The sequence below is a fragment of the Arthrobacter sp. TmT3-37 genome (assembly GCF_054510835.1).
Map to the genome: position 1 here is coordinate 227444 of NZ_JBTNDU010000002.1, position 56020 is coordinate 283463.

The window sequence follows — 56020 nt, forward strand, 5'->3', positions numbered from 1 at the left end:
CAGTCCCAGCACCACCACGTCCTGACCCCGTAGCCCTGCGAGCCTTTGCCCTAACTGCCGTCCGGCGTCGGTCCTGTCCACGAAGGTTCTGGACTTTTTGCTCGGCACGCTGAACTCCTCGGGTGGTTGGTGCTCCTGTCCGGCGTCTTCACCCTTCACCGTGGTTCACAGCGTGTCGGGAATGACACGTCCCGGAAAGAGCGTGGCGTACTGCTTCCGATAGAGCCTGCGCCCTACGAGGCGGTAGGCGAGACGGACCGGCGGCGGGATCTCCTTGAAGAACTCCTCGCGCTCGCCGGGCGGATTCGTGGCCAGCACCATCCCGAGGTAACCGACCAGGAACTTCTTGTCGAACGTCTCCACCCCGTGCTTCCCGATCTCCTTCCCCTCCTTCTCGGTCATCACTCTGTCCACAGCGGGCATCACTTCGGTGACCTCACGGCGCAGGTGCACCTGGAGGACGGTCGACAGCTCCTCGTACCGATCAGCGAGGTCCGCTCGCACGCCTGCATCGGCTGTCTCCATCCAGCGCAGGCGAACCGGCTCGATGCTCTCGAGCCGTTGAGTGACCTGTCTGTGCTGCTCGAGCATCAGCTCGACGTGCAGCGCGCACCTCGGTGCTCTTTCGGCCAGCCGCGGGTACATGAGAAGGTCCTCGCCTTCATGATGCACATGGAACACCTTGTCGAAATTCCCCAGTACCTCGCCGATGTAAGTGGCGCGGTCGGTGTCGCCCGGCTCGACGGATCTCACCAGGTAGGGCGCCTCGCCGTACGCCCACAGGAAGAAACGGTGGATACGCCGCATGGTCGCCGATCCGGTGCAGAGAATGGGCCCTGACGGCACTGGCGCTGCGGTCTCGCCGGGTCTCATCGTGAAGAAGTCGGTCATGGGATTGCCCCTCATGGAATTGGTCGAGACCAAGCTCCTCCCCGGGAGGATCATAGGCTTCGACCCCGCTCTCGACAATGGCTGGGCAGCACTCTTCGGCACCAAGGCTGAGGGCGTTGAGCAAAGGGCGGGCAACCTCAATGAAGCTCCTTTATCCGCAGCTTCCAGACGGAACAGCTGCGAATCCCCGCCGTGCGGATCCACGGTCACTAGGCTTCGGTGGCTGCGGCGCGGATGCGGGAGTCGAGCCTCGTCGAATCATCCAGGATCGTGTCCCCATCGACCCGGGGATTGCACGTGGCCGGTGAGGGAGGATGAGGTCATGGAAATTGATGCCCCGTCACCGTCAATGATTGCGCGACTCCTGGAAGAGATTTTTTGGGAGAAGGCCGTGAAGTATCGAAAGGGCGGCCGTGGGATGGAGAACGTCCTGACGGCGGAGGTGCTCATCGCACTGGACCTCCTACCGAGGAGCCACTTCTTCGCTGCTGTCATCGACTCATGCTCGGGGGCCGCCAGCGCCAGGGATCGACTGGTCGAGCATGCTGAAGTAGCGGACATGTCACTTCTACCCGGGGACATGTCGGTGAACCCACTGGGCGCGGCAGCGAGAAGCTTCATCGTGCAGCCTGATGCAGTGATCTCCACACCGGATGTCTTCGCCTTCGTCGAGGCGAAACGCATTCGGACCAGCGCCTTCCAACCGTAGCAACTTGCGCGGGAATACGTGGCTGTAATGACCAACGCAGGTGATCGGCTACCATTCCTGTTCCTCTTGGGTGTCGAACCACCCCTGTCGGTCAAGGGGCTCGGCAAGATGACGCTGCACGAAGCAATTCGGCTGTACCTTCCGGCTGTCCTTGAGCGCGCGGGAAACACCGGTTTCTCGGAGGATGATCTGATGTTCAGGATCGACGACGTCGTGTGCTGGATTTCATGGGCGACCCTGGCTTCGACCATCAAATCGCAGATGGAATCGTTCTCGTGCGGAGATCCAAGCACCGATGCTGCTGTGCAGCGGCTGGGAAACCAGGTGACGAGCGCGATTGCATGGCATTCATAGCGGGTTGAGTCGGGGCGCCATCAGGCGAGAATGATGCCCGCCAACGAGATCGTCGAGGAGATGATCGGCCCGGTCGTGAAAGACCTGCCGTTCAAGGAGGGCGACCGCGTCGCGCTCATGATCAACGGACTCGGCGGCACCCCGATCAGCGAGCTGTACCTGCTGTACGGGCAAGCGCACAAGCGCCTCGCCGAGCAGGGCATCCGCGTGGGCCGCAGCTATGTGGGGGAGTACTGCACCTCGCTGCACATGGCCGCCGCATCCATCACGCTCGTGAGGCTCGACGACGAGATCGAGTCGCTGCTCATGGACCCAGCGGAGATCCCGATTTGGGTCTACTAGGTTCCAGTTCGCGACGGCGGACGCTCACGGTTTGGTGGGCGTCCGCCGCTGTAAGTGATTTGCTTGGGTCTCGCGCGACACGACTTCGCCCGTTGCTCAGTCGATGAAGCTGACCCGGATTCCCAACGAACCGCATAGCCCAGTGAGCATTGCTCGGGTGTTGTCGGCAGCCTGTTGTCGAAGCTCCGACTCCTCTGCCGCGGAAACCATTCTTGATTCGGCGTCCTGGTAGAACTGCGACTGCTCAGGCAACTCGATCGCATCAGCCACCCGTTCAAACACGCCGCGATCCTGCGCGAACAAGTAGGACCGGCTCTGGTCGAGGTTGGGTTTATCGAGTTGGGGCTCTGGCACCCGCATCTTCACCGAGTCTCCGTCGTCCGACACAACGATGTCCCGCTCGGTAAGGCCGGACAAGTCGACGTAGGCGTCAACAGTTCCCGCTGCAACAAATAGCGTCCGTCGTCCGGCGACGAAATCAGGTAACCATGCGACATCGTCCTCGACATCGAGCAACACCTCGAAGTTACCCATCGCCGCGTGGTACTCGCCGATGTCTTCAATCGACGTCAGCAGGGTGGGCTGGCTTCGATCGATCCGCTCTGTTTGGAACAAGCCAAACCCATATATATTTCCGACCCCGATTCCGGCCAGAACCAGAACAGTTGCGCAGGTCACCGTCAAAGCCGCGCGCTTCAGTAGCTTGATAATATCCGTCCCCTTCGAGCTGCCGAAACGCCTGAGGGTCGTTCCTGCTCTATCCACCTATCGACGGACGCAGAGCGGCCAATCGCGGCCTCAGTCTAGCGCGAATGTGCAACCAGCTGAGGCGCGAGTGCCGGGCTTGTATCAGGGGCTGATATTACATGGACGGGGTTGCTCCCAGATACGGGTGAAGTCATCTCTCACAAGGGGCCACACCAGTTGGAAGCCCTCTCCCACGGAGGTCACGCTGCTGGAGAGAGGCAGGAACAAAACGAACTCGTGCGGAATGACTCTACCGGCTGCATCACGCCTGTTCTCCGGATCCAAAAACCGAAATGCGACAGTGTCTGCAGTTGCACGAAAAGCTTCTGCTCCGTGCTCGATGCCGGAAAAGGCGGCTTCGTAGGCCTTGAGGGGACTTGGTCGATTTGCCGAGCGGAGGAATCGAAAACCCCAGTCCCTCCCGCGTGTTGCCCATAAGAAGTCGATTTGCTCTTGGGTTGGACCGCCATCAGCTTTCACGTGCGGCTCCGCAGAAGAACACGCCCCGCTTCACCCTCATCCAGCTCAAGCTGGAAACCGGTCAGCGTTTCAGTAAGAAAATCATGCTTTCCGCTCGCTTCGACATGTAGATCCTTGACTTTGTCGCCAGCGAGATCAAGCACGACCTGTATGAGATTGGGACTTACGAGACGGGCTATAGGACCGAGCGGGCCAGCTGCTCGCACGAGGAAGGTGGGTAGCTTCACCTGAGCCAGCAAGGCGGCCAGAGGTGTGGCCACTTGCAGCAGATGTTCCGCTACTGCTCCCCCTTTTCGCGCTGCAAAGGCCCACCTCACATAGCGAGAGAAGGGAAGCATAGCCGCTATGGGCAGCATCAGATCCAGCCCGACTCGCTTAGCTATTTCAATCTTGCCAGGTTCAAACTCAGCCGAAGAGAGAAGTACAAAATCATCTCCTACCGAAAGGGCTTCGGGGGCTTCCACAAACGATGCGATCACGCTTTGCAGCTTGTTCAACTCTGCTCCGGCTTTTTCCACGAGCATGTCTTGGAAGTTGACCACGTCCATATTCGGCAGTAGGTCCGCCTTCGAAAGGGCCATCAACCAAATCCGAGGAAACTTCACCAGCGGCTTGCTGTCCTCCAAGAGGTTGTCACGAACCTTCAGTAGCTGAGTGCTGAGGTTCGTCAGAAGCGCTTTGAGGTAGCGTTCCTCCTCGCCGGCGTTGTCGAGAAGCTTTTGGCCGTCTACTAGTACGAGCGCCACATCGGAACCCAGCAGTGAACGAAAAGTGTCTATCCTGCGTTTTTCTTCTTCAGGCTCGGTCGGGTCCTCTTCAAACCACTCGCCGGGGTAATCGTGCCACACCAAGCGCAGTTCTTCAGCGGCGTGCTTTTTTGCCTTCGCGGCCGCTCCGGGCTTGCGCTTGATCGCGAAAGCGTATGACGTTGCAGAGAACCTGTTGGTCATCGGAAGTGCTGCTGAGTTTTTCATGCCCAGGTAATTCTGATGTAGCAGCCGACCTTGAGCGCTGTCCCCGGCAAGAACGTCAAACCGTTCAGTGCCGGAGAGCAGGCCCTCCAACGCTAGGCCGTAAAACGATGACAGGAGTACCGTCTTTCCGCTTCCGCTTTCCCCGAATACTGCAATCTGCTGCTCTCGTGCGACCTTATTCAGAATCATAGGACGAACTTACGGCACAACAGAGTGTTTTGCGGACGAGAGTCCCAACTCGTGTCAACGGATCACCCCTGGGATGGTTCTCCGTGTGGCCCGAATTTCCTTGATGCGGCGTGGAGAGCCCGTCTCGTACGCACTAGCTGTTCATCGGATGTCACGACGGCGCACTGCAAGCGCCCACTGCAGCTCAAGAGAACACTTAGGGCGTCTTTCCGCCAAGCACGTCCACGTGCACGTGATCGAGGTGGCGCAAGATTTCGTTCGCCGGCGTGGGCGCGTCGTAAGGGTGCCACCCGCCCCTCGCCAGCCGTGCGCTCCAAAACTGGTCGTCAAAAATGACGTACTGGATGTTCAGACCCTCGGCGTGGGCGACTAGCCACTGCGCGAGTACCCACCCCTCCCGCCGGTTCTCCTCGGTCACGGGTCGGAAGAAAATGTCGATGGCCCGCCCGTCGTAGTGCGTGGAGTCGCCGCCGTGCCCGGAACCGACACCGCCGGGCTCGAAACCGCCGAGGCTCTGCTCGCCGAACACCTCAGCCATAGCCGTCCGCACCTGCTCGGCGCGCGGAGTCAGGCCCGACGGGGTCAGCTCCTCCACTCGGAGTTCCGAATCTACGGAGCCCTTACAGGTCAGGACCGGCCCGGCGTCGCTTGCTGGGCCGTCAGTCAGGGCCTGAAGGGCGGCTTCGTCGAGGCTCGAGCTTTCCGCGGGCTCTACGCCACGGGCCCGAAGCGCTACTTCCGTCGTGGCTCGTTTCGCCTCAACTCGGCTGAACCCGACCTCTCCGTCCGCAGTGCGCACCACGCACTCCGGACCGGAGAGAAGCGACCCGCCTCCGGTGGCCAAACCGCTGAGGAAGGTCGGCCCCAGGAACACGAGTGCTGAGCCCAGCACGGCGAGGATCAGAACGCCTACGAGCACCTGAATCGGGCGCCGCTGACCGACACGCGCGACGGTGCCGGTCATGGGTAGCCCGTGCCAGCGGACAGCTGGGTGTCGAGGCACGTGGTTCTACCGGTCACCGTCGATTCGCCGACGGCTGCCGCCGCGAAGCTGCTCGTCATGACCGATCCTCCTGTTGTGATGCAGCGCAGCTCCTGGTGCGGAGCGACCTACTGCTCAGGAAGTTAATCGACGGCATCCATCAGTAGTTCCCTCAGAAAAGGAGCTCGGGACTACGGAGCGGTCGCCGCGTCGATGAGCTGGTGGCTCGATGGCCTGCACGTTCAGCAGGGCCGGTAAGTCTTTCCACCGGGTGCGTAGCACCGAGGACCGGTGTAAGGATCCGCGATCACAGGGGGAGCAGGAGGAACATACTGCTGCGCAGGCGGGACATAGGGCTCGGGTGCGGGCGCGAGGTTCCGGATACGCTCCTGCTCAGCGGCTGCTGCCGCTTCGGCGGCCAGCCGGTCGGCCTCGGCACGAGCATTGGCTTCCGCCTGGATCCGCTTAGACTCGATACGAGCGGCCTCCGCTGCTTCCGCCTGAATACGTTCGGCCTCGACCCGTGCTGCTTCTGCGGCCCTGGCGGCTTCTGCTTCAGCTGCTGCAACCTGCGCGGCGGCTTCGGCTTCCTTGAGTGCTGTGGCTTTGCTTGCAGCAGCGGCCAGTGACCGCTCGCCCTTGGCGATCTGGGCGTCGAGGTCGCTCACCATTGCTGCCGTGCGATCGGCTCCGACCGCGAGAACCCGGACGGTGTCCTTGCCCGCCTCGAGGGCTTCCCGTGCGGCCTTCGCTGTCGTCAGGGCGGCGAGGATTCCGGCAGCGGTTGCAGCGACAGCTGCCCCTGTCTCGCCGACAGGAGCCTCGGTCGCCGCGGCGAGGGTCTCCACGGCATCGGTCACCTCAGCCGGAAGGGTGCAGCCTTCCGCGACGTCCAGCAACCCGGCGCCCTGTGCTGTGGCCTCGTCGTAGGCCGCTTGCACCTCGTCGTAGTACTTCCTGTTCGGCTCGATGAGAACCGGGACGCCCAAGCCCACACGCGCGAGTTCCGCGTTGACCAGGGTCTGGTCCTCGATGAAGACGGCAGCCAACACGCGGTCGTACTTGTCCGTTCGCTCGATATCGAAATCCAGCGCAACCTTCGTTCCTGGCGGCGTCAGCGATTCGAGCTTCTGGGTGGCCTCCGGGCCGAGGCATTCGACGGGCTTGTCGGGGTGCTTCGTCTCGGGCGTGTCCACGTTCAGCAGGCGTACGGTCTGGTCCTCGCCGTCGAAATTGATGACAAGGGTGTCGCCGTCGACCACCCGCACGACAGTGCCCGGCTGGTAGTCGGATGCTGCCTCACCTGACGACGCGGGGTCGGTGCAGGCTGTCAGGGTCGAGGCGAGAACCGCCGCGGTCAGGAGGGTCGCCGGTGCGAGGCGGTGAAAACGAGCAGGATTCATCGGTCTTCTTCTACGGGTACGAATACGAGAGCTGGGCGGTGGTGGCTCGATGGACTCACCCGACACCGCAGGGATTGGAGTGTCAGCTGATGCGGACCATCAACCGGGCCGGCGTGGGCGCCTTCGGACAGGTCTCAGCGAAGCAGGTGACAGAGAAGTTCTAGCACAGGCCGATGCTCCTGATCCCGGATCGGGAAGGGAAGCGCGAATCGGCTCCAGTCCTGAGCGGAAACTGAGCCAATCCAAAGCCGAGGGACGATGAATGAGCAGCCAATGCTGACATGTTCATCATTTCGCAGAACCGCGGGTACGCTGCCCCAAGACATCGCATCAACGCTGGGGAGCATCTCATCAAATCGCCATTCCGTCCGCCTGCCCGCACGCCGTCGTCGACCTCGTCGTCCACGATCAAGCTGGAGATACGGACCTCCACCGCTATCCTCGCCGGACTTGCACTGATCCTCGTGGTCATCGGGCTCATCACCGGCGGTATCGGCGGAGCGCTCATGATGGCGGCGTCGTTCGCCTTCTTCACAGGCCTCTACACGCTCATCACCAACCGCCCGTCGTGGGCACGCCTCGCCGGGCGCAAGGCCGGAGCGATCACGGCGGGAGCCGCCGTCGTCGCGCTCCTCGTGGGTGGTGCCATCGCCCCCGCCTCCGACACGGTCCCGACAGCCGTCGCCGAACAGGTGACGGAGCAGGCTACGGAGGAGGCCGAGCAGGCAGACCCGACCGATGAGCCGAGCACGAGCCGGCCCTCCGCCACGCCGACGCCGTCACCCACGCCGACGCCGTCGCCGACTCCCAGCGCAACGTCGTCGGACGTTGCCCCGCTCGACCCGGACACCGTCCCCGATGCCACCGGTACGCCCCGGGCGCCGTCGGACCAACCGGCCTTCGACACCACGGCGCTCGCCGTCCTGGAGACGCTGCCGATCAAGGGACGTGCGCCGAACACCGGGTACGACCGCGAGGAGTTCGGGCAGGCCTGGCTCGACGTCGACCACAACGGCTGCGACACCCGCAACGACATGCTGAACAGGGACCTGACGGAGATCGTCCACGCGAACTCCGTGCCCTGCAAGGTGCAGTCGGGCATCCTGGACGATCCGTACACGGCGTCCACCATCGCGTTCCTACGCGGACAGGCGACGAGCACCAAGGTGCAGATCGATCACGTCGTCGCTCTTTCCGACGCCTGGCAGAAGGGCGCGCAGCAGCTCACCTTCGACCAGCGCCTCGCCTTCGCGAACGACCCGCTGAACCTGCAGTCCACGGACGGACCCACCAACCAGCAGAAGGGCGCGGGCGACGCCGCCACGTGGCTGCCGCCGAACAAGGGCTACCGCTGCGAGTACGTGGCACGGCAGGTGTCGGTCAAGGCGACGTACGCCCTGTGGGTGACGCAGGCCGAACACGACGCCATGGCGCGCATCCTGTCCGACTGCAACGGCATCCTCGCGCCGACCAACCAGATGGCGCCCTCCGTGGCACCGCCGGTGGCACCCGCCGAGACCGAGGCGCCCGCGCCAGTCGTGCCGGAACCCGTAGCCCCTCCCGTGGCTCCGGCTCCCGCTCCCGTTGTGCCGGCGCCGGCACCCGCCCCGGTGGCACCTGCGCCCGCACCCGTGGCGCCTGCACCGGTAGCTCCGGCGCCCGCGCCCTACTACCAGAACTGCGATGCCGTCCGTGCGGCCGGTGCGGCTCCGATCGCCGCCGGCTCACCCGGCTTCCAGCCGAAGTTCGACCGTGACGGCGACGGATGGGGCTGCGACAGCTAGCAACTCTCGCCGGAACGAATGACGGCGGGGCAGTCACCTCAGGTGGCTGCCCCGCCGTCGTTGTTCAGCGCCAAGCCCTCCCTGCCGCAAAGCTCCGCATCGGTGTCCGTCTCGTCCGACCAGCGGCGCCGCAGAACGAAGAGTTCGTCAACGATGTCCTGCGGCAGCGGCGTGTAGTCCTGGCTGAAGGAGAGCAGTTCCCTCAGGTTCTCCTCGCGGCTCGTCGAGCCCACGCGGAGAGCAACTGCGGGGTGTTGTGGGTGAGGCGAATGCGGGCGTGGTCGTACTGGCATGAGGTGTGGAGCCACAGCCCGGCGGGATGCCGGTGTGGCAGAGTGACGAGCATGCGCCACACGCCACACTTCGTCCTGTCCGACGTCGGCGAGGTCAAGCGACTCGTCCGCGAGAATCCGTGGGCGACGATCGTGTCCTCACCGGCAGGCGGACTCGTGGCGTCCCACTATCCGGTGATGCTCGAGGAGACGTCCGACGACAGCATCAGCATCATCAGTCATGTGGGGCGCCCCGACGAGCAGCTGCACGACCTCGGGAACCACGAGGTACTGGTGATCATCCAGGGCCCGCACGGCTACATCTCACCCGGCTGGTACCCCGAGGACCAGGTCATCCCGACGTGGAACCATGTCACAGCGCACCTGTACGGGAAGCCGGAGATCCTCTCCGACGAGGAGAACTTCCGAGTGCTCGGGAAGCTGGTCGACACCTTCGAGGCCGTCATGCCGGAGCCCAGCGCTCTGGCCCTGGACCCCGAGGGATCACGCCGCGTCGCACGGGGGACGGTAGGCATCCGCCTGCGCGTGACCCGCTTCGACGCGCGGCTCAAGCTCAGCCAGGACAAGGCTCCCGCCGTGGTGGAACGGATCGTGGACGAGCTCGAGCACGGCGAGCACTACGCGAACCCGGCCCTCGCCCGCGAGATGCGGCGTACGTGGCACGGATGAACAGCTCCGTGGGTGGCGTTCTTCTCCGCTCCGCGCGCCTGGTCGGGACGCCCGGTGAACCAGTGGACCTCCTCGTCGAGGACGGGATCGTCACTGCTGTGCGCGAGGGCCTGGAATCCGGTTCGGCCCGGACGGTGGATCTGGGCGGACGGTGGGTGTCACCGGGTCTCTGGGATTCGCACGTGCACATGGGCCAGTGGGCGCTCATGCGCCAGCGCCTCGACCTGTCCCCGGCGACATCGGCCGCCGGCGCCGCGGCACTGGTCGCCGGACGCCTGCGCTCGATGCCACCGGCGGCCGGACAGCCCCTGATCGGCTACGGCTTCCAGGACGGACTGTGGCCGGACGCCCCGACACAGGAACTGCTCGACGCCGTCGGGGCCGACGTGCCCGTCGTGCTCGTCAGCAAGGACCTGCACGCGGCCTGGCTCAACACCAGGGCCCTCGCCCTCCACGGGCACGCCGACCACCCCACGGGGCTGCTGCGCGAGCAGGCCGCCTTCGACGTCAACGCCCGCATCAGCTCGGTACCCGACGAGCACCTCGACGGCTGGGTGGGGGAGGCGGTCGACGCCGCAGCCGCCCGTGGCGTCGTCGGCATCGTGGACCTCGAGATGACCCTCTCCCTCGACCGGTGGGCTCACCGTGTAGCCGGTGGCATCCGGGGTATGCGGGTCCGGGCCGGCGTGTACCCGCACGATCTCGACACCGTCATCGCGAGGGGCCTGCGCACCGGGGACGTCATCGAGGGTACGGAGGGCCTGGTGACGATGGGCCCGTTCAAGGTCATCACCGATGGTTCGCTGAACACCCGCACCGCGTTCTGCCACGACCCGTACCCAGGACTTGAGAACACAGCCGAAGAGCGCGGGATCTCCACCGTGGGCGGGAGCGACCTCGTCGGCCTGCTGCGCCGCGCGTCGTCGGCAGGCCTCGTCCCGGCGGTCCACGCCATCGGGGACGCGGCGAACTCCCTCGCCCTCGACGCGTTCGAGGAGGTGGGCTGCGGCGGAAGCATCGAGCACGCCCAGCTCGTCGACGAGGCCGACTTCGGACGCTTCGCGCGCCTCGGCGTCACTGCCAGCGTCCAGCCGGAGCACGCGATGGACGATCGCGACGTCGCGGACCGGTACTGGCCGGGGCGCACGCACCGGGCCTTCGCCTTCGGGAGCCTGGTGGCAGCGGGCGCGGAGGTCAGGCTCGGCTCGGACGCGCCGGTCGCACAGCTCGACCCGTGGGTGTCGATGGCCGCTGCCGTGTCCCGAGCACGGGACGGGCGGTCACCGTGGCACCCCGAGCAGCGCGTGCTGTCGTCGGTGGCACTCGCCGCGTCCACCGACGGGCGCACGATGCTGCGGCCGGGGTCGGTAGCAGACCTCGTGGTCACCGAACTGGACCCGCTCCGCGCCGACGACCACCAGCTGCGGGACTTCGCCGTGTCGGCGACCATGCTCGGGGGCCGGTGGACGCACTCCACCCTCGACGGGGACACAACCGTCCAGGGGTAGCTGTCGGGGTCCGGCGGACGTCCCGGGTGCGGCAAGATGGAAGGCATGGACCGGGCCGCAGAGATCTCCGCTTTCCTGCGCTCGCGACGCGCACGGATCTCGCCGACCACGCTCGGAGCGCCGTTCGACGGCAGGGTGCGGCGCGTGCCCGGGCTCCGGCGCGAGGAAGTGGCCCGGCTCGCCGGCATGAGCCCCGACTACTACACGCGGATCGAGCAGGGCCGCGGTGGCGCGGTGTCGCTGGAGATCATCGACTCCATCGCCCTGGCCCTCCGCCTCGACACGGTGGAACGGAACCACCTGCTCAACCTCTGCGGCACTCCGCTGCCGCACCACACGCCCGGCCTGGAGCCCCAGCGCGTGCGCCCCGGGCTGTACGACCTGCTCGCCGTCATGGAATCGGTACCCGCGATCATCCTCGGACGCCGCACCGACGTGCTGGCCAGCAACCGCCTGGCGAGGGCCCTGATGACCGACTTCGAGGCGCTTCCGGCTCCGCACCGCAACTACGCCCGCTTCATCCTGCTCGATCCGAAGGCCCGTGAGCTCTACCGGGACTGGGAGCAGGTGGGTGAGCAGACCACCGCGATGCTGCACCTCGACGTCGGACGCTTCCCGGAGGACCGCCAGCTGGCCGAACTCATCGCCGATCTCCGGGCGGGTTGCCCTGAGTTCACCCGGTTCTGGGAGGACCAGAACGTCCACGAGAAGGACCAGGGCGAGATCCGCTTCAACCACCCGGTGGGCGGCGAGTTCGTGCTGCACTACCAGACCCTCCTGGTCCCGGGAGAAGCGGACCAGAGCGTCTGCACCTACTATGGGGCGCCGGGATCCAGCAGCGAAGCCGCGCTCGCGAGGCTCGCCGGGATGACGACGTCGTCCCCTGCCTCCGCCTGATCCTCCCGCCGCTGTGGCGCGGGCCACAGGTCAGGCTAGCCCTGCGCGAACTAGGTCCAGCGGGGTAGGTCTTGCGTGCTGGAACGCCCCGGGGGAGTGATGGACTGGAGTCCGGACCAACCCCCACAGGCAGGAGCACCACCCGTGACGAGAGCATCGGACACACCGTCGGTTGCAGCCAGTCTGAGCCTGATCCAGGACGAGCTCGCAGGAGCAGCCGGCGGCCTACAGGACGACCAGCTCGCAGCGCTCGTGGCCGAGATCCAGCAGGCCCGGAAGATCTTCGTCGCCGGTGGAGGCCGTAGCGGCCTCGCCCTGCGCATGCACGCCATGCGCCTCATGCACCTCGGACTTCCGGTGCACGTGGTGGGCGAGACGACGACGCCGGCCATCGGCTCCGGCGACCTCCTGATCGTCGCCTCCGGCTCCGGAACCACCGCCGGTGCCGTCGCTGCTGCAGAGACCGCGGTCTCCGTGGACGCCCGGGTGGCGGCCCTGACCACCGACGGCGAGTCGACGCTCGCCGGACTGGCCCACCGCGTGGTGGTCATCCCTGCCGCGCAGAAGACGGACCACGGAGGCACGGCCTCCCGCCAGTACTCCGGCAGCCTCTTCGAGCAGGCACTGCTCCTGGTGCTCGACGCCACGTTCCACACCCTCTGGAAGGCCGACGGCACCCCCGCCGAAGACCTCTGGCCCCGGCACGCCAACCTCGAATAGCGCGCCCCCCTGATCCCCCCCCAGCCAGCAAAGGACACATCATGAAACTGCAACTCGCCATGGACGTACTGACCGTCGAGGACGCCCTCGAGCTCTCCGGGAAGGTCGCCGAGTACGTCGACATCATCGAACTGGGCACCCCCCTGGTCAAGAACGCCGGACTCTCCGCCGTCACGGCCATCAAGGAAGCCCACCCGGACAAGATCGTCTTCGCGGATCTGAAGACCATGGACGCCGGCGAGCTCGAGGCCGACATCGCCTTCACGGCCGGCGCCGACCTCGTGACCGTGCTCGGCGTCGCCGATGACTCCACCATCGCCGGAGCCATCAAGGCCGGCAAGGCCCACGGCAAGGGCGTGGTCGTGGACCTCATCGGCGTCGACGACAAGGCAGCCCGCGCCAAGGAGGTCACCGACCTCGGTGCGGAGTTCGTCGAGTTCCACGCCGGACTCGACGAGCAGGCCCAGGACGGCTACGACCTGGACACCCTGCTGACCGCAGGCAAGGAAGCCGGCGTCGCATTCTCCGTCGCCGGAGGCGTGAAGCTCGCCACCCTCAAGGACGTCCAGGCCTCGGGTGCCGATGTCGCCGTCGTCGGCGGCGGTATCTACAGCGCCGATGATCCCGCACAGGCCGCGAAGGAACTGCGCGCAGCGATCAGCTGATCTGCCCGTAGCAGGAAGGAAAGGCCGGTCCTTCGGGGCCGGCCGTACCGTTTCCCCGGGCGCTGTGCGAAAGCACACCGGGGTTCCGCTGATCGGTGGAGAACAGCCAGTATCGCGTGGTGCTGCCGCTGGGACGATTGGATGGACAGCCGATTCCGCCACAGAATGGACCGCCATGGGCAACGACGCCGTACCCAACCCCGACCCGTCGACGTACGAGGGGAGGGACGCCGCCTTTCTGCAGGACTTCGCCACCCTCAGTACCTTCGGAGCCACACCCGGGGGAGGAGTGGAACGCCAGGCGGGCTCGCCGGCCGATGGCGAGCAGCGTGCCTGGCTCACGGACCTGCTGACGGCGCAGGGCTTCACCGTTCGTTTCGACCGGGCCGGCAACCAGTTCGGGCTCCTCGAGCTCGTTCCCGGCGCACCCTTCGTGCTCGTCGGCTCACACCTCGACTCGCAGCCGACCGCCGGCAGGTACGACGGCGCCTTCGGCGTCCTGGCCGCAGCTCACGCGGCATTCACGCTCGCGGAGGAGTGGCGCGCGGCCGGTGCGGCTCCGCGCTACAACCTCGCAGTGGTGAACTGGTTCAACGAGGAGGGCTCGCGGTTCAAGCCGTCCATGATGGGCAGTTCCGTCTTCACGGGGAAGCTCGCCCTCGAGGATGCGCTCGCCACGACGGATCCGGCAGGGGTCGCCGTGCGCGAAGCACTGGCAGCGACGGCGAGCTCCGGCACATTGGAGGGACCCGACCCGGCCTACTACGCCGAGATCCACATCGAGCAGGGCCGCGGGATGGAACGGGACGGCGTCACGATCGGCGCCGTCGCATCGAACTGGGCGGCGAACAAGTACGAGTTCGTCGTCCACGGCGAGCAGTCCCACACCGGATCGACGGTCATGGCGGACCGCCAGGACGCACTGCTGGGGGCTTCGCTGCTCGTCGTGGCCGCGCGGGACGTCGCCGACGCGTTCCCGGCGGGCGCCGTCCACACCTCGGTGGGCGAGCTGCACGTCTACCCGAACTCCCCGGTGGTCGTCGCGTCCCGCGTGAGCCTGCTGCTGGATCTCCGCTCCGCCGACGAGGAACTGCTCGCCGCCGCCGACCGGCAACTGCACGAGCAGCTCCGGGTGATCGAGGAGCGGGCCCGGGTGCGCATCGAGAAGACCGGGTCGCACTGCTGGCCGGTCACGCCCTACCAGCCGCAGGGCGTCGAGCTGGCGGAGAAGATCGCCGCGAACCGCGGCCTGAAGCACGCCCGCGTCCAGACGATCGCCGGACACGATTCCACCAACATGAAGGACGTGGTCCCGACCGTCATGCTGTTCGTCCCCTCCGTCGAGGGCATCTCGCACAACGAGCACGAGTACACCACCGACGAGGACATCGTGAACGGCCTGCACGTGCTCACCGACACCGTCCGCGCGCTGTGCCTCGGGGAGCTCGACGAACCGATACAGTGACTCCCAGAGAGAAGGAGCCCCGCCACCCGGCGGGGCTCCTTCTGTGTGATAAGGCTCAGGCCGTCTCGGCCACTCCGCACCAGCCGGCGATGAACAGGGCGATCGTCTTCGTGACGTTGCGGACCGACTCGACGGACACGCGTTCGTCGAAGCCGTGGATGGCCTCCGACGTCGGCCCGTAGACCAGCGCCGGGATGCCGGCATACAGCGAGAACACGCGGCCGTCGAGGTAGCCCGGCGTCGTGAAGCTCTGCAACGCGGTCCCAGTGACGTGCTGGTGGGCCGCCGCCAACGCCTGCTCGGCCGCCGACCCCTCCTCGAGGACGTAGCCCTCGGAGAAGAAGCCCGTACGCACGGCCGAGATCTCCGCGTCGCTGTCGATGCCTGCCAGGCAGTCCTCGATCTCACGGTAGGCATCCGCCGCCGAGGTACCCGGGTAGAGGGAGGCGCGGACGTCGAACTCGCACCAGGAGGGGACGCTCGAGGGCCAGTCACCACCGGCGATCGTGCCGATGTTGAAGTTGATCGGATGGTCGAGGTCCTCGAAGTACCGGTGCTCGCCCTTCTCGGCATTCCAGCGGTCCTGCACCGTGCGCAGCTCCTGCATGACCGGATAAGCGGCGTCGATCGCATTGAACCCCGACGCCATCTCGCGGACGTGCGTCGGCTGCCCGGACACCCGGACGCGGAACCAGATGACGCCCACGTTCGCGCGGACGAGCATGTCCTCCTCCGGCTCGGGAATGACGACGGCGTCGGCCGTGTAGCCGCGCTGCAGCGCCGCGAGCGACCCGTTGCCCGTGCATTCCTCCTCGACGACGGACTGCACGTGGATGCGTCCCTGGGGCGACAGGCCGGCGGCGCGCACGGCGTCGAACGCAAACAGGTTCGCGGCGAGCCCCGCCTTCATGTCGCCGACCCCGCGCCCGTACATCCAGCCGTCGAGGATCGGGGCATCCCAGGGGCTGCGGGACCAGGTCTCCACCGGGCCGGTGGGAACGACGTCGATGTGCCCGTTGAGGATCAGGGACCGCCCGGCTGCCGGCGCGGACGGCGTGTACGTCCCCACCACGTTGGTCAGGTCCTCGAAGTCGACCGTCGTCGGGCCGTACCCGACATGCCCGGACAGGGAGTCCTCCTCCAGCTGCCAGCGGTCCAGCTCGAACCCGCGCTCCTGGAGTGCGCTGACCATCAGGTCCTGGGCACTGGCCTCCTGCGCCCGCAGCGACGGGTGGCGGACGAGCTCGGCCGTGAACGCGAGCTGGCGGTCGAAGGCGGCATCGACGGCGTCGAGGATCCGGGTGCGCTGTCCGTCGTCGAGCCCGGACCCGGGCATGACATCACTGGACAATGGCTTTGTCCTTCACGCGGAGGCGCTCGCCGAAGAAGCCGCCGGCTGCGGTGATGAGCGAGACGGCCATGAGCAGCAGGGCCGCGGTCCAGGACCCGCCGCCGGTGGCGCCCTGCAGGGCGACGGCGATGAAGGGGAGGAACCCGCTCAGAGCGCCGGCGAGGTTGTAGCCCAGGGCGACACCGCTGTAGCGGAGGTGGGGCGGGAACAGCTCGGTGAGCAGGGCGCCGGTCACCGCGTAGGCGATGGACAGGAACGCGATGCCGAGCGTCACGGCGAGGATGATGGCCGCGGGGTTCCTCGTGTCGATGAGCCAGAACAGCGGGAACGCCGCTGCGGCGGTGACGAGGCCACCGAGAAGGGTCATGCGTCCCGGCCCGACGCGCTCGCTGAGGCGTCCCATGACGAGCACGACGCCGATCTGGAAGACGGCGGCGACCAGCGTCGCGTTGACCATGAGCCCACGCTCGAGGCCGAGCGTGACGGTGCCGTAGCTGATGACGAAGGTGGTCATGACGTAGAACCCGCCGACACCGAGGAACGCGGCGGCGACAGCGACGAGCAGGCGGCCCCACGCGTTGCGGAAGACCTCCAGAGCGGGGATCTTGGCGCGCTCCTCGAGCTTGACGAGTTCGCGGAAGATCGGGGACTCCTCGACCTTGAGCCGGATGTAGAGGGCGATCAGCAGCAGCGGGAAGGCGGCCAGGAACGGCAGGCGCCAGCCCCAGGAGTCGAAGGCCTCCGAGGGCAGCAGCAGGACGAGGGCGAAGGCGCCGGAGGACATCAGGGTGCCGACGGGAGAGCCGACCTGCACGAGTGCCGCGTACCGGCCGCGCTTCTCGATGGGTGCGTGCTCGACGGCGATCGTCATGGCTCCCCCCCACTCGCCGCCCACGGCCAGGCCCTGCATCAGGCGCAGGATGGCGAGCATGATCGGCGCTGCCAGCCCGATGCTGCCGAAGTCCGGCAGGACGCCGATGAGCCCGGTGGCACAGCCGATCATCACGATGGTGATGAGCAGGGCGGGTCGGCGCCCCACGCGATCGCCGATGAAGCCGAAGAGGACGGCACCGAGCGGGCGGGCCGCGAAACCGACGCCGAAGGTCGCGAAGGCGGCGAGGGTCGCTGCGGTGGGATCCAGCGTCGTGAAGAACAGGCGGTTGAACACGATCGCCGCGGCGGTGCCGAAAAGGAAGTAGTCGTACCATTCCAGGGCCGTGCCGACGAACGCGGCGCGCGCGATCTTGCCGGCGTCGGCCCCGCTCACTGTCGGGATCTCTGGTGGGGGTGCGGGTGTTGCCTCGGAGGGTTGCATGGTCATACTTCCTGGTCGGAGGGGATCGGGGTGGTGGCAGGGACGGGGACGACCGTCCGGGGGGTGAGGAATCCGTCACCGAAGACGCACTCGCCGCCCACGAGGGTGGCGAGGACGGTGATGGCGCCGATCCGGTCCGGGTCGACGCGGGCGGGGTGGTCCGAGAGGACGACGAGGTCGGCGAGCTTGCCCGCCTCGAGGGTGCCCCGGCGGTCCTCCTCGCCGGCGGCCCACGCCGCGTCCACGGTGTACGCGCGCAGGGCGGTCTCGGCGTCGACGCGCTCCCCGGGAGCGATGACAGCGCCCGACGACGTGGTCCGCTGCACCATGGACTGCATGCCGAGCAGGGGAGCGCCGGTCGCGACCGGGCGGTCGGAGCTGCCCGGGACACGCACGCCCCGCTCGAGGAAGGATCGATGGCGGTAGACCCACGGCTCGCGGTCGCGTCCGACGGCGGCGGCCATGGTGTCGCCGACCTCGTACAGGAAGCGCGGTTGCGGGACGGGCGTGATGCCGAGCTCCACGAACCGGTCGAGCTGGTCGGGGCGCACCATGCCCGCGTGTTCGATCCGGTGGCGTACGCCGGGCCGGGGTTGCTGCTGCTGGGCTGCCGCGAAGGCGTCGAGGGCGACGTCGACGGCGGAGTCCCCGATGGCGTGCGCGGCGACGGTCCAGCCCGAGCAGTGTGCCGAGACGATCCGGCGGGTCAGTTCCTCGATCGAGAGCTGGAAGTCGCCGGTACCGTGGGCGTGGTCGCAGAACGGTTCGGTCACGGCAGCGGTGCGCCCGATCAGGGACCCGTCCACGAAGATCTTCATCGGGCCGATCCGGACGGTGTCGTCCCCGAATCCCGTCGCGATGCCGAGGTCCAGGCCGAAGGTGATGCCGTCGTCGTCGTGCGCCGTGACCGGGTGGAGGGCGTCGCTGGCGACCATGAGCTGGACGCGCGTCCGCAGTCCGCCCTGCCGGCGGGCGAGCGCGTAGGCGGCGAGTTCGACGGGGCTGCGTCCGATCAGTCCGCCGCCGATGCCCGCTTCCACGACATGCGTCAGGCCCTCGGACGCGTACACCTCGCTGGCCCCTGCGACGGCGTCGGCCAGCTCCGCGACGGGATACGGCAGCACGAGTGCGGTGACGAGCTGCTGGGCCCGTTCCTCCAGCAGGCCCGTCGGGCCGTCGGCGTCGGTCACCACCTTCCCGCCTTCCGGCGTCGCGGCCGTGCCGTCGAGGACGCCGGCCAGCTCGAGGGCGAGGGAGTTCACCGAACACATGTGGCCGGAACGGTGCTTCAGCCAGACCGGGCGTCCCGGCGCTGCGGCGTCCAGCAGCGTGCGGTGCGGATGCGCGCCGAGGACGGTGTCGTCGTACCCGGACCCGACGAGCCACTGACCCTCGTGGAGGATCGCCGCGGCGTCCCGCACCGCTACGGACACCTCGTCGAGGGTGAGGCAGCCGCTGAGGTCGAGCTCCTGCAGTGACTGTCCGAACCACGCCATGTGGTTGTGGGAATCTCCAAAACCGGGGACGACGACGGCCTGGTCCGCGTCGATCGTCCGCCGGGCCGGGAGGCCGGAGACGTCGTCGTCGAACCCGACGATGAGCCCGTTGAGGATGCCCATCGACTGCGCCGTCGGGCGGGTATCACTGAGTGTGAAGAGCTGGGCGTTGATGATCTTGACGTCGAGCATTGTGTTCCCTCGAGTGAGTGGAGCTGTTCGATTCCTATCAGTGTGGTCTCCGTCACCGGCGCCCACAATGGAGGGATGGCACGGACTCCAGCCCTAGGATGGGCAAATGCCCAAGAACAGTGACTCCTCGGCAACCGGGCGGTCGGTCCTGTCCGACGTGGTGACCAGCTGCCTCGCGGACATCGACGGCATCGCCGAACGGTTCCTGGTCGACGTGCAGGACATCGAGGGCTACGCGGGCTCGCCCGTGCAGGACCAGGACCTGCGGGACACGGCCGTCGCCTCGATGGAGCTGCTGCTGAGGATGGTCGGCGGACTGCCGGTTCCGGAGCGCCTGGCGCTCATGTCGGACGCGCTCGGCCACCGCAGGGCGAGCCAGGGTGTACCCCTCGAGTCACTGCTGCGGGCCGTGCGGATGGACTTCCGCATCCTGTGGACCGAGATGCTCGGCAGGGTCCCGGCCGAGTCCCTGTCCGATTTCACGCACGATGCGGTGCGGGTGTGGGAAGCCGTCGAGTTCCATGTGACCCGTGTGCACGCCGGATACATGGACGAACTCGCATCGATGGCCCACGAGAAGGAACAGCAGCGGGCCTTCCTGCTGTCGAGGCTGCTGTCCTCGGACGGTCGGGACCCGCAACTGCTCGGGCAGGCCGCACGGGCGCTGGGCGTGTCTCCGCAGGGATCGTTCGTCGTCGCGGTCGGGGCGGAGAGCGCGCGCAGGGAGTTCAGGGCCGGCGTCGCCCGGGCGCAGGCGGAGGACTACCTGCACGAGCGCGACGGAGCGCTCATCCTCGTCCTCGAGGACCGGCGTCCGCCGTCGGGTCGGGCGACGGTCGCCGTGCCGGCCTGGCTGACCGGCCTCCGGTGCTTCGTCGCGCCCGTCGCCGGGTCCCTGGCGGAGGTCCCGACGATGGTCCGCGTGGCCCTCGAGGCCGTGGCGGTGCTGGACTTCACGGCGCCGGGCCACCAGTCGATCCGGCAGGCCTGGGGCCCGGTGGCTGCTGCACGGCTCGGCGGATTCGGCGCGGTGCTCGCCGACGAGGTCCTCGGGCCGCTGGCGCGCATCCCGGCGGCGGAGGGGGAACGCCTCGTCGAGACCCTCCTCGCCTACGTGAACTCCGGATCGGTCTCCCTGGCTGCGCAGCAGCTGTACTGCCACCGCAACACGGTGCTCAACCGGCTGGCACGGGTCCATCAGCTCACCGGGTACGACCCGGCGGTCCCTGCCGACGCGGCCACGCTGATCGCCGTCCTGAACTGCCGCGTCCAGGCGCAGGCAGGAATCGACGCTCCCCGCGCCTGATCCCGTCGTCGTACCCGGTCCGGTCGGCGATTGTGGACCCGGACCGGGAGCGACGGTGGTCAGGCGCTCTCCTCGCCCTTGTCGTCGACTTCCTCGACCCACGACGGCGGCTCGTCGCGTCCCTGCTCCTCGTCCTTCTCGGCGTCCGCCGCCGTCGCCTGCACGATGCCCTGCGCGTGGTGCGTGGGTGCGTAGACGGCGTAGAGACGCAGGGGTTCGTCCCCGGTGTTCTCGACGTCGTGCCACGTGCCGGCGGGCACCTGGATGCTCCAGCCGTCCGCGACGTCCTGCTGGTACGAGAGGTCGTCCTTCGAGGGCCCCATCGTGACGCGGCCCTTCCCGGCATCGACGCGCAGGAACTGGTCGGTGCCGTGGTGCACCTCGAGGCCGATCGCATTGCCCGGCTCGATCGACATGAGCGTCACCTGCAGGTGCTTGCCCGTCCAGGCGACGCGACGGTAATCGGTGTTCGCCGTCGTTGCACTCTCGATGTCGAAAGCGTTCGGGTTCGGTCCGTTGTCAGTGATGTCCATGATCGCATTCTGTACCATTTCGGCCCGGGGTCGCCAGATCGAGGACCACGTCGTCGAGCCGGCGAAGCGCGGTATGCAGTGGGAAGGGTGCTCGTGGACCGGTGCCCGGCCGGCCCGGCCTATCGGACCACGGGCTCGAAGGGCGACGACGGCGCGCCGGTCCAGCGGAACAGGTCCAGCACCGCGGTCTGCCGGGTGACACCGTCCTCGGTGATCCGGCCCTGGGTGGCGATGTAGAAGTAGCCGTTGCCGAGCGATTCGAGCCCGACGTCGGCCGTGAAGTTCCAGCCCCGGATTCCGGTGGGCTCGTGGGAGAGGCCCTGCTGGAGGAGGGGGAGGAGCAGGCCTTCCTCGCGGGTCGGCTGGCCCTCGATGATGCCTCGTACAGGTCGTGACGAGCCGTCGACGGCGAAGAGCGAGTAGTTGGGGAAGTGCTCCTTCACGCCCCTGTAGACGCCGAGGAGCCAGGTGTGGGTGAAGGCGTCGTAGTTCAGGTTCTGCACGCCGTAGGTGGTGTTGCCGGTGTGGACGAAGTACTTGCCGTCGGTGGTCGCCGGGCCGGAGGTGTGGGGGGCGGCCTGGGCGAGCGGCTGCTCGTACTTCTTCCACCGTGTGACGTCGTACTGCAGGAGCACCTGGTGGTCGTTGTCCGTGCGTCCGGTGTTCGAGTACACGCCGTAGGCGACCGTGAGCAGCTGCCTGCCGTTCTTGCGGCCGAACGCCGGGCCGAAGGAGACACCGTCGATCCCGCTGCTGCCGTAGCGGTGGTCCGGGGTGTCTGCGATGTCGCCGTCGAAGACGCCGTTGCCGTCCAGATCCGCGGTGAAGTCCTGCACCACCTCGTCGAGGTGGACGGCCGTGACGATGCCGTCCGTCTCGGCGTCCATGTCCATCCCGGTGATGCGGTCGACGTCGAAGATGGCGATGTAGAAGGACTCGGCCGCCTTGTACTCCAGCGATCCGTAGACGCGGCCGTCCTTCTCGTTGAAGTCGAGGTCCCCGAGGTGGCCGGTGAATCCCGTGACGGTGCCGAGGACGGTGCCGTCGAGGTCGGTCTTCACCAGCATCGAGGTGAAGGAGTAGTAGACGACCTCGTTCTCGGTGTCGACGGCGATCCCCTGGACGTGCCCGGCGGGCCAGGCACCGCCATCGACCGTGGCGGGGAAGTCCTCGACGGCTGGCTTCGCGGCGCCCGTGACCAGGACGGCGGACAGCAGGACGGAGATGGCGCGGACGATTGCTTTCACGGATGGCTCCTCGTCGGGCAGCAGTGGTGTCGGTTCCACGCTGCCGAGGGGGAGTCACGGGCGGGTTGCCTCCGCTGGGCAGGGAGGTGAACAGGCCGCCAAAGCTCGCCTAGGAACGCAACGGCGGCGTGGTGGCCCGGACGATCAGCTCCGGCTGCAACAGGACGCTCGAAGCGGTCTCCCCCTTGAATCCCCGCAGCAGTGCGTCGACGCTGAGGGTGCCCATCCGCTGCAGGTCGGAGCGGATGGAGGTCAGCGGGACCGGGAGCGTCGCTGCGAGGTCGAGATCGTTGTAGCCGACCAGGGCGACGTCGTCGCCGACCCGCTTCCCGGCGTCGCGGATGGCTCCCATCGCGCCGAGGGCGAGGAGGTCGTGCACGGCGAAGATGGCCGTGGGTGGCTCCGGCAACTGCATGAGCTGCCGACCCGCCTCCAGCCCCGAGGGCGTGCTGAACGCCGACTCGACGACGTAGGCGTCCGGCAGCGGATAGCCGGCGGACTCGAAGGCCCTGCGAAAACCGAGGGTCCGCTCGCGGCCCGTGCTCGCCAACTGGTCCCCGGCGATGACTCCCACCCGACGGTGACCGAGAGCCAGGAGGTGCTCGGCCGCGAGGTGCCCACCGCGGTGGTCGTCCGTGGTGACGGACAGGTGGCCCTCGAGCTTCCGCATGACGAGGACGTAGGGGACGCCCCGGCGCCGCAACTCATGCGCTGCCGTGTCACCGATGTGTGAATCGCCGATGATGACGCCGTCGATCCTCCGCGAGAGCATCGCGTCGAGACGGGTCCGTCGGTGATCCGGATCGTCGAGGGTGTTGGCGACGACCGTCCCGTAGCCGGCAGCGCTGGCCGCGGCGTCGATGCTCTCGTAGATGGACGCGAGCACGAGATCGGTGAGGCGAGGGACGAGGACGCCGATGAGACGGGACGATCCGGTCCTGAGTCCCGCCGCGCCGACGTCGCGCCGGTACCCGAGCACGGCAGCCAGCTCCCGAACGCGCCGGACCGTATCCGCACCCACCCCGGCCGGATCGTCGCTCAGCGCCCGTGATGCCGTGGACACATGCACCTGCGCATGCCGCGCCACGGTCGCGAGCGTCACGGGGCGCGATCGACCGGACGTCGGGCCGGTGATGGGTTCGTCCTTCATTGCCTCGAGTCTAGGGGCCCGGGGCTCCCCGGACAGCAGGTGCAGGGGATACGCAAAGGTTTGCGCGAGTGGTACGGGGTCCCGCAGCTTTCACAGTGCGGAAACATTGACGAAACCACCCACCCGTAGTGTGATGTACACCATACTTCCGCGATCGTCCCTCCCCGATGCGGAACGCAATCGTTTGCGCGAATGACAGGATCCCATGCTCCAGTCCACCTCACTCGAGACCGTCGAACGACTCGGCACCGGCGTCACCGCACTGTCCGGTTTCGTCGACGGCGACCGTCCCGGCTGGACCCGGGAGGTGTTCAGCGAGCCCTATCGGGCCTCCCGGACCTGGACCGCGGACCGCATGCGCCAGGTCGGCCTGGAGGTGCATGTCGATGCCGCCGGCAACATCGTGGGCCGTCTCGCAGGCCGCGAACCGTCCGCCCCGGCGCTGGTCACGGGATCGCACACGGACACTGTCGACGGCGGTGGACGGTTCGACGGCATCGTCGGTGTCCTCGGGTCCATCGAGGCCGCACGGCTCCTGCAGGAATCCGGGACGCAGCTGGAGCGGGACCTGCTGGTCGTCGATTTCCTCGGGGAGGAATCCAACGTCTTCGGCCTCAGCTGTCTGGGCAGCCGGTGCGCAGCCCAGGAGATGACGCCGGAGGACCTCGAACGGCGGGACTACCGCGGCGTGAGCCTCGGCCGGGCGTACACCGACTTCGGTCTCGATCCGTCGACGCTCTCCGACGTGCCCTGGGCGAAGCGAGCGCTGCACGCCTTCGTCGAACTGCACATCGAACAGGGCCCCACCCTCGAGAATCGTGGGTTGCCGCTGGGCGTCGTCACGGCGATCACCGGGATCGAGCGCTTCATCGCCACCTTCGCGGGCTCCGCGGACCACGCCGGAACCACCTCCATGGAGGACCGCCGGGACGCGATGATCGCCGCCGCCGAGGCCGTCCTCGCGGTGCGCGCCGAAGGCTGCGGGGCGCCCACCCATGGCGTCGCGACCTCGACGCGCGTGGAATCGGAATCCCGGTCACCGAACGTGGTGCCGTCCCTCGTCCGCATGTACAGCGAGGTCCGCAGCGTCGACTCCTCCTGGCTGTCCGGCGTCAAGGGACGCCTCACCGCCGAGATCGCCGCGAAGGCGACCGACCTCGGCGTCGACGTCGGCTTCGAGTGGTCGACCGACAACACCGTGGTCCAGGCGGACCGGGGCGTGCAGGACGTGGCCGGCGCAGCCGCCGACGCCCTCGGACTGCCATGGATGCCGATCCCCAGCGGTGCGACGCACGACGCCGTGCACATGTCCTCCCTCGCACCCATGGGCATGCTCTTCATCCCCTCCAAGAACGGCAAGAGCCATTGCCCGGAGGAGTGGAGCAGTACGGAGGACATCGCCACCGGCGTGAGCGCGCTCGTCGCGACCCTCCGCCGGCTCGACGGCACCGACACCCGACCGACCGACTGACCGGCTCTTCGACCCCCACCCGCCCTGCCGACCGGAGTTCCCATGAAAACTGCACTGACTCCCGAGGGACTGTCCACGGACATCCTTGCGATCGCCAACCTGCCCGTCCTCTGGATCCTCGCCCTCGGGGTATTCGGCGCCATCATCGTCCAGTCGCTGATCTACATGAAGGCCGCGAAGAAGGCCGGACCCGCGGCCGACATCTCCGCTGACGAACTGCGGACATCCTTCCGGGCCGGTGCCATCGCCGCGATCGGGCCGTCGCTGGCCGTGGTACTGGTCAGCATCGCCCTCCTCACGCTGTTCGGCACACCGGCCGTGCTGGTGCGGATCGGCCTCGTCGGCTCGGCCGCCACCGAATCGGCCTCCGCGAGCCTTGCCGCCGGCACCATGGGCGCCACCCTCGGCGGGCCGGACTACACGCAGGCGGTGTTCGTGGTGGCATTCATGGCCATGAGTCTCTCCGGTGCCGGCTGGATGCTGGCGACGCTCGTGCTGACGCCCATCCTGCGCAGGGGTGACACGAAGCTGCGGCGGGTCAATCCCGCCCTGATGGCCATCGTGCCGGCGGCCGCCCTCATCGGGGCCTTCGCAAGCCTCGGTATCGCCGAACTCGGCAAGACACCGGTCCACATCCTGTCGGTCATCGTCTCGGCCATCACCATGGCCGTGTGCATCGTCCTCGCGAACAGGACCTCCGCGACCTGGCTGAGGGAGTGGGGGCTCGGCATCTCGATCATCGTCGGGCTGTTCGCCGCGTACATCGCCCACACCTCCGGCATGGCCCCCGCCGCCTAGGCAGTACCTCACCCGAAAGGAACCACCATGTCTGCTGCAGATACTGCCGTCACCTCCTCCGGATCGCTCGCCGAATTCGACCGCACCACCTCCCTCTGGGGTCAGCTCACCATGGGCACCGCCCTCCTCCTCTCCCTCGCCGCGCCCCTGTACCTCGTCTTCTTCACGGACCTGGGCATCACTGCCGGGATGATCTGGACGGCCTATCTCGCCGTCGCCGCAGCGTTCTTCGTGCTCTGGTTCGTGGAGCCCATCACCTACTACCCGGTGCTCGGGCCGGCCGCGATGTACCAGGCCTTCATGATCGGCAACATCGCCAACAAGCTCCTGCCCTCGGCCCTGGTGGCACAGGCGGCCGTCGGAGCGAAAGCCGGCACCAAGCGGGGCGAGTTCGCGGCCCTCATGGCCATCTGCGGCGCGGCGATGGTCCACGTCGTCTCGATGCTGCTGTTCGTCGGGATCCTCGGGACCTGGCTGGTCAGCATCATCCCCACCGACATCGTCGACGTCGCGCGGCTCTACATCTTCCCGGCGATCATCGGCGGCGTCCTCGTCCAGCTGATCGTCACCATGAAGCAGCCCCGCGTGACCGTGATCGCCGTCGTCGTCGCCGTCGTGGTGCTCTTCGTCCTGGTGCCGGCGGTCCCTGTACTCGCCAAGCCGGCCACCGGCGTCGTCGTCCTGATCACCGCCGTGCTGGCCTGGTTCCTCCGCTCGCGCAAGGCGACCGCAACCCCCACCACCCTCGTCAACTAGGCTCCAGACAGACCCGCCCGAAAGGACACCATGACCATCGACACCGCCGTCTTCGACCTCTCCGACGCCGACACCACCGCGATGCACGAGCTGTACCAGCACCTCCACGCCCACCCCGAGCTGTCCATGCAGGAGACGCACACGGCGGCGTTCATCCTCGAGAAACTGAACCACCTCGGGCTGGAGACCTTTATGTGCGGAGGCACCGGCGTCGTCGGGATCCTGCGCAACGGCGACGGCCCGGTGGTCGGCTACCGCGCGGACACGGACGGCCTGCCCATCGCCGAGGACACCGGCCTCGCCTACGCCAGCACGACGGCGGGCAACCTCGCCGACGGCACCGATGTCCCCGTGATGCACGGCTGCGGCCACGACACCCACATGACCGTGGGTCTCACCGCCGCCCAGCTGCTGGCAGAGAGCCGCGAGGCGTGGTCCGGCACCGTGGTCTTCATCTTCCAGCCCGGCGAGGAGACCGGCGAGGGCGCGGAGGCGATGGTCGAGGACGGCCTGTGGGACAAGGCGCCGAAGCCGTCGATCATCTACGGGCAGCATGTGTGGCCGGGACTCGCCGGCACCGTGAACATCAGCAAGGGCACCGCCATGGCGATGGCCGACTCCTGGAAGGTGACCGTGCACGGCAAGCAGGCGCACGGCTCGCAGCCCGAGCAGTCGATCGACCCGATCGTGCTCGGCGCCCACATGGTGGTGCGCATCCAGACGATCGTCTCGCGCGAGGTGCACCCCATGAAGTCCGCGGTCGTCACGATCGGCACCTTCCACGGCGGGTTGAAGGAGAACATCATCCCGGCGTCGGCGGAGTTCACACTCAACGTGCGGACGTTCGACGTCGACGTGCGCGAGCGCGTCCTCGGCTCGCTGCGGCGGATCATCAGCGCGGAGGCCGCGGCGTCGGGAGCACCGGAGCCGGTGATCGAGCAGATCACCAACTTCCCCCAGTGCTACAACGACCCTGCCTCGACGGAGGATCTGATGGCCGTCCTCGGCGAGGTGCTGGGGGAGGATGCCGTCATCGAGGCCCCGCCGGTGATGGGCAGCGAGGACTTCGGACTCCTGGCCGAGGCCATCGGTGTACCGAGCGTCTACTGGTTCTTCGGCGGACACCCGCAGGAACTGCTCGACGGCGACAACCCCGTTCCCGGCAACCACTCGCCGTACTTTGCGCCGGTCATCGAGCCGACGCTCTCCACCGGAGTCCGGGCCGCCATGACGGCCCTGCTGTCGAAGGTCGGGACCACCGCGTGACCGCTGCGCTCTCCGACCTGTCCGCCGTCGAACTCACGGGGGCCATCCGCCGTCGGGAGGTGTCCGCACGCGAGGCGCTCGAGGCGCACTTCGACCGCATCGACGCCGTCAACGGCCCGATCAACGCCGTCATCACCGAGGACCGTGAGGGTGCCGCAGCGCTCGCGGACGCAGCCGATGACCTGACGGCGTCGAGCGCCGACCTCCCGCCGCTGCACGGTCTGCCGATGACGCACAAGGACACGCACAACACCAGGGGACTGCGCACGACGCAGGGGTCACCGATCTTCCGGGACTTCGTGCCGACGTTCGACGACCTGATCATCGGCCGCCTGAAGAGCGCCGGTGTGGTGACGACGGGCAAGACGAACGTGCCGGAGTTCGCCGCCGGCTCACATACCTTCAACGAGGTCTTCGGGACGACGGTCAATCCGTACGACACCACGCGCAGTGCCGGCGGCAGCAGCGGGGGAGTGGCGGCATCGATCGCGGCACGCATCCAGCCGCTCGGCGACGGCAGCGACATGGGCGGCTCGCTGCGGATCCCCGCGTCGTTCTGCAACGTGGTCGGGTACCGCCCGTCGATCGGCGTCGTCCCCGCCGTGCCGACGCGCAACGCCTGGGCATGGCTCGGCCGCAACGGGCTGATGGCTCGTGATGTCGAGGACATCGCGCTGGGGATGACGGCGATCGCCGGTGCCGACCCGGCGGTTCCGTACGCCTACCCCGTGTCGGGCTCGTTCGCAGCCCCGCTGCAGCGGGACCTGACCGGGCTACGCATCGGCTGGTCACCCGATTTCGGAGTGGGCGTACCGGTGGATCGCGAGGTACTGCGGGTCCTCGAGGGACAGCTGCAGGTCTTCGCCGACCTCGGCGCGATCGTCGAGGAGGCCGCGCCGGACCTGCGCGACGCAGACCAGGTGTTCGGTACGACGCGCGCCTTCGACTTCGTGCTCGGACTCGGTGAGCTCGTGCAGAAGCACGACGATGCGATCAAACCCGAGATCCGCTGGAATGTGGAGCAGGGGTTGCAGCTGACGGCGCAGGACATGGTCGATGCCGCCCTCGCCCGGACCCGGCTCGACACGAGCGTGCGGCGCTACTTCGGGAAGTACGACGTCTTCGCCAGTCCGACGGCGCAGGTGCTTCCGTTCGACGCAACCGAGCGGTATCCGACGTCGGTCAACGGCGTGGAGTTCGAGACGTACCTGGACTGGATGCGTTCGGCCTGCCTGATCTCGGCGACCGGGCTGCCCGCGGTGTCGGTGCCTGCCGGCTTCAGCGAGGACGGCCTGCCGGTCGGGCTGCAGCTCGCGATGCCGCACGGCAGCGACGTCGAACTGCTGCAGGTCGCGTATGCGTTCGAGCAGGCGACGGGGTGGGCGAAGCGGGCGCCGGAGCTGTAGGGCACCCGCAGGGCGCTCGTTTATGTCTGTGCCGGTTTTCCCAGTCGGACGATGGACGGAGCAGTCGGGTCCTTCACTGCAGCTATGCCGGCCGCAGTTGCCTGGGTCAGGCACCACTTCTCGAGGCTGCCCAGCCGTAGGTCTGCCAGTTTCCTGCCACCGTCGAGGAGCAACCCCACATAGCCGCCGAACTGACCGACGTGCACCCCGCTCTTGCGCAGGTGGCCGTCCTGAAGCGCCGCGAGGAAGGCCGCCCGCACGTGTTCGGGACCGGCTGACGGCGGGACGTGCTTCAGGACGTGACGCTGCAGGTGTCCATTGACCGACGGAATCTTTTTGGCCGGCTCGGCGACAGGTGGTGCTGCTTTCTGCTTGAGGGGCGCACTAGCCATCGCTACTGCCGGTGACTCGGGTGCAGCGATCGGGGCTGCTGCCGGCACCTTGAAAGGAACCACCGACGTTGCTGTCGACGGACTGGCCAGAAGTTCCGGCGCCTGCGTGCCTGATGGCGCAACAAGCCCCTCGTCGACCAGCGCTGCGAGTTCGAGATGGAGCGCGGCCAGTTCGCGGTAGATGGCCGCGATCCTCACCTGAGGACTCGGTGGTACGGGAGCGGGCGGAGCGATCCTCCTACGCACCGCCTGGCTGATCGAGCACCGGAAGAGCTCGGCCAGCGCCTCGGCGAGAGCGACCTGCGCACTGCCACCGGCAGCGATCAGGGGAACAGTGACGGCCCTGCGCTCGACCATGAGGGCGACGTCGTCGAGCGACCCGTGCACCACGCCGTACCGCAACCGCTCCCGCCGCGTGGCCTCATTCACCTGAGGGGAGTACACGGTCGGATACAGGTTGATGGAGTGCTGGTCGGCCGACGGGAAATGCTCCCTGCAGATATTCAGCCGAAGAGCGCGACGGACGGCGTCGAGTTGCTTGCCCACCTGCTCGAGGGGATTCGGCACCACGGACTGATTTCCCAGCGTCCACGCTTCGCCGGCATCCTTCACGCGGACCACCGCGGCAGGGAACCGCTTCCACTCGCTGAGGATGAAGGTCCCGTTGGTCGAGTTGTAGAAGAGCCAGTCCACCTCGGCGACCGGCAGACCCGGTGCGTCGACGCGGCAGTTGCTGAAGGCCCAGACGTGATCGCCCAGGAGCTGGTGCAGGCGGGTCACGTCCGCGGGATCCGCCGTATGGGCTGCGCTGTTCTTCGAGGGGAAGTGGAGCATGGATTCTTCCGGTACAGGGAGTAGGTGGCGCTGCGAGGCGAGGGAGCGGCAGCTCAGAAGGGTGGCAGGACGCCCGCCGCCGAGGCGACGAATGCCGCGGGCACGGCAAGGAGCCAGCCGATCCGTCGTCGTCGTGCCTGGTCCACCAGCCGGTCCAGCGCTTCGAAGGGCCCGACGACCTCGGCCGGGTCGCGCAGCGCAGGTGCCGTGCGCCGCCAGGTCGAGGGCTGCGCTGCGGCAGCCGAGAGGAGGGCGACCTGCTGCCCGGTGTGGACCACCGGCCGTCGGGTGAGCCACCGCAGGAGCTGGTTCTCGGGAACCACCGCCACGGACCGGTGCTTCTCCTTCACGGTGACCTGCCGAGCCCCGACGACCACGATCGCGGCCGATACCGACACGGAGTTCAGGACGGCGGCGGACAGCAGCTTCCCGGCCCGGGCCGCCTCATGCTCCGAGTTCCGGATGTAGGGGTAGCGCGTCCCGGCGACCAGGAAGGTGCCCTTCGCGGTCCAGACATCCTGGCCGGGATGGCGTTTCGTGTTGATCGTGAAGATGCCGGTCGGGCCGATGACCACGTGGTCGATGTCCGAGGACTTCTCACCGACCGGGACGGCGTGCAGGACCGTCCACTCGGGTCCCAGGGATGCGAGGGTGCGACCCACGGAGCGTTCGCCGAGTGCTCCCCAGTACCAGGGCCGGCTGTCGGGAGCCAGCGGACGGACGCCGAACACCCGGGCCAGCAGTCCGCGCGTGTCCTTCGTGCCGTGGACGTCGAGCAGCTGCTCCATGACCGACTGACCGGGGACACGCCGCTTGAGCAGGCCGAGAGTCGCCGGTTCGACGTAGGCGACGTCGTCGTCGAGTGGGACAGCCGCGCTCATGGTCCGCTTCCCGACGCCATGCGATTCCCCCCGAGCCTGAGACCCGGGCGAGCTGAGCCTCGCCCGGGTAGGACGAATCTACCGGGCGAAGTGCAGTGATGAGGCCGGTCAGGGCGCCGATTGCCGGCAGGATTGCCACAGCATTTCCGCACCGGCACGGGCCCGCGACGGAGCGCTCGAGGCGCGCCGCCGATCGGTGGGCGGGCAGGCTCCCGTTAGGCTGGAGAGGGTCGCGGAACGAGCGGCGACAGCTTCAGGGGGAACAGTGCAGGGTCTCGACTTCACCGCGATCGACTTCGAGACCGCGAACAGCAAGCGGGGCTCGGTCTGCGCCGTCGGCCTGGCGAAGGTGAGCAACGGCGTCGTCGTCGACAGGGCGGCGTGGCTGATCAAGCCCCCGCGCTCCGTCGGCGAGTTCGCGCCACGCAATATCCAGGTGCACGGCATCCGCCCTGCTGACGTCCGCACTGCTCCGGGGTGGCCCGAGAGCCTGCAACGCATTCTGGACTTCGCCGGCGATGACCGATTCGTCGCGCACAACGCGTCCTTCGACCGGTCCGTCCTGCGCGGTGCGTGCGTGGAGTCAGGACTCACAGTTCCCGACACCACCTTCCACTGCTCCGTCGACCTCGCCCGTCGCCTCCTCGATCTCGAGCAGCACAAGCTCCCGCACGTCGCGAAGGCCCTCGGCCTGGGGGCTTTCCAGCACCATGATGCCGGGAGCGACGCCGAGATCTGCGCGGCCGCCGTCGTACAGATCGCGCGACGACACGCACTCCACTCGCTCGACCTGCTCTGGCCACCGGCCCAGCAGGCATCGGTCCGCTCCTACCGCTCCGCGGCCAGCACTGCCCCTGCCGGACTGCCGCGAGCGAACCATCAGGCCGACCCGTCGAACCCCCTCTTCGGTCAGGAGGTGGCGTTCACCGGGGACCTCGCCACCCTGACGCGGCAGGACGCGATGAACCTGATCGCTGACTGCGGCGCGACGCCTGCCGCCAACGTCACCAAGAGGACCACGATGCTCGTCGTCGGACAGCAGGATGCCGGCCGACGCAGGGCATTCCTGACACCGGGTACCGCCAAGGAGAGGAAGGCGCTCCAGTACATCGGCGCGGGTCAGGCCATCCGCGCCGTCAGCGAGTGCGAGCTGCGCGAGTGGGTCGGGTTGGACCGGCCCGACGCCTCACGGGACGAGACACCTGCAGACGTGCGGGGAGTGCTCGAGTCCGCGGTCACCGGCCTGCTCGCCTGGGTCGGACGACGGCGGGTGAACTAGGAACGGCGTCCCGCTGAGGAGGACGTGGTGAAGGCCCCGGCACGCCGTCGGAGGCCTTTGTCGGTGCCGGCCCTCAGCTCAGGATGTCCTTCGTGCTGAACCGCCCGTAGGCCAGCGTCCCGAAGACCGCGATGTAGCCGAACTGCAGCAGGGCGTTGTCCGCGAAGGAGTTCCAGACGATCGGCTGCCGCAGCAGGTCCGCGAACCCCAGCCAGTAGTTGGTGAACAGCCAGGGGTGCAGCCACTCGAGCTGCGGCAGCGCGCCGAGGATCTGCGCGACGGCGGCCAGCGCGGCCGTCGCCGCCATCGCGCCGACCGGGATGGTGGTCAGCGTCGAGATGAACAGCCCGATCGCACTGAGCCCCATCAGGGACAGCGTCACGTAGAGCGCGAGCAGCAGCAACCGCACGAAGTAGCCGGGAATGCCCACGGTGTCGCCGGACAGCAGCGTCACCGGCCCTACCGGGAACAGCAGCGCCCCGATGATGGCACCCGTGATGACGACGGTGAGGGTCGCCACGAGACAGAACAGCGCCGCCCCCGCATACTTCACGAGCAGGAGGCGGATGCGCCCGGCGGGCGCCACGAGCAGGTACCGCAGCGTCCCCAGATTCGCCTCGCCAGCGATGGTGTCACCGGCGACGACGCCGATGGTCAGCGGCAGGAACAGCGGGATGGCCACGGTGAGTGCGGTCAGCGAGACGAACAGCCCGTTCTGCGTGATGCTGTCGAGGAACGCGGGTCCGCGTCCGCTCCCGGAGCCGTCGGACGAGACCCGGACGACGACGGCGATGAGGATCGGGATCAGCGCCAGAGCACCGATCATCGCCCAGGTGCGGAGCCTGCGGAACAGCACCGAGATCTCCGAGAGCACGAGCGTGAGCCCGAGGGACCCTCCGGCACGGGGGCGGGCTACTGCGGATTCAGCCGGCAACGTCGAACCCCTCTCCGGTGAGTGCGACGAAGCGGTCTTCGAGCGAGGCGCCGCTGGCCTCGAAGCCGCGCACCCGCACGTCGGCCCGCACCAGGGCGGCGTTGACGGTCTCGGGCTGGAGGCCGGGCACGGACAGTTCGGCCGTGATGACGTCGTCCCGCCCGTGGAGCTCGGGGGTGAGCCCCAGTCCTGTGAGGACGTGATGGGCGTCGGCGTAGTCGGGCGTGGTGACCCGCACGCGGGAGGTGCCCTCGGATCGGAGGTCATCGAGCGAGCCCTGCGCCACGAGGCGGCCGGCACTCATCACGGCGATCCCGGTGCACATCTGCTCCACCTCGGCGAGGAGGTGGCTGGAGACGAAGATGGTGGTGCCGTCGTCGGACAGGGACCGGATGAGGCCGCGAACCTCGCGGGTACCCTGCGGGTCGAGGCCGTTGGTGGGCTCGTCGAGGATCAGCAGGTCCCGCGGTGCGAGCAGCGCGTTGGCGATGCCGAGGCGCTGCTTCATGCCGAGCGAGTAGGCGTGCGCACGCTTCTTCGCCGCGTGGCTGAGGCCCACGCGGTCGAGGGCGGCGTCCACGCGCCTGTTGCGTGTCGCGGGATCGGTGTGGCGGTCCGCGGCGTCGAACCGCTGGAGGTTCGCCCGTCCCGAGAGGAACGGATAGATGGCGGGACCCTCGACAAGGGCTCCGACACGCGGCAGGACGGCGCGCGCGTCCTTCGGCATCTCGCCGTCGAGCAGGCGGATCCTCCCGCTGGACGCTGCGGCCAGCCCGAGGAGCACCCGGATGGTGGTGGTCTTCCCCGACCCGTTGGGGCCGAGGAAGCCGAAGACCGACCCCCGCGGAACGGCGAGGTCGACGCCGTTGACGGCCTTCTGCTTGCCGAACACCTTGGTCAGGCCGTGCGTCTCGATCGCGAACTCGCCGGTGCTCACCGGCAGACCCGCACCATCGGTACGGGTCTGCGGTGGTACGTCATGGATCACCGCTGGGAGGCGGCGACGAGCTGGTCGGCGCTGACGGCGCCTGCGAGGATCCGGCCGTCGTCCGTGATGAGCACCGAGACGAGCGACGTCTGCAGGGCATGCCCACCGTCGACGTCGGTGAGGGCCTGCTCCAGCATCGCCTGGGCTCCCGCGACCTCCTCCGGGTCCATGCCGGGTTTGATGTCCATGATGTCGCCCATGCCGGCCGCTTCGCCGGTGCCGAGGTCCAGCCCGAGCGTCGACGCGGTGCCGGCGGGCAGCTCCACGATGGTGCTCCAGCCCTCGCCGATCACGACGGGCTCCTCGGAGGGGGCAGGCTCGTCCTTCGCGTCGACGCGCGCCTTCGCCTCGTCGGCGGTCGGGGCCTCGGTGACGGTGGCGTCGGCCGGGGGAACGAAGTCGAAGGTGTCGGCGTCAGGAGTGCTGAAGTCCACGTCGCTGAAGCCGGCCGAGAAGGCTGCTTCCTCCTGGCCTTTCGCCTGTACGGTGACGCTGAGGGGGACACCGGTCTCGGAGTCGACCGCGACGGCGATCGAGCCGATCAGCGTGGCCTCGTCCTCGGGTGTCAGCAGGAGCTCGTAGGCGCCGCGGCCCGCGACACGGCTGGTGCCGTCGACGGTCACCTCGGTGCTCGGGTCGATCGTCGCGAGGAACACCTGGGCGAGCTCGGCCGGAGTGCGGGGGACGTCCTGCAGCTCGGGGTACTCGGCGGCCTTCTCCTGGAGCGTCGCCTCCAGCTGTGCCTTCGCGGCGTCCCTGTCGGGCAGTACGGCATGCGTCGCTTCCTTGGCCGCGGAGTCGTAGAACCAGACCTCGTCCTGGTTCACGACGACGTCGCGCTGGGCCAGCTGGTCGAGCACCTGGACGCGTGCCCGGTCAGGTCCGTCGACGTAGACCTGCGCGGTGTGCTCGCCGCTGAGCAGCTCGAGCGCGGTGGAGGTGGGGTCCGAGCTGGACGTGCCACCCGGGGGAGTGGCGAGTCCGATGTCGGGGAGGCCGAGGTTGGAGGACTGCTCGACGGTGCCGGAATAGGCGTCGTCCGAACTGGTGGCCACGAATTCGAGCAGTTCCTGCGCGGTTTTGGCGGGGAGCTGCGGTTGGGCCTCGGCGACGGCGGAACCGCTCACGGCAGCAGTGACGATGACGACCGGGACGATGCCGGCGGGGAGCCAGCGCCAGTTCTTGTTCATGATTGAGCCTTCCGAACGAATCTCTGCCCCATCTGGCGTCAACGCTACACCTGCACGCTGGGAGGAGGATGGGCGCGTGTACTGGGAGAACGAGCGGGACGGCGCAGGCGTGCCGCCGTCGGGCGCACGGTGCACGGAAGGCGCTGACGACAAGGCCCGGACATGCGGAAGGGGCGGCCGAAGCCGCCCCTTCCGATGCCGGGAAGTCCTAGCGCCTCACGTGACGGCGACCCGCGACGCTCTCCGCGACGCCGATCAGCAGCACTGCCGCGATGACCGAGACGATGAACCCGAGGATGTTCAGTTCCCACATGTTGCCGGTGCCGAGCAGGCTCGCGATGGCGCCGCCGATGACGGAACCGACGAGGCCGAGCAGCAGTGTGGCGAGCAGGCCGAGGTTCTGCTTGCCCGGCTTGATGAGGCGCGCAAGGGCGCCGATGATGAGGCCGGCGAGGATGAATCCGATCATGTCAATCTCCTTCTCTGTGCCCGCGATGTGCGGGAAGTCCCTGGTCCTGCTGGTGGTGACGCCGCGTCGGCTGCGCCTGGTCCCGCGATTTCGGCCCGAAGGCAAGGGCCCGGTCCTGATGCGGCCGGGTGTTGCCACCAGCGTCGATCGGTTCAACGATAGTGGAATGCGAAGCCTACTGAGGAATTATTGATGGCTCGGCCTCCTCGACAACGGCGTCCGCACGGTGCAGTGTTCGCCGGGCGTACGCGGCCCCACGGTGCCAGCCGCATCATCGGGCTCGTGGTCGGTTGGCTGCTGGTGCTGATCGGCCTCGCCGCCCTCGTGCTGCCCGGCCCGGGGCTGCTGGCCCTCGTTGCCGGCCTCGCCGTCCTCGCACAGCAGTACGAGTGGGCGCGGCGCTGGCTGCAGCCCGTCAAGCGGAAGGCCTTCGCGGCAGCAGCCCAGGGCGTGAAGAGCACCCGCAACATCGTGCTCAGTTTCACGGGCGCACTCATCCTCATCCTGCTCGGCGTCCTGTGGGGGGTGCACCCTCCCGTGCCGGGGTGGTGGCCCCTCGACGACCGTTGGTGGCTGCCCGGCGGATGGAGCGTGGGATCGGGGCTCGTGGTCTCCGGTCTGCTGGCCGCCGCCTTCATCGTCTACAGCATCCGCCGCTTCCGTCCCAGCTCTGATCCGTCCCGGCACTGATCCGTCCCAGTACTGATCCGTCCCAGCACGTCCCTTTCGCGCAGTACCGACCCGAGGAGCACACCATGTCCGACGCCCGCGCCATGCTCGACACCTACCCACTGGACCGGGACGGCTTCGACAGCGACCTGCTCGCAGAGTGCATCGATGCCTGCCTCGACTGCGCACAGACCTGTACGGCCTGCGCTGACGCCTGCCTCGCCGAGGACATGGTGGCCGACCTGCGGAAGTGCATCCGGACCGACCTCGACTGCGCGGACATCTGCAGCACGACCGGGCGGATCCTCTCCCGGCACACGGGGTACGACGCGAACCTGACGCGGGCCGTGCTCGAGGCCTGCCGCACGGCGTGCAGAGCGTGCGGTGACGAGTGCTCGCAGCATGCCTCGATGCACGAGCACTGCCGCGTCTGCGCGGAGGCGTGCCGCCGGTGTGAGCGCGCCTGCGAAGCCCTGCTGGCGTCGATGGATTAGCGGCCCCGGCTGCCCGCCGTCGCGTACCGCACCACCTCGTCAACCATCTGAACGGCCAGGACGGCAGGCGGTCGGCGGGCATGGCTGCGCCCGGCTGGACCGCAGGTACGACCGGCCCGGCATGTCCGATCACGACGACGCCGTGCCACCGGCCGGGGACACGGCGTCGTCGTGATCGGGCTACTGCCGGCTGTAGTCCAGGCGCGTGCGCAGCAGGACGCCGGCCGGAGGAGCCGGCTCGGGACCGCTCGGCAGGGCATTGGTGGTGGCGTACAGGTACTTGCCGTCGATCTCGACGTCGGCCGGCAGCACCGCCTCCAGGAGGGGAACAGCCTCAGTGGTCCCCGCAGCAATGACCGAGATCCTGCCCGCGAAGAGTTCGGCGACGAAGATGTTGCCCCGTCGGTCCAGGGCCAGCCCGGTGGGCGACGTGAGGCCGGACGCGATGACCTCCACGACCCCCGTCGCCGGGTCGAGCCGGCGCACCGATCCGAGCGTGGGATCCTCCGGCACTCCCGGGAGCGACGTCAGGTACAGGAGGCCGTCCGTACCGAGTTCGAGGTCGGTGGGAACAGGCTCACTGTTGAACGTGGCGCCGAGCACGCACTCGGGCAGGACGATTCCCTGTTCCGCCAGGGAGGCGAACAGCTGCTCGGTGATGACCGTCACCACAGGCTCGAGGACCGTTGCGCTCACCGTAGTGCGGCGCGTGTCCACGGTGAAGACCGCGTTCGCCCCGGCATCGGCCACATAGACGTAGCGTCCGGAGTTCGACACCGCCGTCGCATACGGGTGCGAGTACGTCTCTCCTCCATGCGGCAGCGCGAGAGGGGCGAGCTCCGGCGCGATCAGGCCCGCGCATTCCGGGGTGAGGTCCTGGAAACCGTAGGAACTGGCGCCGTCGTAGTTGTTGGCGGTCTCCAGCGCGGCGAGGTCGGCGAGGATGCGGACCGTGCCTTTCTCGAGGACGCTGACGTTCGCGACGAACGGGTCTGGAGAACCCGGTCCGCCGGCGCTCTCGGTGAAGTACACCTCACCGTGGTTCGTGGAGACGCCGCCGACCTCGATGCCGGGCCTGTCGACGAGCGTGGCACGGGCTCCGTTGCGGTCCACGCTGGTGAGCTGTCCGCCGAAGTTCTGCGACACGTAGGCGGTGTTGCCGCGACCGATCGCGACCCGGAGGGGGCCGAGGAGGCCAGTGGCGAGTTCCGTCTGCTCACCTGCGGTGACTGCCCAGCTGCGCTGCGAGGGAACGGAGGTGGGCGCTGCGAGTGCCGCGCCGGCGGTGGAGGTGAGTGCGACCGCGAGTGCGGCCGCGACAAGAGGCGTGCTTGTACCCTTCATGGTGGTTGTCCTTGGGGTGCGAGAGATCGTCGAGACGCTCTGACCGGCCCCAGCGCCGAGTAGCGGCCACGGCCGCCATGGTGCGCGCACGGCCCTGTTCCCCCAGGAGTCATCGTGCTGGACGAAATGCTAGGACCGCTCCGGCCCGGTGTCCACGATCTCCAGCAGAAAGTCGGTGATTGGTGCACGTGGGGCAGGAGTGGGACTCACACCGCGAGCGAACGCACCTGGTCCATCAGTTCCCGGGCCTTCTCATCCGCCCCGGCGTCGGAGTACAGGCGGGCGGCCTCGGCGAGATGGAGCGCGGCCCGCTCCGTGGAGCCCGACGCCGCGTAGTACTGCCCGAGGCTGTCCTCGAGTTCCGTCGTGGACTCGAAGTCGAGCAGGTCACGCCGGCCGTCGACGACGTCGAGCAGCTGCTTGGCGGTGTCGAGCTCGTGGGTCAGGAGGGCGAATCCGGCCCGGGTGAGGGTGAGCTCGAGGCGCTGGCCAGGAGTACCGACGAGCGAGAGGCCCAGCTCGGCGTTCCTGATCGAGGTCCGGACGGAGTCGTCGACGAGGCCGGCCTGCACCTTGAAGTTCGCGCTCGCCTTATGGAAATCGGCCCACCTCTCCAGATCCGCCTGCGGCAGGAGGAGCCGCGCCGCGAGGGCATGCTGCTCGCGGCCCACCTCGACGTCGCCGCGACGGAAGGCGACGTTGCCGATGGTCCATGCGCCGCGCGCGACCAACAGCGACGGGACGTACGGAGTGCCCTCACTGATGTCGAGCGACGTCGCCACGTCCCACGCGGCGTCGAGATCCCCCTTCACCGACAGCGCGGCGATGAGGATGAAGGCGGCCTGCAGCCGCGCAGGGGACTGGTCGGGAAGGTCCGCCGCCGAAGCCATGGACTGCTGTGCGAGCTCGAGGGCCTCGACCAGGCGACCCCTGTTGCGGGCGATGGTGGAAAGCCGCCCCTGCACGACGGACCGGAGTTCCGGCGTCGCAACCATCAGCGAGGAGTTCTCCATCCGCACCAGCACGACCTCGGCCTCATCCAGGCGTCGCAGGGCGATCAGCGACTGCGCCTGGAGCATCGACATGTCCCACCAGGCCGGCGCGTTCCGCTGCTCCTGGGCGATGCTCGCCGCGTACTCGGCTTCCGATGCCGCCAGCGCGTCGTCCTGCATGTCACGGGCGTAGTTCGCGGCCAACATCGCCGTGGTGAGGGCGGCCGGGTCGTCGGACGACGGCGGCTCCACCCACCAGTTCAGGGTCTGCGCGTCCATGCCCAGCCGGTCCGCGAAGTGCTGCACCATCTCGGCGGTGGGCTGGCGCAGACCGCGCTCGAGCAGGGAGACGAAATGCGTGGAATACACGTCGGCGCCCAGCTCCGCGTGGGTCAACCCCTTGGCGCTGCGGGCCTCGCGCAGCATCTCCCCGAATCGCATACAGCTCCCATCCCCAGAGTGTGGTCACTGCGGCCCGCTCGGCACGCGGGATTCGATCCGTGACACCCTTGTCTAACAGATGCTCCGGACAATCGGGAAAACCTCGTCGACCGCGGTCAGACGAGCCCCCGGAGATAGGTCGAGAACCCGGCCGGGACGCGGCCGCTGGTGCGCGACGACGTCGTGACCTCGAGAGACCCGGAGGCCGTCCACCTCGCCCCGGCCGCCTTGACCCGTTCGGCGAGGTGCACGTCCTCGTCCTGGGCCAGCGGGGCGAAGCCGCCCACGTCCTGGTAGGTGCTTCCCCGGATGCCGAGGTTCGCCCCATGGACGTGGTCGTGGCCGTCACGGGGTACATAGGCGTTGGACCAGAGCTGGATCCGGTCGGCGTTGTCGGCCGTGAGCGTGGGACGGACGGTCCCCAGCACGAGGTCGGAGTGTCCGCCGAATGCATGGTGCCGGACGAGCCAGTCGCGCGGGACCAGGGTGTCGGCGTCGGTGTTCGCGATCCAGGTGCGCGCGGGAACGCTGCGTGACCGTGCCAGCGCGAAACGGACCCCGGCGTCGCGGGCGGCCCCCACCGAGTCGAAGCTGCCGGAGATGACCGAGATCCCGTGGCCGGCGCGCGCCGCAGCGGCCGAGCCGTCCGTGCAGCGGTCCAGGACGACGGTCACCGACACGAGGACGCGCGGGATGGTGCGCATGAGATGGACGCGCGCGGCGTCGATCGCCCGAAGGGACGCGGGCAGCCAGTCCTGCTCGTTGAAGGCAGGGACGACGACGGCCACCTGGCCGGGGATCACAGCAGGCCTTCGCGGCGGGCGACGGAGGACGCGGGTGCCGGCACGAGGACCTCCAGGAGGAAGTCCTCCTCCGTGTGCAGCACGAGGGTCTCGAGGCCTGACAGCCGACGGACCCGCTCGTGCACGGCATCGCCGTCGAGCTCCCAGCCCTCGATCGGGTGCCGCCAGTGGCAGAGGACGAGCACGCCGTCGTCATCGAGTGAGGCCTTGATGAGATCAATGACGGCGTCGAGCTGGTCGGCGGTCAGGAAGTAGCCGGTCTCCGACAGCACGATGAGGTCGAACGGTCCGTCTTCGCGCGGCCAGTCGCGGGGGACGGTGGCCAGCCGGGCCGTGGCGGCCTCGTCCATGATGAGGGCCTCGTTGGTGCGCCGGACGGCCGTCTCGCTCGTGTCGAGGGCCAGGAGATTGTCCGAGACGGCGGCGAGCTCTCTGGTCAGGGCCCCCACCGAGCAGCCGATCTCGAGGGTCCGGCAGAAGCGGCGGCGCGGCAGCGCAGCCATGGTCAGTGCACGCTTGCGCTGCTCGTAGAACCGCTCGGCGACCTCCCACGGATCCGCCCTGTCCCGGTGCAGCCGCTCGAACGTCGAGGAGCCCCGGGTGACGAAGAAGGACTCGAAGTTCCGCTCGAAGTGCTCGAGGATCCCGGGTGACAGCAGTGTCTCGTCGCCCGGGGCGTCGGACAGGGGCAGGGTCTGCGAGAGATGCGCCGCGAGGGCGGTGCCCTTGCGGCCGTGGTCGGCGGCGTCCAGCCACTGGAACGAGAGGGTGGCGAGCCGATCCGCGGAGTCCTCCGCCGTGCCCCAGTGCCAGAGCCAGATGGGGTACTCGAGCAGCGGCACGTCGAGCTCACCGCAGACCTCGGCCGCGGCACTGCCGGCGGCGTCGTGGTCGGGATGGCCGTCGTGGCGCCACGGGGCGGCGACGAGGGTCAGGGAGTCGCCGTCGCCGAGTTCGCGTCGCAGGACGGCGGCGATGTCGTCGTGCCCGAGCCCGCCGTCCGGCAGGCCCTCGAACGTCAGCTGTGCGGCCGGTGCCAGGATCTGCAGCGCGTCCGCCACCTCGGTGCGCCGCAACTCGGCGAGCCGGTGGGGTGGATGGGTGGGGGAACCGGGGTGGGAGGCCTCACCGTCGCTGAGCACGACGACGTCGCATCTCACGCCCTCCCGGGACAGCCGGGCGAGCAGCCCGCCGGCGCCGAGTGTCTCGTCGTCGGGGTGAGCGGCCAGCAGGAGGAACCGGGCGGGGAGCCTGCCGTCGAAGAGCTCCTCGACCTGCAGGTTCCCGCCGGCCTCACGCTCCTGTTCCCATCTCCGCCAGTGGCTCTCCGGAGTCCCCTCGCCGTCGTGCGTGAAGCTCACCATGCCGCCGCCCCCGCGTCTGCCCGCTCGAGGATCCGCCGTCCGAGGGCTGCGTCGTCGCGCTCGGCGTGGTGCTGGCGTAGGTAGAGGTGGAGGTCCGCGACGCGCGCAGCGTGGACGTCGTCGAAGGCGAGCGGTGCGGGGCCGAGCGCGTGCGCGGCTGCGTCCAGCACCAGTTCCGCGCAGCGGAAGGCGGTGGCGCGGACGCGAGCCGCGAGCAGTGCGCCGTCCTGCCCGGAGGCCCTGCCGGAGTCGACCGCGTCCGCGGCGTCCGCGAGCATCGTGCGGGTCCCGTGCAGGGCGGCGTCCACGCGGCCCAGGTGCATCAGGGCGATCTGGTCCGGCTGTCGGCGTCGTGCCGCGGCGAGCAGGGTCCCGGCGATGCCGAGGGCCCCGCCGTACCAGCAGGCCGCCACGCCGATCCCGCCCCAGGCGAACCCGTCGCGTGCCAGGTACCAGTCGGGCTCCCCGACGGGTACGGCGCGGGCCGCCTCGAAGCGGACGGAGCAACTGGGAATCGAGGGGAGGCCCCGGCTCACCCAGGTTCCTGCCGGTTCCGGCAGGACGCCGTCGGCGCGGAGGTCGACGGCGAAGGCCCGGCGCCGGCCGTCGGCCAGGTGTGCGGTGACGACGGCGGCGTCCAGCTGGTCTGCGAGGGAGCACCAGGGCTTGGTACCGGTCAGGCTCCAGCCGCCGTCGGGTGCGGGCGCCGCCTCGAGGACCACGCCGGGTCCTTCGGCCGCGAAGACCCCCCAGGTCCCGGTGGCACCCGCCCGGTTCGCCGGCCCTCCACCGTGCCCGGCCTGGTCGAGGATGGCGAGGGCATCGAGGTGGGGCTCGACGACGCGTGCCACGGTGAGATCGGTGGACGCGAGCGTCGTGAGGACCTGCCAGGCGACCGCCGTCCGGCCTGATCCCGGCAGGGGCACGGCGGCACCGAGGTCCGCGGCGAGGGACAGGGCCCGGGGCAGAGAGTTCCGTGCGGCGCCGGCCCGGTCGGGCAGGGACTGCAGGAACGGCTCGGGTTCGTACCCCGCGGGCTGGTGGGCGATGCCGCCCGTCAGCGTCACGGGCGGGAAGGTTTCGGGGAGCGGTCCTCGCAGTGCGGCATGTTCGCAGTCTACTGACCTTCCGGCGTGCCGCCGCTCCGGGCTCTCGCTACCGGGTGGCTACGCGCTTCGGCAGCGCCGGTGACGCCAGCAGCGTCAGGACGCCTGCGAGGGGCACCACGATCAGGCCCACGCGCAGCGAGGACGAGTCCGCGACCGCTCCCACGATCGGAGGTGAGAGGAGGAACCCGAGGCGCAGCAGCCAGCTGATCACCGTCAGTCCGGTGCCGGCGCGCAGTCCGGGCAGTTCGTCCGCGGAGTGCATCGCCGCCGGAACGAGCGTGGCGACGCCCAGCCCGGCCAGGCCGAAGCCGAGGATGGTCAGCGGGATCGACGGGAAGAGCAGGGCGGTCCCCATGCCGACGGCCGCCAGTGTCCCGCCGGCCTGCGCCACGGTGCGCTGGCCGAATCGGTCCACGAGGCGGTCGCCGAAGAGCCGCCCCACGAACTGGAGCCCGACGAGGGCCACGAAGCCGAGGCCCGCCACCGTGGGGGTCGCGTCGAGTGCGTCGGTGAGATAGACCGCGGCCCACGTGCTGCCGGCGTCCTCGACGAGCGCTCCGGCGATCCCGATGACGACGAGCGCGGCCAGGACGCCCGCCGTGGCGAGCGCGCCGCGCCGCACTGCGCCACGCGTCGCCGTCGCTGCCACCGGTTCGCCGCCGGACTCCACCGGCTCGCGGCCGGGCAGCAGGAAGCGGTAGCAGGCGAGGGTGAGGGCGCTGAAGAGTACGAAGGACACCGTCAGATGCAGTCCGCGGGGGATGGAGAGGCCGGCCGCCGCCGCGCCCAACAGGCCGCCGAGCACTGCACCGATGCTCCACACCGCGTGGAAGGAGTTGAGGATGGACCTCCTGTACAGCTTCTGGACGTGCAACCCGTGCGAGTTCTGCGCCACGTCGGTGATGGCATCCATGGCACCGGCCAGGAACAGGGTCGCCGTGAGCACGGCCCAGGACGGCGCGATGCCGGCGAGGAGGATCGCCAGTCCGATGAACCAGGTGCCCATGGTCGCCACGCGGGAGGACCGGAAGCGGCGCACGAGCGCGCCGGCGGCGAGTCCCGCCGTGATGGCACCGAGGGGGAAGGCGGCCACCGAGATGCCGAAGGCCGCGTTGCCGAGGTCCAGCCCGTCCTTGATGGCGGGGTAGTGCGGCAGGATGTTGGCGAACAACGCGCCGTTGGTCAGGAACAGGGCGCTCACGGCGAGGCGGGCCCGGCCGAGCCGCTGGGCGCTGTACTCCTGGGGCGGCGCGGATGAATGGGTGGTCATGGCCGGATGATCCTCTCGACGGCGGTGCGGACGGTGGAGACGGACATGGGGTCCAGCGAGAGGGCGCGGTGGAGAGTGGTGCCCTCGATCAGGGCGTCGAGCATGAGCGCCGTCTGCGGATCGAAATGCGCGTGGAGTGCTTCACGGCTGCGCGCCATCCAGGCGTCGGTGATCGTTCTGAACTCCGGCCGCCGTGCCGCCAGCGCGTACAGCTCGAGGCTGGCGAGCATCGTCTCGGATGCGTTCAGGGTGGTCCCGGTGATGAGGCCGACGACGGCGTCGCCCGCCTCCTCGACGGTGTCGGCGCGGGACAGGACGGTGTCGAAGACGTCCGCCGTCCTCCCGGCGAGGCGCGTGAACGCCGCGTGGAGGAGGTCGTCCATTCCGGCGAAGTGATAGGTCATCGACCCCAGGGGCACGTCCGCGGCTGCCGCGACCCGGCGGTGCGTGGTCCCGGCGACGCCGTATTCGGCGATCACCCCGAGGGCCACGTCGATCAGGCGTTCACGACGCCCGGGGTCATGGCGGCGCCTACTCGAGGGAGGGGTCCCGCCGGTCGCGAGGGCATCGCCTCGCCGGCTCGGCCCGTCCTGCTCGGCGGTGCGGGCTCGCGCGTCGTCCTCGAGATACTGCCCGTGCACCATCCACTCCTCGCGCCCGTCCACCAGTTATGTACAAGCGTACGCATGATGCGTACGCTTGTACATACGAGCGGTGGTAGGCGGTGCAGTAGCGGTCCGGGTGCTCCCGGCTCAGGCCTCCGGCGGCAGGGCCTCGTGGTGCTCCCGGCCCTTGGTGCGCCGGTCCTCCTTCATCTCCGCCTCGAACAAGTGGCGCTTGCCCTCCGCGAGGGAGTCGCGTGCCTCCTTCTCGAAGGCCTTGAACTCGGAGTAGTAGTGGTCGTCGTAGTCCTCCATGATCTGGAACGTCCACCGACCCTCGATCACATTGCGGCCGATGATCTCGCTCGCGAGCCTGTCGGCGATCTCCGGATGCCCCGCCCTGCGGAAGAGCTCCTCGGCCTCGGAGAGGTTGAGGTCGGCCTTGCCGGTGAGCCGGTGGAAGCCGTAGAGGTAGCCGCGGGCATGTTCCACGACCTCGAGTGCTTCGGACAGCTTTCCGAGGGCTTCGACCGTGAGGTCGGAGACGCCCTCGGGGCGCTGGTGGTGTGCGTCGGGACCTGGTGTGTCGGGGGTAGCCATACTCCGTCAGTACCCAGCCGTGCCGACACTTACACAGGCATCTTCTGCACCGGCATCGTCCGCGGGGTCGTGCGCGTCCCACGTGGAGCGCGCTCTGTGCGTAAATGCAGAAGGGCTGTGCACTAATCGGCGTTGATCGGTCCGTCGGCGGCGGCAATACTCGTATCGCCCCGGTGTGTCCCACTGCGCACCGGCCAGCGGAGGCCGGTCACGGCGAGCCGTGTCAATGAAGACACAGAAGGAGTAGCCCGCATGAGTTCAACGCAGCACACACCCCCGCAGCGGCAGGAGCCCGACGTCGAACAGTCGGGCCTGAAGAAGGTCGTCGTCGCATCGATGGCCGGGACCGTCGTCGAGTGGTACGAGTTCTTCCTCTACGCGGCGGCGGCCACGCTCGTCTTCGCCACCGTCTTCTTCCCCAGTGCCGACTCGGAGCTGGACGCGATCATCGCCGGCTTCCTGACCTACGCCGTCGGTTTCGTGGCACGCCCCATCGGCGGGATCGTGTTCGGCCACTTCGGCGACAAGTACGGGCGCAAGCAGCTGCTGCAGGTGAGCATCGTCCTCGTGGGCGTCTCGACGTTCCTCATGGGCTGCCTGCCCACCTTCGACCAGGTGGGCTACTGGGCCCCGGGACTCCTCGTGGTGCTCCGCTTCATCCAGGGCTTCGCCGTCGGCGGCGAATGGGGCGGCGCCGTCCTCCTGGTCGCCGAGCACAGCCCGAGCCGCAGCCGCGGTTTCTGGGCCAGCTGGCCGCAGTCCGCCGTCCCCATGGGCAACCTCCTCGCGACCGGTGTGCTCTTCGGCCTCTCGGCGGTCCTCGACGAGGCGTCCTTCCTCGGCTGGGGCTGGCGCGTGGCGTTCTGGCTCTCCGCCGTGATCGTGATCGTCGGCTACTACATCCGCACCAAGGTCAACGACGCCCCGATCTTCCTCGAGGCCCGCAAGGAGGTCGTGGAGGAGGCCAAGGGCTACGGCGTGATCGAGGTCTTCCGGCGCTACCCCCGCGGCGTCTTCACCGCCATGGGTCTGCGCTTCGCCGAGAACATCCTGTACTACCTCGTGGTCACGTTCAGCATCACCTACCTCAGCACCGTGGTGGGGGAGGACCGCACGCGGATCCTGCTGCTGCTCCTCGTGGCGCACTTCCTGCACTTCTGCGCCGTGCCGATCGTCGGCCGCTACTCCGACAAGCTGGGACGCAAGCCGGTCTACCTCGCCGGAGCCGTGCTCGGTGCCACCTGGGGCTTCTTCGCCTTCCCCATGATGGACACCGGCAACGACCTCATCATCCTCGCGGCCGTCACCATCGGGCTGTTCTTCCACGCCCTCATGTACGCGGGGCAGCCCGCGATCATGGCCGAGATGTTCCCCACCCGCATGCGGTACTCGGGCGTCTCGCTCGGCTACCAGGTCACCTCGATCGTCGCCGGGTCCCTGGCGCCGATCATCGCGACGACCCTCCTGCGGGACTACGGCTCCTCGACGCCGGTGGCGGTCTACCTGCTGCTCGCCTGCTGCGTCACCGTCGTCGCCGTGCTGCTGCTCAAGGAAACCCGCGGCATCTCGCTGCTCGACGTCGACGAGGCCGACGCCCGCGGCACGGCGGACCTCCTGGCCGCGAAGAAGTAGCACCGCGGCGCGGATGACAACCCATGACCGGGGAACGACGGCGGCGCACCGGCGCCGTCGTCGTTCCCGTGTACGACCCCACGAGCGAAGGAGCTTGAGATGGCAACGATCGGCTGGATAGGACTCGGGAACATGGGCGGTCCGATGACCGCCAACCTGGTGAAGGCGGGCCACACGGTACGGGGCTTCGACCTCAGTGCCGACGCTGTGGCAGCGGCGGAGGCGGCGGGTGTCACCTCCGTACAGGGGATCGCCGACGCCGTGAAGGGTGCCGACGTGGTCTTCACGATGCTGCCGAAGGGCGACCACGCGCGGGCCGTCTACCTCGGGGACGACGGTGTCCTGGCGTCCGCGGACCCGTCGACGCTGCTGGTCGACTCGTCCACGATCGACATCGGATCCGCTGCGGCACTCCACGAGGCGGCCGCCGGCAAGGGCTTCCGCTTCGTCGACGCCCCCGTCTCGGGCGGTATCAGCGGGGCGAAGGCCGGGACGCTCACCTTCATGATCGGCGGCGAGGAGGGGGCGGTGAAGGACGCCACCGCCTTCATCGAGCCGATGGCGCGGAACATCATTCCCACCGGCGGTGCGACCACCGGCCAGGCGGCGAAGATCTGCAACAACCTGATGCTCTTCATCAACCTCGCATCCACCGCGGAGGGCGCCGTGCTCGCCGATCGCCTCGGGCTCGACAAGCAGGTGTTCTGGGACATCGCCTCGGTGTCCTCCGGTGACAGCTGGGCGCTGCGGACCTGGTACCCGGTGCCGGGTGTCGTGGAGACCGCCGCCTCGAACAACGACTTCGCGCCGACGTTCACCACGGAGCTGGCGAACAAGGACATCGGGCTCGCGCTGGCCGCCGCCCGCGACACCGACACCCCGCTCGAGATCGGCGAGCACGTGCAGCAGCTCTTCCAGCGCCTCATCGCCGACGGTCAGGGCGGCAAGGACTGCTCCATGATCATCAAGCTCGTCGACGGCTCCCTCTAGGCACCGTCCCACTCCCGAAGGATTCCCATGCAGCAGATCCCGCACTACATCGATGGCACCCGTGTGACCGACGCCGAGCGGTTCGGCCCCGTCTTCGACCCCGCTACGGGCCGGCAGGAGAAGGAGGTGCCCCTCGCGTCGCCGTCGCGCGTGGACGAAGCCGTCGCCGCGGCCGAAGCCGCCCTGCCCGGCTGGCGCTCAGCGAGCCTGGCGAAGCGGGCCGCCGTCTTCTACCGGGTCCGCCAGCTGCTCACCGAACGGACGTCCGAGCTCGCCGCGATCCTCACCGGCGAGCACGGCAAGGTCCTCTCGGACGCCGCGGGGGAGATCGCCCGCGGCCTGGAGAACATCGAGTTCGCCACCGGGCTGGGCCACATGCTCAAGGGCGAGCGGTCCGAACAGGTGTCCTCCGGCGTCGACGTCCACTCCATCCGCCAGCCCGTCGGTGTGGTCGCGTGCATCACCCCGTTCAACTTCCCGGCCATGGTGCCGCTCTGGATGATCGGCAGCGCGATCGCCTGCGGCAACACCGTGCTGCTCAAGCCGAGCGAGAAGGACCCGTCCTCCTCCGTGTTCATCGCCGAGATCTTCTCCGAGGCCGGACTCCCGGACGGTGTCCTCAACGTGGTCCACGGAGACCGCGAGGCGGTGGAGAGCATCCTCGACCACCCGGGCGTGAAGGCTGTGAGCTTCGTCGGGTCCACGCCGATCGCGAAGACCATCTACTCGCGTGCGGCGGCCAACGGCAAGCGCGTCCAGGCGCTCGGCGGCGCGAAGAACCACATGGTGGTGCTGCCCGACGCCGACCTCGACATGGCGGCCGACGCCGCGATCTCCGCCGCCTACGGTTCCGCCGGCGAACGCTGCATGGCGATCAGCGTGATCGTTGCCGTGGGCGGCATCGCCGACGATCTCGTCGAGGCGGTGCGCTCGCGCATGGGCTCGCTCAGGATCGGGCCGGGGACCGATCCCCGGTCGGAGATGGGGCCCCTCATCTCGGCGGAACACCGGGACCGCGTGGCCTCGTACGTCACGGGGGCGCCCGCCGAGGGGGCGACCGTCGTCGTCGACGGCACGCAGCAGCAGTTCGACTCGGACGGCTTCTTCCTCGGGGTCTCCCTCGTGGACCATGTGAAGCCGGGCATGAAGGTCTACGACGACGAGATCTTCGGACCCGTGCTGTCCGTGGTCCGCGTCGAGACCTACGCCGACGCCGTCCGCCTCGTGAACGAGAACCAGTACGGCAACGGGGTGGCGATCTTCACGCGCGACGGCGGTGCGGCGCGGCAGTTCGAGGTCGAGGCGGAGGCCGGCATGGTGGGCGTCAACGTGCCGATCCCCGTGCCGGTGGGCACCTACTCGTTCGGCGGCTGGAAGAACTCGCTGTTCGGCGACACCCACATGTACGGACCGGACAGCATCCGCTTCTACACGCGCGGCAAGGTGGTCACCACACGCTGGCCGGACCCCTCCACCTCGAGGATCGACCTCGGGTTCCCGCAGGTCGACTGACTGCCGGCGGATGCGGGTGCCCGGGGCGGCCGGCGCCCCGGGCATCGCACCTAGCCGAGCTCGGGCTTCGCGATCACCGCGATGTCGTCGTCGCCCGAGCCGGCGCGCTGCGCGTCCGTGAGCGACTGCAGCACCGCCGTGACCGCCGGCAGGGGATCGGGGGTGGAGCGCAGCATCAGCCGCGCGTCCTTCGCGAGGAGGTCGGCGGAGAACTGCGTGTCGCCGAACGTGCCCGCGGTGATGACCGGGCCCTTCATACCCGCGATCACGCCCAGGCCCGTCCCCTTGAGCAGGTCCAGCACGGCCCCGGCATCGAGACCGTTGGCCCTGCCGAGGCGCAGCGCCTCGACGAGGCCCTGCAGCGTCACGCCGAGGGCGAGGTTGGCGAGCAGCTTGCCGGTCGCGGCGTCCGACGGCGTCGGCACCCGACGGAGCCGCTCGGCGTCGCCCCACAGGGCGGCGAGGGGTTCGACGACGTCGACGTCCCCCGGCTCTCCACCGAGCAGGACACCCAGCTGACCGGCACGGGCCGGCGCGAGACTCCCGATGACGGGTCCGTGCACGTACCGGATGCCGGCCGCGGCGGCGTAGTCGGCGAACTCACGCGCGTCCTCGGGGGAGACGGTGGTGACGTCGAACCAGACGGCCTCGGCGGGGATCTCCAGCCCGGAGAGCACCACCTCGCGGACGGTGTCCGGTCCGAAGAGGACCGTCAGGACCACGTCGGCGTCGCGGACGGCGTCCTCGGGCGAGTTCGCCCGCGAGGCTCCTGCCTCGCGCAGGCGGTCGACGGCGCCCGCCGTCCTGTTCCATGCGGTGAGGTCGTGGCCCGCGGCGAGCAGGTGCACGCCGAGTTCGTGCCCCATGCGTCCGACGCCGAGCAGTGCGATCTTCATGAGTCCTCCGGTTGGTGGTCGATGTCCTTCCCTCCATTGTCCCGGATCAGGACACGCGATAGATTCTGGATATCCCTTTGTGATACCGATACCAATTCAGCGAGGGGCGAACCGACGGCAGAAGGAATCGACCATGAGCACGGCAGGAAACACGCGGCACGTCGCCGTCCTCGGCGGCGGCATCCTCGGGGTGTCGACGGCTGTGCACCTCCTGCGCGAGGGTGCCTCCGTCGTCCTCGTCACCGAGGCGGAGCTCGCGAGCGGAGCCTCGGGCCGGTCGCTGTCCTGGCTGAACAGCGCGGGGGAGCGGGCCACGCCCTACCACCAGCTGCGGATGTGCGGCATCGACCGGTACCGGACACTGTTCGCCTCGGACCCGTCCCGCGACTGGCTGCGGTTCGACGGCGGCCTGCACTGGGCGGACACCGGCTCGGACCAGGACACCGTGGCGCGCCACGAGTACGAGAGGGCCCTCGGCTACGACTCCGTCCTGGTGTCCCCGGGAACGGTGGACGACCACACCCCGGGCATCAGCCGGGACGCCCTGGGACCCGTGGCGATCTTCAACCCCGGTGAGGGCTGGGTCAGCCTGCCGCACCTGATCGGGTTCCTTATGGAGGAGTTCACCTCCCGGGGCGGCGAACTCGTGACGGACGCGGGCACCGCGCGCGTCCGGGTCGGTGACGGGCGGGCCACCGGCATCGACACGGACGGGGCGGGATCCTTCCCCGCGGACGCCGTCGTGGTGGCCTGCGGACCGCAGACGCCCGCCGTCGTCGCCGAACTCGGCGTCAGGATCCCCGACGCCTCGCCGATGTCGATGCTCGTGACCACCGCCCCCGTGGACCACGCGGTGAGGGCGGTGCTGAACACCCCGCGGGCGGCCGTCCGGCCGAATCCGGGCAACACCCTCGCGCTGGACCACGACTGGTACGAGGAGAGCATCACGCAGGACGCCGACGGGACGTACTCGATCCCGGAGGCGGTGGTCCACGAGCTCACCGACGAGGCCGCCGGACTCCTGGAGGGCCGGCCGCGGCTCTCCGCGGCATCCTGGACGATCGGCCGCAAGCCCATCCCGGGCGACGGGGAACCCGTGTTCGGGGAACTCGGGTCCGTCCCCGGCTGCTTCGTCGCCTTCACGCACTCCGGGGCGACGCTCGGGCTCATCGCGGGCGAACTCCTCGCGGGTGAGATCATGACCGGGCGGAAGCACCCGATGCTGGAGACCTTCCGGCCGGGCCGTTTCGCCTGACCGGGTCCGCCCGACCGGCGGGGACCCGGGCCAGGGCGCAACGGCGAGGGCTCAGGCCTGTCCCGCCGGTGACGCCTGCGCTTGTCCCGCCGGTATGGCCTGCGCCGGCACCACCGGTATGGCCTGCGCCGGTCCGATGGAGGAGCGGAGCATGAGCTCGGCCGGGAGCATGTGCAGCCGCGGCTCGTACTCCGGCGCACCGATCCGCGACACGACCTGCTCCACCGCCAGCCGTCCCATCTCGTCGACGGGCTGGGCGATCATGGTGAGTGGCGGCTGCATGACCGTCGCCCAGCTCGTGTCGTCGAAGCCCACCAGCGAGACGTCCCCGGGGTAGGAGAGGCCGAGATCCTGCACCGCGTGGAGCGCGCCGATGAGGGCCTCCGCCTCCGTCGCGAAGATCGCGGTGGGAGGATCGGCGGACCGGAGCATCACGGAGGCGGCCTCCGCCGCGGACTCCTCGGTCTTCGCCCCGGTGCTGACGAGTGCCGGCGAGTAGGGGATCCCTGCATCCTGCAGGGCATCCAGGTACCCGCGGAGCCGCTCGGCATCACTCCACAGGCTGCGCGTGTTGACCGTCAGGAGACCGTCCAGTGTGTCGATCGCGGCATCGGTGGTGGGTCCCCACAGGAAGCCGATGCGCCGGTGGCCGGCCTCGATGAGCGTCCTCGTGACGCGTCGTGCCTCGGCCCGGTTGTCGACGACGACGGCGTCCAGGTGCAGTCCCGGGATCAGTCGGTCGATGAGGACCACCGGTGTCCCGCGGCGGGTCGCCTCGGTGAGGTGCTCCGCCTCGGGCGCGCCGACCGCGGCCGAGGACACCACGATGCCGTCCACCTGCTTGTCGAGGAGCACGCCGACGGCGTGGCGCTCGGCCGCCAGGTCCTCGTAGGTGCTGATGACGATGACGTCGAGGTTCCGTGCGCTCGCTGCATCCGAGGCCCCGCGGATCAGGCCGGAGAAGAACGTGTTCCCGATGTCCGCGACGACGATACCGAGCGAATTGGTGACCCCCGTGGTCATGCTCCGCGCGAGGATGTTGGACCGGTACCCGAGGCGCTCGGCCGCCGCGAGGACGCGTTCACGGGCGACGGCGCTCACCGAGCCGTAGCCGCCGAGGGTCCGCGCCGCCGTCGCCCGGCCGACACCCGCTTCCGCCGCGACGTCGGAGATGGTGGGGGCGCTGCTGGAAGGATGCTCGGACGCCATGGGCTAATGGTAACGAGACAGCGGGGCGGTCGGACCGGCGAGGGCGGCGCGCGCAGCCTCCGGGTCCGCGTCGGAGAACGGCCGGCCGTGGCCGAACGCCCCTTCCACCGTGCATTGCCGGGCGGAGTACAGGGCGGCTGCCCGCATCGCGGCGGCGACGTCGGCGGCGTCGGCACGGTGCGTCCGTGACCAGCCGGCCTGCACCAGCCGGAGGAGGAACGCGGTGAGGTAGGCGTCCCCGCATCCCATGGTGTCCACGATCGACGACGGCGGGATGTGCTCCGCCCCGTCCTCGTAGAACGTGTCCCCGTCGAGGAAGAGGGCGCCCTCGGTGCCGCGCGTCGCCAGGGCCGCGCCGGCGCCGAACCGGATCGCCGTCGAGAGGAGGTCCCGGGACTCCCGGTGGCTCAGGTCCGCGCAGGAGAACTGCGCGAGGTCCACGGAGGGGCACACGGCAGCGAGATAGGTGTCGGACCGGCGGTCGTCGTCGGACGAGAAGTCGAAGCTCACGCGGGCGACGGCGGTCCGCAGGGCCGGCAGGTGCTCCTCGATGCCCGAGTAGACGCTGGAATGCACGACGTCGAAACCGGCCAGGTACGCCAGGTCCCCGGGGGAGGGCCGGAGCGGCTCCGCGAGGGTGATGCCTCCTCCGTTCCAGTCCAGGAACTGGCGCTCGCCGTCCTCCAGCCGGATGTTGGTCCAGCCACTCGGGCCGTGCCGGGTGATGGAGCGTGAGATGTCCACGGACTCCGCGAGGAGCGCCCCCCTGAGGAGGTCCCCGAACACGTCGTCCCCGAACACGCCGAGATATCCCGCATCGGCTCCGAGGCGCCGCGCGAACACAGAGAAATTGACGCTGTTGCCGCCGGGATAGGACGTGCGGCGGTCGATGAAGCGGTCGACGATATTGTCGCCATAGCCGAGAACGCGCATGGGTGCCTTGCTGTTCGGAGGAAGGGCCGCCGGCCGGGTGGCGGGCACCCGGCCGGCGAGGGGGTCTCGCCGTCGGCTCAGGACGACACGGCTCAGTACTCCACGACGCGGTAGTACCGGCGCAGGTCGAGCGAGTGGTCGCGCTGCTTCTCGAGGTGCTTGCTGATCCGGCTGGTGATGGTGTCCATCACCAGCGGGCCCAGCAGTCCCCGGAACTCGTCGTCGATGCCCTCGAGCGGGTAGTCCGCGGTATCGAGGACCGTGGTGGCCTGCGAGTACTTCTCGGAGAACGCGACGACGCGCTCCATCAGCGGGCGGGTCTCGTCCTCGCCCACGAAGAGCAGGACGCTGGTGTCGGGCTCGATCAGCTCCAGGGAGCCGTGGAAGAACTCGGCACCGTGCACCCGGGTGGTGTGCAGCCACTGCATCTCCTCGAGGATGCACATGGAGTACAGGTAGGCATGGCCCCAGAGGTTGCCGCTGCCGACCACGAAGTGGAAGTCCGTCTCCCTGTGCCGTTCCGCGAAGGCCTCCGCCAGCGGTTCCGCCTGGCGGGCCACGCCCACGAGGGCCTGGGGGACGGCCCGCAGCTGGTCGACCAGCTTGTCGTAGCCGGCGAACTCCCCGCGCTCCGAGAGGAACCGCGTGGTGAGGAGCAGCAGGCCGAGATCGAACGGCCAGGCGTCGGGTTCGGTGATCAGCGCGTGGTCCACGGCCTGCGCGATGGGGCTCTCGGCGATGCCGGTGAACCCGATGGTGCGGACGCCACGGGCCCGGCAGAACTCGATGCACGCGATCACGTCCTCGGTGGTGCCCGAGGCCGAGGCGAACACGGCGACGGAACGCTCGTTGAGGAGGGCGTCACCGGAGAGGACGAGTTCCGCGGCGATGGCCGACCGGACGGGAACCGTGGTGTTCCGGCGCAGGAGGTGCTCATAGGGCCACATGGCCGCATAGGTCCCGCCCGACCCGATGAGGAACACGGCTTCGACGTCGGACAGGCCTCCGACGATTTCTTCTATGCGCGGCTGCAGGGCCAGGAAACTCTGTGCGCGTGTGAGGAACTGGTCCTCATCGAACTTCAGCATGACGATCCCTTCGGAGGAGGCGATGATGACCCGAAACTGATACCGGTATCACCGGCACATCGTTGCACGCAGAAATTGAGCGAGTCAACCATCTGCATGCGCTTCTTCTATTCGTCCCGTCGCTTTCGCATCTTTGTGGTCGAGGGGCTGGTACCGGTATCAAACTTGCGCTACTGTGATCCGCACCACGCGGAAAGGGCAGGCCCACCGGGCAGCTGCTCCCCACCGCAGCGGAGGCTTCCGGGCACGTCCCGGTCAATCAAGGAGGCTCGGCCATGAAGAACGTCCGACGGAGAGTATGTGCGGTGTCCGCCGCGGCACTGATGGGCCTCACGGCCTGTGGAGGCGGGACCGATGTCGAGGCGGCAGACCTCACGGCCGCGCCCGAGTACGAGGGGACGCTGTCGATCCTCACGAAGTTCGGCGGCGAGCCGCTGTCGCCCTACTTCGAGGACCTCGCAGCCGAGTACACGGCGCTGCACCCGGACGTG

Annotated in this window: 54 protein-coding genes and 1 pseudogene (2 of these 55 cut by a window edge); 24 read left to right on the forward strand and 31 right to left on the reverse strand. The window is 68.8% G+C overall.

Annotation, left to right across the window (positions count from 1 at the left end; all coding sequences use genetic code 11):
* A protein-coding gene (locus ACX80U_RS03860; RefSeq protein WP_459267487.1) for a phosphoribosyltransferase crosses the window boundary here: on the reverse strand, nt 1-108 show its 5' end (the start). Its footprint begins 591 nt before the window's first position; the window shows 108 of its 699 coding nt (coding positions 1-108); the start codon lies at nt 106-108; its stop codon lies off the left edge, out of view.
* Nucleotides 109-165: 57 nt separating this feature from the next.
* Nucleotides 166-945, reverse strand: a complete 780-nt coding sequence (locus ACX80U_RS03865) for a hemerythrin domain-containing protein (protein ID WP_459267488.1) — start codon at nt 943-945, stop codon at nt 166-168.
* 268 nt (nt 946-1213) lie between these two features.
* Here ACX80U_RS03865 and ACX80U_RS03870 point away from each other — a divergent pair, with 268 nt between their 5' ends.
* The 3 genes and pseudogenes from ACX80U_RS03870 to ACX80U_RS03880 form a co-directional block, all read left to right on the forward strand.
* Nucleotides 1214-1600, forward strand: coding sequence for a hypothetical protein (locus ACX80U_RS03870; RefSeq protein WP_459267489.1), 387 nt, complete (start codon nt 1214-1216; stop codon nt 1598-1600).
* A 27-nt stretch (nt 1601-1627) separates the two neighbouring features.
* Entirely contained in the window at nt 1628-1954 is a 327-nt protein-coding gene (locus ACX80U_RS03875) for a hypothetical protein (protein ID WP_459267490.1), read from the forward strand.
* 18 nt (nt 1955-1972) lie between these two features.
* Nucleotides 1973-2296: pseudogene (locus ACX80U_RS03880) on the forward strand (dihydroxyacetone kinase subunit DhaK); the annotation flags it as partial.
* A 96-nt stretch (nt 2297-2392) separates the two neighbouring features.
* Here the strand turns inward: ACX80U_RS03880 and ACX80U_RS03885 are convergent.
* From ACX80U_RS03885 to ACX80U_RS03900, 4 genes are all read right to left on the reverse strand, one after another.
* On the reverse strand, nt 2393-3061 hold the full coding sequence (locus ACX80U_RS03885; RefSeq protein ID WP_459267491.1) for a DUF4230 domain-containing protein: 669 nt from the start codon (nt 3059-3061) through the stop codon (nt 2393-2395).
* Nucleotides 3062-3519: 458 nt separating this feature from the next.
* Nucleotides 3520-4686 carry a TRAFAC clade GTPase domain-containing protein gene (locus tag ACX80U_RS03890; RefSeq protein ID WP_459267492.1) on the reverse strand — a complete coding sequence of 389 codons (1167 nt, stop codon included), beginning with the start codon at nt 4684-4686 and terminating at the stop codon, nt 3520-3522.
* Between the two features lie 196 nt (nt 4687-4882).
* Nucleotides 4883-5650 carry a hypothetical protein gene (locus ACX80U_RS03895; protein WP_459267493.1) on the reverse strand — a complete coding sequence of 256 codons (768 nt, stop codon included), beginning with the start codon at nt 5648-5650 and terminating at the stop codon, nt 4883-4885.
* Between the two features lie 260 nt (nt 5651-5910).
* The gene (locus ACX80U_RS03900; protein WP_459267494.1) at nt 5911-7071 is read right to left on the reverse strand and encodes a thermonuclease family protein; all 1161 of its coding nucleotides are present in this window, start codon (nt 7069-7071) and stop codon (nt 5911-5913) included.
* Between the two features lie 281 nt (nt 7072-7352).
* Between ACX80U_RS03900 and ACX80U_RS03905 the strand changes: the two genes are divergently transcribed.
* Nucleotides 7353-8855: a GmrSD restriction endonuclease domain-containing protein gene (locus tag ACX80U_RS03905; protein WP_459267495.1), complete on the forward strand. Its 1503-nt coding sequence runs from the start codon at nt 7353-7355 to the stop codon at nt 8853-8855.
* Between the two features lie 38 nt (nt 8856-8893).
* Here ACX80U_RS03905 and ACX80U_RS03910 read toward each other — a convergent pair whose 3' ends face one another.
* Nucleotides 8894-9088 carry a hypothetical protein gene (locus ACX80U_RS03910; protein WP_459267496.1) on the reverse strand — a complete coding sequence of 65 codons (195 nt, stop codon included), beginning with the start codon at nt 9086-9088 and terminating at the stop codon, nt 8894-8896.
* Between the two features lie 111 nt (nt 9089-9199).
* Here ACX80U_RS03910 and ACX80U_RS03915 point away from each other — a divergent pair, with 111 nt between their 5' ends.
* From ACX80U_RS03915 to ACX80U_RS03940, 6 genes are all read left to right on the forward strand, one after another.
* The gene (locus ACX80U_RS03915; RefSeq protein ID WP_459267497.1) at nt 9200-9817 is read left to right on the forward strand and encodes an FMN-binding negative transcriptional regulator; all 618 of its coding nucleotides are present in this window, start codon (nt 9200-9202) and stop codon (nt 9815-9817) included.
* Complete coding sequence (locus tag ACX80U_RS03920) at nt 9814-11325, forward strand: amidohydrolase (RefSeq protein ID WP_459267498.1); 1512 nt, start codon at nt 9814-9816, stop codon at nt 11323-11325. The genes ACX80U_RS03915 and ACX80U_RS03920 overlap by 4 nt, the downstream gene beginning before the upstream one ends.
* 45 nt (nt 11326-11370) lie before the next feature.
* Entirely contained in the window at nt 11371-12222 is an 852-nt protein-coding gene (locus ACX80U_RS03925; protein ID WP_208739954.1) for a helix-turn-helix transcriptional regulator, read from the forward strand.
* Nucleotides 12223-12321: 99 nt separating this feature from the next.
* A complete protein-coding gene (gene hxlB, locus ACX80U_RS03930) occupies nt 12322-12942 on the forward strand; it encodes a 6-phospho-3-hexuloisomerase (protein ID WP_459267630.1) in 621 nt (206 codons plus the stop codon).
* 41 nt (nt 12943-12983) lie between these two features.
* Nucleotides 12984-13607, forward strand: a complete 624-nt coding sequence (gene hxlA, locus ACX80U_RS03935) for a 3-hexulose-6-phosphate synthase (protein ID WP_133082616.1) — start codon at nt 12984-12986, stop codon at nt 13605-13607.
* A 175-nt stretch (nt 13608-13782) separates the two neighbouring features.
* Nucleotides 13783-15072: a M20 family metallo-hydrolase gene (locus tag ACX80U_RS03940; protein WP_459267499.1), complete on the forward strand. Its 1290-nt coding sequence runs from the start codon at nt 13783-13785 to the stop codon at nt 15070-15072.
* Between the two features lie 55 nt (nt 15073-15127).
* Here ACX80U_RS03940 and ACX80U_RS03945 read toward each other — a convergent pair whose 3' ends face one another.
* Genes ACX80U_RS03945 through ACX80U_RS03955 form a run of 3 tightly spaced genes read right to left on the reverse strand, consistent with a single transcriptional unit; the run spans nt 15128 to nt 19426 of the window.
* Nucleotides 15128-16408 (reverse strand): ArgE/DapE family deacylase, encoded by a 1281-nt coding sequence (locus tag ACX80U_RS03945; RefSeq protein ID WP_459267631.1) that lies wholly within the window; start codon nt 16406-16408, stop codon nt 15128-15130.
* Between the two features lie 4 nt (nt 16409-16412).
* Entirely contained in the window at nt 16413-17738 is a 1326-nt protein-coding gene (locus ACX80U_RS03950; protein WP_459267632.1) for an MFS transporter, read from the reverse strand.
* A 2-nt stretch (nt 17739-17740) separates the two neighbouring features.
* A complete protein-coding gene (locus ACX80U_RS03955; RefSeq protein WP_459267500.1) occupies nt 17741-19426 on the reverse strand; it encodes an amidohydrolase in 1686 nt (561 codons plus the stop codon).
* A 106-nt stretch (nt 19427-19532) separates the two neighbouring features.
* Between ACX80U_RS03955 and ACX80U_RS03960 the strand changes: the two genes are divergently transcribed.
* A complete protein-coding gene (locus tag ACX80U_RS03960) occupies nt 19533-20732 on the forward strand; it encodes a PucR family transcriptional regulator (RefSeq protein ID WP_459267501.1) in 1200 nt (399 codons plus the stop codon).
* Nucleotides 20733-20791: 59 nt separating this feature from the next.
* Here ACX80U_RS03960 and ACX80U_RS03965 read toward each other — a convergent pair whose 3' ends face one another.
* The 3 genes from ACX80U_RS03965 to ACX80U_RS03975 form a co-directional block, all read right to left on the reverse strand.
* On the reverse strand, nt 20792-21265 hold the full coding sequence (locus tag ACX80U_RS03965; protein ID WP_459267502.1) for a cupin domain-containing protein: 474 nt from the start codon (nt 21263-21265) through the stop codon (nt 20792-20794).
* Between the two features lie 119 nt (nt 21266-21384).
* On the reverse strand, nt 21385-22512 hold the full coding sequence (locus ACX80U_RS03970; protein ID WP_459267503.1) for a hypothetical protein: 1128 nt from the start codon (nt 22510-22512) through the stop codon (nt 21385-21387).
* A 109-nt stretch (nt 22513-22621) separates the two neighbouring features.
* Nucleotides 22622-23662, reverse strand: coding sequence for a substrate-binding domain-containing protein (locus ACX80U_RS03975; RefSeq protein ID WP_133082621.1), 1041 nt, complete (start codon nt 23660-23662; stop codon nt 22622-22624).
* 205 nt (nt 23663-23867) lie between these two features.
* On the opposite strand from ACX80U_RS03975, the gene ACX80U_RS03980 reads away from it, so the two are divergent.
* From ACX80U_RS03980 to ACX80U_RS04000, 5 genes are read left to right on the forward strand one after another with little or no spacing between them, the layout of a single operon-like run.
* Complete coding sequence (locus ACX80U_RS03980; protein WP_459267504.1) at nt 23868-25133, forward strand: M20 family metallo-hydrolase; 1266 nt, start codon at nt 23868-23870, stop codon at nt 25131-25133.
* A 42-nt stretch (nt 25134-25175) separates the two neighbouring features.
* The gene (locus ACX80U_RS03985) at nt 25176-25931 is read left to right on the forward strand and encodes a DUF5058 family protein (RefSeq protein ID WP_208739506.1); all 756 of its coding nucleotides are present in this window, start codon (nt 25176-25178) and stop codon (nt 25929-25931) included.
* Between the two features lie 27 nt (nt 25932-25958).
* Nucleotides 25959-26687, forward strand: coding sequence for a hypothetical protein (locus tag ACX80U_RS03990; RefSeq protein WP_133082624.1), 729 nt, complete (start codon nt 25959-25961; stop codon nt 26685-26687).
* A 30-nt stretch (nt 26688-26717) separates the two neighbouring features.
* Nucleotides 26718-27953 carry an amidohydrolase gene (locus ACX80U_RS03995; protein WP_133082625.1) on the forward strand — a complete coding sequence of 412 codons (1236 nt, stop codon included), beginning with the start codon at nt 26718-26720 and terminating at the stop codon, nt 27951-27953.
* Nucleotides 27950-29359, forward strand: a complete 1410-nt coding sequence (locus ACX80U_RS04000; RefSeq protein ID WP_459267505.1) for an amidase — start codon at nt 27950-27952, stop codon at nt 29357-29359. Before ACX80U_RS03995 ends, ACX80U_RS04000 begins: the two co-directional genes overlap by 4 nt.
* Nucleotides 29360-29379: 20 nt before the next feature.
* Here the strand turns inward: ACX80U_RS04000 and ACX80U_RS04005 are convergent, their stop codons facing one another.
* Both ACX80U_RS04005 and ACX80U_RS04010 read right to left on the reverse strand, forming a co-directional pair.
* A complete protein-coding gene (locus ACX80U_RS04005) occupies nt 29380-30585 on the reverse strand; it encodes a hypothetical protein (RefSeq protein ID WP_459267506.1) in 1206 nt (401 codons plus the stop codon).
* Nucleotides 30586-30638: 53 nt separating this feature from the next.
* A complete protein-coding gene (locus ACX80U_RS04010; RefSeq protein WP_459267507.1) occupies nt 30639-31466 on the reverse strand; it encodes a nuclease-related domain-containing protein in 828 nt (275 codons plus the stop codon).
* A gap of 265 nt (nt 31467-31731) precedes the next feature.
* Here ACX80U_RS04010 and ACX80U_RS04015 point away from each other — a divergent pair, with 265 nt between their 5' ends.
* Nucleotides 31732-32745 carry an exonuclease domain-containing protein gene (locus ACX80U_RS04015; protein WP_459267508.1) on the forward strand — a complete coding sequence of 338 codons (1014 nt, stop codon included), beginning with the start codon at nt 31732-31734 and terminating at the stop codon, nt 32743-32745.
* Nucleotides 32746-32818: 73 nt separating this feature from the next.
* Here ACX80U_RS04015 and ACX80U_RS04020 read toward each other — a convergent pair whose 3' ends face one another.
* From ACX80U_RS04020 to ACX80U_RS04035, 4 genes are all read right to left on the reverse strand, one after another.
* A complete protein-coding gene (locus ACX80U_RS04020) occupies nt 32819-33679 on the reverse strand; it encodes an ABC transporter permease (RefSeq protein WP_244185953.1) in 861 nt (286 codons plus the stop codon).
* On the reverse strand, nt 33669-34616 hold the full coding sequence (locus ACX80U_RS04025; RefSeq protein ID WP_459267509.1) for an ABC transporter ATP-binding protein: 948 nt from the start codon (nt 34614-34616) through the stop codon (nt 33669-33671). Before ACX80U_RS04025 ends, ACX80U_RS04020 begins: the two co-directional genes overlap by 11 nt.
* A gap of 47 nt (nt 34617-34663) precedes the next feature.
* The gene (locus tag ACX80U_RS04030) at nt 34664-35857 is read right to left on the reverse strand and encodes a LolA family protein (protein ID WP_459267510.1); all 1194 of its coding nucleotides are present in this window, start codon (nt 35855-35857) and stop codon (nt 34664-34666) included.
* A 208-nt stretch (nt 35858-36065) separates the two neighbouring features.
* On the reverse strand, nt 36066-36326 hold the full coding sequence (locus ACX80U_RS04035; protein ID WP_133082632.1) for a GlsB/YeaQ/YmgE family stress response membrane protein: 261 nt from the start codon (nt 36324-36326) through the stop codon (nt 36066-36068).
* Nucleotides 36327-36518: 192 nt separating this feature from the next.
* Here ACX80U_RS04035 and ACX80U_RS04040 point away from each other — a divergent pair, with 192 nt between their 5' ends.
* Nucleotides 36519-37016 carry a PGPGW domain-containing protein gene (locus tag ACX80U_RS04040; protein ID WP_133082633.1) on the forward strand — a complete coding sequence of 166 codons (498 nt, stop codon included), beginning with the start codon at nt 36519-36521 and terminating at the stop codon, nt 37014-37016.
* 65 nt (nt 37017-37081) lie between these two features.
* On the forward strand, nt 37082-37489 hold the full coding sequence (locus ACX80U_RS04045) for a four-helix bundle copper-binding protein (protein WP_459267511.1): 408 nt from the start codon (nt 37082-37084) through the stop codon (nt 37487-37489).
* A gap of 180 nt (nt 37490-37669) precedes the next feature.
* Here ACX80U_RS04045 and ACX80U_RS04050 read toward each other — a convergent pair whose 3' ends face one another.
* The 8 genes from ACX80U_RS04050 to ACX80U_RS04085 all read right to left on the reverse strand — a co-directional run bounded on the left by ACX80U_RS04050 (nt 37670) and on the right by ACX80U_RS04085 (nt 46014).
* On the reverse strand, nt 37670-38833 hold the full coding sequence (locus tag ACX80U_RS04050) for a ScyD/ScyE family protein (RefSeq protein ID WP_459267512.1): 1164 nt from the start codon (nt 38831-38833) through the stop codon (nt 37670-37672).
* A 206-nt stretch (nt 38834-39039) separates the two neighbouring features.
* Entirely contained in the window at nt 39040-40266 is a 1227-nt protein-coding gene (locus tag ACX80U_RS04055) for a helix-turn-helix domain-containing protein (protein ID WP_459267513.1), read from the reverse strand.
* Between the two features lie 116 nt (nt 40267-40382).
* The gene (locus ACX80U_RS04060) at nt 40383-41069 is read right to left on the reverse strand and encodes a glycosyltransferase family 2 protein (RefSeq protein ID WP_459267514.1); all 687 of its coding nucleotides are present in this window, start codon (nt 41067-41069) and stop codon (nt 40383-40385) included.
* Nucleotides 41066-42433, reverse strand: coding sequence for a PIG-L family deacetylase (locus ACX80U_RS04065; RefSeq protein WP_459267515.1), 1368 nt, complete (start codon nt 42431-42433; stop codon nt 41066-41068). Before ACX80U_RS04065 ends, ACX80U_RS04060 begins: the two co-directional genes overlap by 4 nt.
* Nucleotides 42427-43500, reverse strand: coding sequence for an acyl-CoA dehydrogenase (locus tag ACX80U_RS04070; RefSeq protein ID WP_459267516.1), 1074 nt, complete (start codon nt 43498-43500; stop codon nt 42427-42429). Before ACX80U_RS04070 ends, ACX80U_RS04065 begins: the two co-directional genes overlap by 7 nt.
* 88 nt (nt 43501-43588) lie before the next feature.
* Nucleotides 43589-44812: an MFS transporter gene (locus tag ACX80U_RS04075; protein ID WP_459267517.1), complete on the reverse strand. Its 1224-nt coding sequence runs from the start codon at nt 44810-44812 to the stop codon at nt 43589-43591.
* A complete protein-coding gene (locus tag ACX80U_RS04080) occupies nt 44809-45453 on the reverse strand; it encodes a TetR/AcrR family transcriptional regulator (protein WP_459267518.1) in 645 nt (214 codons plus the stop codon). Before ACX80U_RS04080 ends, ACX80U_RS04075 begins: the two co-directional genes overlap by 4 nt.
* A gap of 111 nt (nt 45454-45564) precedes the next feature.
* On the reverse strand, nt 45565-46014 hold the full coding sequence (locus ACX80U_RS04085; RefSeq protein ID WP_459267519.1) for a hypothetical protein: 450 nt from the start codon (nt 46012-46014) through the stop codon (nt 45565-45567).
* Nucleotides 46015-46266: 252 nt separating this feature from the next.
* On the opposite strand from ACX80U_RS04085, the gene ACX80U_RS04090 reads away from it, so the two are divergent.
* The 3 genes from ACX80U_RS04090 (at nt 46267) to ACX80U_RS04100 (ending at nt 50148) form a co-directional block, all read left to right on the forward strand.
* Entirely contained in the window at nt 46267-47646 is a 1380-nt protein-coding gene (locus tag ACX80U_RS04090; RefSeq protein ID WP_459267520.1) for an MFS transporter, read from the forward strand.
* A 99-nt stretch (nt 47647-47745) separates the two neighbouring features.
* Entirely contained in the window at nt 47746-48636 is an 891-nt protein-coding gene (gene mmsB, locus ACX80U_RS04095) for a 3-hydroxyisobutyrate dehydrogenase (RefSeq protein WP_459267521.1), read from the forward strand.
* A gap of 27 nt (nt 48637-48663) precedes the next feature.
* On the forward strand, nt 48664-50148 hold the full coding sequence (locus ACX80U_RS04100) for a CoA-acylating methylmalonate-semialdehyde dehydrogenase (RefSeq protein ID WP_459267522.1): 1485 nt from the start codon (nt 48664-48666) through the stop codon (nt 50146-50148).
* A gap of 50 nt (nt 50149-50198) precedes the next feature.
* On the opposite strand, the gene ACX80U_RS04105 is transcribed toward ACX80U_RS04100, so the two are convergent.
* On the reverse strand, nt 50199-51044 hold the full coding sequence (locus ACX80U_RS04105) for an NAD(P)-dependent oxidoreductase (protein WP_459267523.1): 846 nt from the start codon (nt 51042-51044) through the stop codon (nt 50199-50201).
* A 133-nt stretch (nt 51045-51177) separates the two neighbouring features.
* On the opposite strand from ACX80U_RS04105, the gene ACX80U_RS04110 reads away from it, so the two are divergent.
* Nucleotides 51178-52299: an NAD(P)/FAD-dependent oxidoreductase gene (locus tag ACX80U_RS04110; protein WP_459267524.1), complete on the forward strand. Its 1122-nt coding sequence runs from the start codon at nt 51178-51180 to the stop codon at nt 52297-52299.
* A 51-nt stretch (nt 52300-52350) separates the two neighbouring features.
* On the opposite strand, the gene ACX80U_RS04115 is transcribed toward ACX80U_RS04110, so the two are convergent.
* From ACX80U_RS04115 to ACX80U_RS04125, 3 genes are all read right to left on the reverse strand, one after another.
* Nucleotides 52351-53508: a substrate-binding domain-containing protein gene (locus ACX80U_RS04115; protein ID WP_133082647.1), complete on the reverse strand. Its 1158-nt coding sequence runs from the start codon at nt 53506-53508 to the stop codon at nt 52351-52353.
* A 3-nt stretch (nt 53509-53511) separates the two neighbouring features.
* Nucleotides 53512-54441, reverse strand: coding sequence for a PfkB family carbohydrate kinase (locus tag ACX80U_RS04120; RefSeq protein ID WP_459267525.1), 930 nt, complete (start codon nt 54439-54441; stop codon nt 53512-53514).
* A gap of 92 nt (nt 54442-54533) precedes the next feature.
* The gene (locus ACX80U_RS04125) at nt 54534-55529 is read right to left on the reverse strand and encodes an SIS domain-containing protein (RefSeq protein ID WP_459267526.1); all 996 of its coding nucleotides are present in this window, start codon (nt 55527-55529) and stop codon (nt 54534-54536) included.
* 275 nt (nt 55530-55804) lie between these two features.
* Between ACX80U_RS04125 and ACX80U_RS04130 the strand changes: the two genes are divergently transcribed.
* Nucleotides 55805-56020 carry the 5' portion of an ABC transporter substrate-binding protein gene (locus ACX80U_RS04130; RefSeq protein WP_133082650.1) on the forward strand. Its footprint extends 1101 nt past the window's final position, so 216 of the gene's 1317 nt are visible here — the first part of the coding sequence; the start codon lies at nt 55805-55807; its stop codon lies beyond the right edge, outside the window.

Bases quoted from the DNA above. Each gene is read 5' to 3' on its own strand.
- ACX80U_RS04065 (WP_459267515.1), bottom strand. From the start codon at position 42,433: ATGGTGAGCTTCACGCACGACGGCGAGGGGACTCCGGAGAGCCACTGG.
- ACX80U_RS04030 (WP_459267510.1), bottom strand. From the start codon at position 35,857: ATGAACAAGAACTGGCGCTGGCTCCCCGCCGGCATCGTCCCGGTCGTC.
- ACX80U_RS04075 (WP_459267517.1), bottom strand. From the start codon at position 44,812: ATGACCACCCATTCATCCGCGCCGCCCCAGGAGTACAGCGCCCAGCGG.
- ACX80U_RS04125 (WP_459267526.1), bottom strand. From the start codon at position 55,529: ATGCTGAAGTTCGATGAGGACCAGTTCCTCACACGCGCACAGAGTTTC.
- ACX80U_RS03895 (WP_459267493.1), bottom strand. From the start codon at position 5,650: ATGACCGGCACCGTCGCGCGTGTCGGTCAGCGGCGCCCGATTCAGGTG.
- mmsB (WP_459267521.1), top strand. From the start codon at position 47,746: ATGGCAACGATCGGCTGGATAGGACTCGGGAACATGGGCGGTCCGATG.
- ACX80U_RS03870 (WP_459267489.1), top strand. From the start codon at position 1,214: ATGGAAATTGATGCCCCGTCACCGTCAATGATTGCGCGACTCCTGGAA.
- ACX80U_RS04040 (WP_133082633.1), top strand. From the start codon at position 36,519: ATGGCTCGGCCTCCTCGACAACGGCGTCCGCACGGTGCAGTGTTCGCC.
- ACX80U_RS03995 (WP_133082625.1), top strand. From the start codon at position 26,718: ATGACCATCGACACCGCCGTCTTCGACCTCTCCGACGCCGACACCACC.
- ACX80U_RS04110 (WP_459267524.1), top strand. From the start codon at position 51,178: ATGAGCACGGCAGGAAACACGCGGCACGTCGCCGTCCTCGGCGGCGGC.
- ACX80U_RS03990 (WP_133082624.1), top strand. From the start codon at position 25,959: ATGTCTGCTGCAGATACTGCCGTCACCTCCTCCGGATCGCTCGCCGAA.
- ACX80U_RS04085 (WP_459267519.1), bottom strand. From the start codon at position 46,014: ATGGCTACCCCCGACACACCAGGTCCCGACGCACACCACCAGCGCCCC.
- ACX80U_RS03875 (WP_459267490.1), top strand. From the start codon at position 1,628: ATGACCAACGCAGGTGATCGGCTACCATTCCTGTTCCTCTTGGGTGTC.
- ACX80U_RS04115 (WP_133082647.1), bottom strand. From the start codon at position 53,508: ATGGCGTCCGAGCATCCTTCCAGCAGCGCCCCCACCATCTCCGACGTC.
- ACX80U_RS03865 (WP_459267488.1), bottom strand. From the start codon at position 945: ATGATCCTCCCGGGGAGGAGCTTGGTCTCGACCAATTCCATGAGGGGC.
- ACX80U_RS03960 (WP_459267501.1), top strand. From the start codon at position 19,533: ATGCCCAAGAACAGTGACTCCTCGGCAACCGGGCGGTCGGTCCTGTCC.
- ACX80U_RS03915 (WP_459267497.1), top strand. From the start codon at position 9,200: ATGCGCCACACGCCACACTTCGTCCTGTCCGACGTCGGCGAGGTCAAG.
- ACX80U_RS03975 (WP_133082621.1), bottom strand. From the start codon at position 23,662: ATGAAGGACGAACCCATCACCGGCCCGACGTCCGGTCGATCGCGCCCC.
- ACX80U_RS04055 (WP_459267513.1), bottom strand. From the start codon at position 40,266: ATGCGATTCGGGGAGATGCTGCGCGAGGCCCGCAGCGCCAAGGGGTTG.
- ACX80U_RS03940 (WP_459267499.1), top strand. From the start codon at position 13,783: ATGGGCAACGACGCCGTACCCAACCCCGACCCGTCGACGTACGAGGGG.
- ACX80U_RS04105 (WP_459267523.1), bottom strand. From the start codon at position 51,044: ATGAAGATCGCACTGCTCGGCGTCGGACGCATGGGGCACGAACTCGGC.
- ACX80U_RS03945 (WP_459267631.1), bottom strand. From the start codon at position 16,408: ATGCCCGGGTCCGGGCTCGACGACGGACAGCGCACCCGGATCCTCGAC.
- hxlA (WP_133082616.1), top strand. From the start codon at position 12,984: ATGAAACTGCAACTCGCCATGGACGTACTGACCGTCGAGGACGCCCTC.
- ACX80U_RS04005 (WP_459267506.1), bottom strand. From the start codon at position 30,585: ATGCTCCACTTCCCCTCGAAGAACAGCGCAGCCCATACGGCGGATCCC.
- ACX80U_RS03925 (WP_208739954.1), top strand. From the start codon at position 11,371: ATGGACCGGGCCGCAGAGATCTCCGCTTTCCTGCGCTCGCGACGCGCA.
- ACX80U_RS03985 (WP_208739506.1), top strand. From the start codon at position 25,176: ATGAAAACTGCACTGACTCCCGAGGGACTGTCCACGGACATCCTTGCG.
- ACX80U_RS03965 (WP_459267502.1), bottom strand. From the start codon at position 21,265: ATGGACATCACTGACAACGGACCGAACCCGAACGCTTTCGACATCGAG.
- ACX80U_RS03950 (WP_459267632.1), bottom strand. From the start codon at position 17,738: ATGCAACCCTCCGAGGCAACACCCGCACCCCCACCAGAGATCCCGACA.
- ACX80U_RS03890 (WP_459267492.1), bottom strand. From the start codon at position 4,686: ATGATTCTGAATAAGGTCGCACGAGAGCAGCAGATTGCAGTATTCGGG.
- ACX80U_RS04120 (WP_459267525.1), bottom strand. From the start codon at position 54,441: ATGCGCGTTCTCGGCTATGGCGACAATATCGTCGACCGCTTCATCGAC.
- ACX80U_RS04090 (WP_459267520.1), top strand. From the start codon at position 46,267: ATGAGTTCAACGCAGCACACACCCCCGCAGCGGCAGGAGCCCGACGTC.
- ACX80U_RS03905 (WP_459267495.1), top strand. From the start codon at position 7,353: ATGTTCATCATTTCGCAGAACCGCGGGTACGCTGCCCCAAGACATCGC.
- ACX80U_RS04100 (WP_459267522.1), top strand. From the start codon at position 48,664: ATGCAGCAGATCCCGCACTACATCGATGGCACCCGTGTGACCGACGCC.
- ACX80U_RS03955 (WP_459267500.1), bottom strand. From the start codon at position 19,426: ATGCTCGACGTCAAGATCATCAACGCCCAGCTCTTCACACTCAGTGAT.
- hxlB (WP_459267630.1), top strand. From the start codon at position 12,322: ATGGACTGGAGTCCGGACCAACCCCCACAGGCAGGAGCACCACCCGTG.
- ACX80U_RS04050 (WP_459267512.1), bottom strand. From the start codon at position 38,833: ATGAAGGGTACAAGCACGCCTCTTGTCGCGGCCGCACTCGCGGTCGCA.
- ACX80U_RS03900 (WP_459267494.1), bottom strand. From the start codon at position 7,071: ATGAATCCTGCTCGTTTTCACCGCCTCGCACCGGCGACCCTCCTGACC.
- ACX80U_RS04010 (WP_459267507.1), bottom strand. From the start codon at position 31,466: ATGAGCGCGGCTGTCCCACTCGACGACGACGTCGCCTACGTCGAACCG.
- ACX80U_RS03920 (WP_459267498.1), top strand. From the start codon at position 9,814: ATGAACAGCTCCGTGGGTGGCGTTCTTCTCCGCTCCGCGCGCCTGGTC.
- ACX80U_RS03980 (WP_459267504.1), top strand. From the start codon at position 23,868: ATGCTCCAGTCCACCTCACTCGAGACCGTCGAACGACTCGGCACCGGC.
- ACX80U_RS04035 (WP_133082632.1), bottom strand. From the start codon at position 36,326: ATGATCGGATTCATCCTCGCCGGCCTCATCATCGGCGCCCTTGCGCGC.
- ACX80U_RS04045 (WP_459267511.1), top strand. From the start codon at position 37,082: ATGTCCGACGCCCGCGCCATGCTCGACACCTACCCACTGGACCGGGAC.